This is a genomic window from Limosilactobacillus reuteri (assembly GCF_020785355.1).
In the GTDB taxonomy this organism is placed as follows: Bacteria; Bacillota; Bacilli; order Lactobacillales; family Lactobacillaceae; genus Limosilactobacillus; species Limosilactobacillus reuteri_I.
Genome location: NZ_JAJGVH010000070.1, coordinates 57,672 through 115,342, shown reverse-complemented (window position 1 = coordinate 115,342; position 57,671 = coordinate 57,672). Strand labels below are relative to the sequence as shown.

Annotated in this window: 50 protein-coding genes and 1 pseudogene (2 of these 51 cut by a window edge); 15 read left to right on the top strand and 36 right to left on the bottom strand. The window is 37.2% G+C overall.

Features of this window, described 5'->3' with window-relative positions:
- Positions 1-229, bottom strand: partial view of a type I pantothenate kinase gene (gene coaA / locus LMB56_RS04935; protein ID WP_229283940.1) — the beginning only. 695 nt of this gene lie to the left of the window's left edge; the window shows 229 of its 924 coding nt (coding positions 1-229); its start codon is at positions 227-229; the stop codon falls past the left edge of the window.
- A gap of 372 nt (positions 230-601) precedes the next feature.
- Here coaA and LMB56_RS04930 point away from each other — a divergent pair, with 372 nt between their 5' ends.
- Positions 602-1,651 carry a hypothetical protein gene (locus LMB56_RS04930; protein WP_229283939.1) on the top strand — a complete coding sequence of 350 codons (1,050 nt, stop codon included), beginning with the start codon at positions 602-604 and terminating at the stop codon, positions 1,649-1,651.
- Between the two features lie 251 nt (positions 1,652-1,902).
- Here the strand turns inward: LMB56_RS04930 and LMB56_RS04925 are convergent, their stop codons facing one another.
- From LMB56_RS04925 to LMB56_RS04885, 9 genes and pseudogenes are all read right to left on the bottom strand, one after another.
- Positions 1,903-2,058, bottom strand: a complete 156-nt coding sequence (locus tag LMB56_RS04925; RefSeq protein ID WP_168353446.1) for a hypothetical protein — start codon at positions 2,056-2,058, stop codon at positions 1,903-1,905.
- Between the two features lie 202 nt (positions 2,059-2,260).
- Positions 2,261-2,422 carry a ComC/BlpC family leader-containing pheromone/bacteriocin gene (locus LMB56_RS04920; RefSeq protein WP_229283938.1) on the bottom strand — a complete coding sequence of 54 codons (162 nt, stop codon included), beginning with the start codon at positions 2,420-2,422 and terminating at the stop codon, positions 2,261-2,263.
- Between the two features lie 92 nt (positions 2,423-2,514).
- Positions 2,515-3,285 (bottom strand): LytR/AlgR family response regulator transcription factor, encoded by a 771-nt coding sequence (locus tag LMB56_RS10475; RefSeq protein ID WP_229283937.1) that lies wholly within the window; start codon positions 3,283-3,285, stop codon positions 2,515-2,517.
- On the bottom strand, positions 3,285-4,214 hold the full coding sequence (locus tag LMB56_RS04910; RefSeq protein WP_229283936.1) for a sensor histidine kinase: 930 nt from the start codon (positions 4,212-4,214) through the stop codon (positions 3,285-3,287). Before LMB56_RS04910 ends, LMB56_RS10475 begins: the two co-directional genes overlap by 1 nt.
- 386 nt (positions 4,215-4,600) lie before the next feature.
- Entirely contained in the window at positions 4,601-4,729 is a 129-nt protein-coding gene (locus tag LMB56_RS10395) for a hypothetical protein (RefSeq protein ID WP_267865198.1), read from the bottom strand.
- Positions 4,722-5,966, bottom strand: a complete 1,245-nt coding sequence (locus LMB56_RS04905) for an HlyD family efflux transporter periplasmic adaptor subunit (protein WP_229283935.1) — start codon at positions 5,964-5,966, stop codon at positions 4,722-4,724. The genes LMB56_RS10395 and LMB56_RS04905 overlap by 8 nt, the downstream gene beginning before the upstream one ends.
- Positions 5,967-5,970: 4 nt before the next feature.
- Positions 5,971-8,124 (bottom strand): peptide cleavage/export ABC transporter, encoded by a 2,154-nt coding sequence (locus LMB56_RS04900; RefSeq protein ID WP_267865197.1) that lies wholly within the window; start codon positions 8,122-8,124, stop codon positions 5,971-5,973.
- Positions 8,125-8,474: 350 nt separating this feature from the next.
- A pseudogene (locus LMB56_RS04895) lies at positions 8,475-9,814 on the bottom strand (IS4 family transposase).
- 217 nt (positions 9,815-10,031) lie between these two features.
- On the bottom strand, positions 10,032-12,128 hold the full coding sequence (locus tag LMB56_RS04885; protein WP_136000619.1) for an LTA synthase family protein: 2,097 nt from the start codon (positions 12,126-12,128) through the stop codon (positions 10,032-10,034).
- A gap of 210 nt (positions 12,129-12,338) precedes the next feature.
- On the opposite strand from LMB56_RS04885, the gene LMB56_RS04880 reads away from it, so the two are divergent.
- Positions 12,339-13,208, top strand: a complete 870-nt coding sequence (locus LMB56_RS04880; protein WP_065867759.1) for a DMT family transporter — start codon at positions 12,339-12,341, stop codon at positions 13,206-13,208.
- A gap of 37 nt (positions 13,209-13,245) precedes the next feature.
- Here the strand turns inward: LMB56_RS04880 and LMB56_RS04875 are convergent, their stop codons facing one another.
- The 3 genes from LMB56_RS04875 to helD all read right to left on the bottom strand — a co-directional run bounded on the left by LMB56_RS04875 (position 13,246) and on the right by helD (position 18,443).
- Complete coding sequence (locus LMB56_RS04875; RefSeq protein WP_122480956.1) at positions 13,246-14,604, bottom strand: FAD-dependent oxidoreductase; 1,359 nt, start codon at positions 14,602-14,604, stop codon at positions 13,246-13,248.
- Between the two features lie 95 nt (positions 14,605-14,699).
- Positions 14,700-16,043, bottom strand: a complete 1,344-nt coding sequence (locus tag LMB56_RS04870; RefSeq protein WP_229283932.1) for an FAD-dependent oxidoreductase — start codon at positions 16,041-16,043, stop codon at positions 14,700-14,702.
- A gap of 93 nt (positions 16,044-16,136) precedes the next feature.
- Positions 16,137-18,443 carry an RNA polymerase recycling motor HelD gene (gene helD / locus LMB56_RS04865; protein ID WP_267865196.1) on the bottom strand — a complete coding sequence of 769 codons (2,307 nt, stop codon included), beginning with the start codon at positions 18,441-18,443 and terminating at the stop codon, positions 16,137-16,139.
- Positions 18,444-18,662: 219 nt separating this feature from the next.
- On the opposite strand from helD, the gene LMB56_RS04860 reads away from it, so the two are divergent.
- From LMB56_RS04860 to hflX, 3 genes are all read left to right on the top strand, one after another.
- A complete protein-coding gene (locus LMB56_RS04860; RefSeq protein ID WP_229277965.1) occupies positions 18,663-19,313 on the top strand; it encodes a DedA family protein in 651 nt (216 codons plus the stop codon).
- Positions 19,314-19,386: 73 nt separating this feature from the next.
- The gene (locus LMB56_RS04855) at positions 19,387-20,040 is read left to right on the top strand and encodes a histidine phosphatase family protein (RefSeq protein WP_229277964.1); all 654 of its coding nucleotides are present in this window, start codon (positions 19,387-19,389) and stop codon (positions 20,038-20,040) included.
- Between the two features lie 29 nt (positions 20,041-20,069).
- Positions 20,070-21,347 carry a GTPase HflX gene (hflX, locus tag LMB56_RS04850; RefSeq protein WP_229283930.1) on the top strand — a complete coding sequence of 426 codons (1,278 nt, stop codon included), beginning with the start codon at positions 20,070-20,072 and terminating at the stop codon, positions 21,345-21,347.
- Between the two features lie 219 nt (positions 21,348-21,566).
- Here the strand turns inward: hflX and LMB56_RS04845 are convergent, their stop codons facing one another.
- The 5 genes from LMB56_RS04845 to LMB56_RS04825 form a co-directional block, all read right to left on the bottom strand.
- Positions 21,567-21,815 carry a GlsB/YeaQ/YmgE family stress response membrane protein gene (locus tag LMB56_RS04845; protein ID WP_035156102.1) on the bottom strand — a complete coding sequence of 83 codons (249 nt, stop codon included), beginning with the start codon at positions 21,813-21,815 and terminating at the stop codon, positions 21,567-21,569.
- A 2-nt stretch (positions 21,816-21,817) separates the two neighbouring features.
- The gene (locus LMB56_RS04840; RefSeq protein ID WP_019253307.1) at positions 21,818-22,000 is read right to left on the bottom strand and encodes a CsbD family protein; all 183 of its coding nucleotides are present in this window, start codon (positions 21,998-22,000) and stop codon (positions 21,818-21,820) included.
- Between the two features lie 228 nt (positions 22,001-22,228).
- Positions 22,229-23,221, bottom strand: a complete 993-nt coding sequence (locus tag LMB56_RS04835; protein WP_267865195.1) for a D-2-hydroxyacid dehydrogenase — start codon at positions 23,219-23,221, stop codon at positions 22,229-22,231.
- Between the two features lie 131 nt (positions 23,222-23,352).
- Positions 23,353-26,220, bottom strand: a complete 2,868-nt coding sequence (locus LMB56_RS04830) for a YhgE/Pip domain-containing protein (RefSeq protein ID WP_229283929.1) — start codon at positions 26,218-26,220, stop codon at positions 23,353-23,355.
- 36 nt (positions 26,221-26,256) lie between these two features.
- The gene (locus LMB56_RS04825; RefSeq protein WP_003664827.1) at positions 26,257-26,793 is read right to left on the bottom strand and encodes a TetR/AcrR family transcriptional regulator; all 537 of its coding nucleotides are present in this window, start codon (positions 26,791-26,793) and stop codon (positions 26,257-26,259) included.
- A 307-nt stretch (positions 26,794-27,100) separates the two neighbouring features.
- On the opposite strand from LMB56_RS04825, the gene LMB56_RS04820 reads away from it, so the two are divergent.
- Positions 27,101-27,352 (top strand): PspC domain-containing protein, encoded by a 252-nt coding sequence (locus LMB56_RS04820; protein ID WP_003664828.1) that lies wholly within the window; start codon positions 27,101-27,103, stop codon positions 27,350-27,352.
- A gap of 55 nt (positions 27,353-27,407) precedes the next feature.
- Here the strand turns inward: LMB56_RS04820 and LMB56_RS04815 are convergent, their stop codons facing one another.
- From LMB56_RS04815 to LMB56_RS04795, 5 genes are read right to left on the bottom strand one after another with little or no spacing between them, the layout of a single operon-like run.
- The gene (locus tag LMB56_RS04815; RefSeq protein ID WP_229277961.1) at positions 27,408-28,247 is read right to left on the bottom strand and encodes a DUF6681 family protein; all 840 of its coding nucleotides are present in this window, start codon (positions 28,245-28,247) and stop codon (positions 27,408-27,410) included.
- An 18-nt stretch (positions 28,248-28,265) separates the two neighbouring features.
- Positions 28,266-28,739, bottom strand: a complete 474-nt coding sequence (locus tag LMB56_RS04810; RefSeq protein ID WP_229283928.1) for a hypothetical protein — start codon at positions 28,737-28,739, stop codon at positions 28,266-28,268.
- A gap of 59 nt (positions 28,740-28,798) precedes the next feature.
- The gene (locus LMB56_RS04805; RefSeq protein WP_003664834.1) at positions 28,799-29,236 is read right to left on the bottom strand and encodes a Fur family transcriptional regulator; all 438 of its coding nucleotides are present in this window, start codon (positions 29,234-29,236) and stop codon (positions 28,799-28,801) included.
- A 40-nt stretch (positions 29,237-29,276) separates the two neighbouring features.
- The gene (locus tag LMB56_RS04800; RefSeq protein ID WP_228342048.1) at positions 29,277-29,849 is read right to left on the bottom strand and encodes a guanylate kinase; all 573 of its coding nucleotides are present in this window, start codon (positions 29,847-29,849) and stop codon (positions 29,277-29,279) included.
- 6 nt (positions 29,850-29,855) lie between these two features.
- Complete coding sequence (locus LMB56_RS04795; RefSeq protein WP_003664837.1) at positions 29,856-30,266, bottom strand: bis(5'-nucleosyl)-tetraphosphatase; 411 nt, start codon at positions 30,264-30,266, stop codon at positions 29,856-29,858.
- Positions 30,267-30,394: 128 nt separating this feature from the next.
- On the opposite strand from LMB56_RS04795, the gene LMB56_RS04790 reads away from it, so the two are divergent.
- Positions 30,395-31,786, top strand: coding sequence for an APC family permease (locus tag LMB56_RS04790; RefSeq protein WP_229283927.1), 1,392 nt, complete (start codon positions 30,395-30,397; stop codon positions 31,784-31,786).
- 174 nt (positions 31,787-31,960) lie between these two features.
- Positions 31,961-33,265 (top strand): MFS transporter, encoded by a 1,305-nt coding sequence (locus LMB56_RS04785; protein ID WP_229283926.1) that lies wholly within the window; start codon positions 31,961-31,963, stop codon positions 33,263-33,265.
- A gap of 80 nt (positions 33,266-33,345) precedes the next feature.
- Here LMB56_RS04785 and LMB56_RS04780 read toward each other — a convergent pair whose 3' ends face one another.
- From LMB56_RS04780 to LMB56_RS04760, 5 genes are all read right to left on the bottom strand, one after another.
- Positions 33,346-34,638 carry a hypothetical protein gene (locus LMB56_RS04780; protein WP_229283925.1) on the bottom strand — a complete coding sequence of 431 codons (1,293 nt, stop codon included), beginning with the start codon at positions 34,636-34,638 and terminating at the stop codon, positions 33,346-33,348.
- A gap of 112 nt (positions 34,639-34,750) precedes the next feature.
- Complete coding sequence (locus LMB56_RS04775) at positions 34,751-35,824, bottom strand: ABC transporter substrate-binding protein (protein ID WP_229283924.1); 1,074 nt, start codon at positions 35,822-35,824, stop codon at positions 34,751-34,753.
- The gene (locus LMB56_RS04770; RefSeq protein ID WP_003669043.1) at positions 35,821-36,639 is read right to left on the bottom strand and encodes an ABC transporter permease; all 819 of its coding nucleotides are present in this window, start codon (positions 36,637-36,639) and stop codon (positions 35,821-35,823) included. The genes LMB56_RS04775 and LMB56_RS04770 overlap by 4 nt, the downstream gene beginning before the upstream one ends.
- Complete coding sequence (locus LMB56_RS04765) at positions 36,639-37,445, bottom strand: ABC transporter permease (RefSeq protein ID WP_229277955.1); 807 nt, start codon at positions 37,443-37,445, stop codon at positions 36,639-36,641. The genes LMB56_RS04770 and LMB56_RS04765 overlap by 1 nt, the downstream gene beginning before the upstream one ends.
- A complete protein-coding gene (locus tag LMB56_RS04760) occupies positions 37,445-38,536 on the bottom strand; it encodes an ABC transporter ATP-binding protein (RefSeq protein WP_003664847.1) in 1,092 nt (363 codons plus the stop codon). The genes LMB56_RS04765 and LMB56_RS04760 overlap by 1 nt, the downstream gene beginning before the upstream one ends.
- Before the next feature lie 139 nt (positions 38,537-38,675).
- Here LMB56_RS04760 and LMB56_RS04755 point away from each other — a divergent pair, with 139 nt between their 5' ends.
- From LMB56_RS04755 to LMB56_RS04740, 4 genes are all read left to right on the top strand, one after another.
- Entirely contained in the window at positions 38,676-41,078 is a 2,403-nt protein-coding gene (locus LMB56_RS04755) for a Xaa-Pro dipeptidyl-peptidase (RefSeq protein WP_229283923.1), read from the top strand.
- An 89-nt stretch (positions 41,079-41,167) separates the two neighbouring features.
- Entirely contained in the window at positions 41,168-42,079 is a 912-nt protein-coding gene (locus LMB56_RS04750) for a proline-specific peptidase family protein (protein WP_003669047.1), read from the top strand.
- Between the two features lie 396 nt (positions 42,080-42,475).
- Positions 42,476-45,139, top strand: a complete 2,664-nt coding sequence (locus tag LMB56_RS04745; RefSeq protein WP_229283922.1) for an HAD-IC family P-type ATPase — start codon at positions 42,476-42,478, stop codon at positions 45,137-45,139.
- 142 nt (positions 45,140-45,281) lie between these two features.
- Positions 45,282-45,749: a Dps family protein gene (locus LMB56_RS04740; RefSeq protein ID WP_003664851.1), complete on the top strand. Its 468-nt coding sequence runs from the start codon at positions 45,282-45,284 to the stop codon at positions 45,747-45,749.
- Between the two features lie 63 nt (positions 45,750-45,812).
- On the opposite strand, the gene LMB56_RS04735 is transcribed toward LMB56_RS04740, so the two are convergent.
- Entirely contained in the window at positions 45,813-47,231 is a 1,419-nt protein-coding gene (locus LMB56_RS04735) for an APC family permease (protein ID WP_229283921.1), read from the bottom strand.
- A 131-nt stretch (positions 47,232-47,362) separates the two neighbouring features.
- Here LMB56_RS04735 and LMB56_RS04730 point away from each other — a divergent pair, with 131 nt between their 5' ends.
- A complete protein-coding gene (locus LMB56_RS04730) occupies positions 47,363-48,019 on the top strand; it encodes an HAD family hydrolase (RefSeq protein ID WP_229283920.1) in 657 nt (218 codons plus the stop codon).
- A gap of 57 nt (positions 48,020-48,076) precedes the next feature.
- On the opposite strand, the gene LMB56_RS04725 is transcribed toward LMB56_RS04730, so the two are convergent.
- From LMB56_RS04725 to LMB56_RS04705, 5 genes are all read right to left on the bottom strand, one after another.
- Positions 48,077-49,003: an Rpn family recombination-promoting nuclease/putative transposase gene (locus LMB56_RS04725; protein ID WP_228341593.1), complete on the bottom strand. Its 927-nt coding sequence runs from the start codon at positions 49,001-49,003 to the stop codon at positions 48,077-48,079.
- A 126-nt stretch (positions 49,004-49,129) separates the two neighbouring features.
- On the bottom strand, positions 49,130-49,978 hold the full coding sequence (locus LMB56_RS04720; protein WP_229283919.1) for an Rpn family recombination-promoting nuclease/putative transposase: 849 nt from the start codon (positions 49,976-49,978) through the stop codon (positions 49,130-49,132).
- Between the two features lie 107 nt (positions 49,979-50,085).
- A complete protein-coding gene (locus LMB56_RS04715) occupies positions 50,086-50,487 on the bottom strand; it encodes a hypothetical protein (protein WP_229283918.1) in 402 nt (133 codons plus the stop codon).
- A gap of 247 nt (positions 50,488-50,734) precedes the next feature.
- Positions 50,735-51,403, bottom strand: coding sequence for a hypothetical protein (locus LMB56_RS04710; protein WP_229283917.1), 669 nt, complete (start codon positions 51,401-51,403; stop codon positions 50,735-50,737).
- Between the two features lie 57 nt (positions 51,404-51,460).
- Positions 51,461-54,073 carry an SEC10/PgrA surface exclusion domain-containing protein gene (locus LMB56_RS04705; RefSeq protein WP_229283916.1) on the bottom strand — a complete coding sequence of 871 codons (2,613 nt, stop codon included), beginning with the start codon at positions 54,071-54,073 and terminating at the stop codon, positions 51,461-51,463.
- 234 nt (positions 54,074-54,307) lie between these two features.
- Between LMB56_RS04705 and LMB56_RS04700 the strand changes: the two genes are divergently transcribed.
- Together LMB56_RS04700 and LMB56_RS04695 are read left to right on the top strand one after the other, a co-directional pair.
- A complete protein-coding gene (locus LMB56_RS04700; RefSeq protein WP_229283915.1) occupies positions 54,308-55,039 on the top strand; it encodes a LytR/AlgR family response regulator transcription factor in 732 nt (243 codons plus the stop codon).
- 94 nt (positions 55,040-55,133) lie between these two features.
- Positions 55,134-56,486 carry a GHKL domain-containing protein gene (locus tag LMB56_RS04695; RefSeq protein WP_229283914.1) on the top strand — a complete coding sequence of 451 codons (1,353 nt, stop codon included), beginning with the start codon at positions 55,134-55,136 and terminating at the stop codon, positions 56,484-56,486.
- 45 nt (positions 56,487-56,531) lie between these two features.
- Here LMB56_RS04695 and LMB56_RS04690 read toward each other — a convergent pair whose 3' ends face one another.
- Complete coding sequence (locus tag LMB56_RS04690; protein WP_229283913.1) at positions 56,532-57,254, bottom strand: zinc ribbon domain-containing protein; 723 nt, start codon at positions 57,252-57,254, stop codon at positions 56,532-56,534.
- On the bottom strand, positions 57,251-57,671 hold the final stretch of the coding sequence (locus LMB56_RS04685; RefSeq protein ID WP_229283912.1) for an NAD(P)/FAD-dependent oxidoreductase. Its footprint extends 578 nt past the window's final position; only the last 421 of its 999 coding nucleotides appear in the window; its start codon lies beyond the right edge, outside the window; the stop codon is at positions 57,251-57,253. The genes LMB56_RS04690 and LMB56_RS04685 overlap by 4 nt, the downstream gene beginning before the upstream one ends.

Here is a 57,671-nt window from a genome sequence, read left to right as displayed (position 1 = left end):
GCTGTAAAAAGTTTGCCTTTTGCATCTGCCATTCCAAAAAGTTCTGGTAGCGCAGTTGAATTAATTTTATTAGCGGCAAATATACATCCTGCACATCCTCAATTGAAATTCGGTCATTCAACGATTTAATTTCATCCAAGTTTCCTTGGGTTAACCGCACTGAATCAGTTGGGAAAAAGCCGTGCCATGTTTGCCGATCAAATTGTTCATAGTTCATCCATTCATCCATTATGCAAAATCCTTTATTTCACCCGTTAATGAAAACGGTTACTCACGTTTAATAGTAACATATTATAAACATAATTAAAGCTCAATCTAGCTTGTGAACACCTAAACATTTTACCAGATAATTAGTGCAACGCAACTATTCGATATAAGAAATGGAGACTAGTATTTCTAACTGCTTTCATTGAGCAGCACCTCCAGCATTATAAAACCAGAGATTAAACACACCAACGTATACTTATAATCTAGCAATAATTAGATCAAAAATTAGAATACAGCCGCAAGTACACTATGTGCTATAATGCACTTTGTAAATAAAAGGGTAAGGTTATGCTGAAAACCATGGCTTTAATCTAAAATTTAGAGGTGCGAAAATATGGGTAATGTGTGGCGATTTGTGGTAAAGAGAGATGCCAAAGCGGGTAAGGCTAGATATTTACGTGAAAATAACACCGTATCAGGTGGGTGGACCTGTATGGGCTATCACAAAAGTGAAGGCGAGAGTGAAACAATTTATAGTATTGACGAATTTCTAAAAATGGCCGAAAAAGATTTTAATGACACAGCAACTTGGAATAACAATCATAAAAAGTCAGCATGGTCGTTTCAATACTTAATAGGTGAAAGAAGCAGGCGTACAGAATACCTCAAAAAAAGTGATTATGTTTGGCTGTTCGATTACGATGAAAATAAATACTTTGTAGGGAAAGTAATTGATGACACCTTTAAGTTGGTTATAGATGATGAAACTGTTAAGTATGACACTGGAACCCAATTAGAATGTGTTGAATATGTCAAAGAAGGATACGACGCAGATGATGTGCTACCTTTTATTACTGGTGTTGAACCTCGGGGGACATTTACGCTTATAAAAAGTGATCTAGTATATGAATACAGCGATTACGTCTGGAAAATCAGTCCAAAAAGTAACGACAAATCTGAGTATCATTTGGATACCTCTTCAGAGTTTCACCTAAATACTCCTAATGCCTTTTTGAGTAGCTTAACATCTGAAGGTGTAGAAGATTTAGTGTACGCTTATTTAAGTTCGACATCACAACTTGTCTTAATTCCTTCTACTAATAAGAGGAATACCCCAAAATACGAATTTCTTATGAAGGATAAGGATAATAATAAGTATACTTTGCAAGTTAAGAATGGTGGGCATATTAATTTAGACTTTGATAATTATATTAAAGATTTAGACAAAGGTCAGTATAAGGCCATCTATTTGTTTACTCGCAACGGATTTATTAAATATAATGATAAGAAGTTGAGAGGTGGTTTATATGTATTTTCTCGTGAATCTGAACCACGTGAAATAATTACACAGAAAGAATTAGTTGACTTTGCTACTAACAAAAATAATTATTGGAGATTACCCGATATTGTCGCAAGGCTTAGCAAAATGTATACTCCGGCGTAATAATCAATACGGTTTATTTTATAGTTAAGGCGTTCAGGATGGCTTAAAGGCTGTCTTGGCGCCTTTTCTTGTACATAATAAAAGAGGCCATTAACAAAAAAATCAATGACCATTTTATGAGAACTGAGTAGATATTCGTCATCTATTTTAAACTAGTCATTAAAATTCTTGTTTTAATGATATGATTGTTTGATAATTATAAAATTAAATGCCTTAGAACTATATGAAATCTAAGGCATTTGATTAAAAATTTACTTAAATACAGAAACTATGCTGATAATCTTTATAGCTCCAGCTGTAGCCCTTCCCATATTATAGGCTAATCTATTAAATCCACCTTTAGTGTTTGTCAACTCTGATTTATCCAATGAAACGTAATTTTTACTAAAATAAAATTTATTATTCATTATAATTATCCTTTCTTTGATAAAAAAATTGACCTAAGTTGAACATAAATAGTATTATAAAAATAATTACAAAGATATTTCTGTTGAATCCTAAATTATAAAGAGGTGTTTTAAAAATTACCATTAGAACTAGGATTTTCGAAATTCTTTTCTTTAAATTCCGATTGTTAAATAGCATTATTAAATCACCTACTCTTACATATTATAATCCGTCGAGAATACCGTTTCCATAGGAGTTAATTGCATCATATACATGATAAGCAGCTCTTCCAGCATTTCTCCAAAAATTGCGTCCACCATAGATTGTATCTAAGTCTTCTTTACTCAATGACGAAAACTTATTAATAGAATTAAGATTATTCATTTTTATCTCTCCTTTCCCTTAAAAGTTGTTTTTATAGTACACCTTATTTAAAAATATTTATTTTTAGGGCACTAATTGTAGTGTATTTTGTTTTAAGCGTTAATTATTTTAATTAATTTTCTAATCTGTCTAATACTGACTGAACATTTAACATTTTTATTTTTACTAAAGTAAACTATTCTTTTAGTTGAATCCATTTCCACTATATTATTAATATTAATTATATATTCACGATTAGCTCTAAAAAAGAATTTATACTTTTTTTCTAAATCTTTCAATTCGCCGCTAAAAGTTAATTGAGTATTTACACCTACTAATTTGACCTTTCTAGTTTTTCCTTTAATTTTATTGATATAAAAAATATCACTAAACGGTATTCTTTTATATATACCCTTCATTGCTTCATAAGTAAAAACTTCATTGCTTTTATTACTACTAAATATTCGGTTATACCTCTTATTAGCTTCATCAATTGCACTCATTATCTCCATTTTATATTTTTTAAATGAAGTATCTTTATATATAAAATCTAAAGGTTCAACGCGTCTCTTCAAAGTTTCCCTTAACATTTCGTCATGAGTTGTTACAAAAACAATTTCCGCCAAAGCTATTTTATCTCTTATATATTCTGCAACATTCAGTCCGCTTATATCACTATTTAAGTCTATATCTAGAAATACTATATAATCAGAATCTTGATTCTCACTTAAAAAATTAATAACATCTTGAGGATTACTTGTGTTTAAAACAACCTCCATATTGTATTCAAATGGGGTTTCATTGATCATAATCCTATTCGACACTATTCTACTTAATAATTGACGTTGTTCTCTGTCATCTTCTAAAATTATAACCTTTATCACTATTGCTCCTCCTGAATACGTAAACTAAAAGTAATGCTCGAATCTGTCTTAGATATATCAAAATCATACATATTATTATTATTTACTATTTGTAATATAGTAGATAATCCTAAGCCCGAATGACCATGTTTGGTTGTGTATTCTTCTTCCATTAACCGATTTAAATCAATTACCTTATTTATTGTATTTGAAATAACGAATTCATAAGCATAATTATTATATTTTATAATATTTATAGTAATCTTAGACTTTGGTATATCTAATACTCCTTCGATTGCATTATCTAGCAGAATTCCAACAACTCTAATGGTATCAATGGTATTACCTGGTACCCTTGTTATGTTTTCATTAATTTCAATATTTAATTGAATACCATAGAATTCTATTTTCTGTACTTTACTAAAGATTAAACTGCGTAAACTATGTGCTTTAATCTTTCCTATTTTTAAATAATATTCTTTACTTAATTTTGCTATCTTTGCTTCTGAATCTAGTAGCTTAGATATGTAATCTTGTGCTTCATGAATGTTATTAGTTTCTAGAAAACCATTCAAGGACAACAATAGATTTTTATAATCATGCCTACTTTTTCTTAACTCCAAGTATCCATTTTCTATTTCCGTTAAATATCTTTGCTGCTCAGCAAAACGTTGTTTTTCTAATTTATTCTCTAAATATTGTTTATACAACGTTATATAGATGACAATAACAAGCATTGCAATAGATAGCGAAACTAATAAGGCTCCTCTTACTTCTTTCTGTATATTTAAAACATCGCTTATAATTAGTAAAATATTTTCTAAACCAAATACCAAAAGTTCACTATAAATAACCCCATTCGAGTATATATCGTATTCGAGACCTTTTGAAAATGTAAAAAGATGTTCTTTTACAAAACTTATAAAGATATACACACCGATGATAATCATTAATGAAATAATAATCGTAGGGAGTGTAAAATTAATGAAATTCTTATGATAATAATGGGTCAACAATTTATTAATAACGGAGCCTAAGAACGAGGAAAGACTAAATATCCATATAGTACAAATATAAGAGATTAATAGGTTAGATAATACATTCCTAAAAGGTAATTTTACTAAGGTAACATATATTACAATTAATATTAATATATATGCGATATATGTTACATAGTCCATATTATCTCCAAAAATCACTAAAATTACTGCTATAATTATTTCGGTCAAAACAACTAGCTTACTTTTCACTCCAATCAGCATATACATTATTAATGATATTGTGTATGTTGATAAAAAGGAAAATAGAATGTAACTTATATAATTGATGGAACTTATTACCATTTTATTTTCCAAGGAAACTTTGGACGATAAAAACCAAAGCGTTCTCCTTTTCCTTTTATTTTTCTTAGTTCGTTTTTTTTCATTGTTTTAAATTTTTTAAGCATTTCTAGTTTTTTATTCATTCAAATTGTCCTTTCCTAGTAACTTATTTTTATAATATTTAAAATAGGATATTTTTCCATTAATTATTGATACATTGCCTATCATACCATATCTTAATTGCCTACTTGTCTTACTGGATACATTAGAAACAGCAGTTACTTTATACATATTTTTACCATTAATAATTTCTGGAACGACACTTATATTATCAATCTTACCCTGAAGGATTATTGGCGATGGGAGATTTTTACTAATTTTAAGTCTAACAACTTCTCCAGCTTTTACTGACGAAATATCCTGTGCAGAAATATAAGAAGAAATCCTAATTTGATGTGACCCTTTTAATACTGGATATATCTTACATAATGGGGTGCCTTTTACAATAATACTTTGATTTTCTAGGTTTTCATTTAAATGTATTATCCCATCTCTAGGAGCACGAATAATTAAATCTGCTTTTTTCCTATTAATTTCCTTTATTTCGTTTTCCAATTTCAAACTTGTATCGTTTTTAGACTGAAGCTGTTGTTTTAATTTGTTTAATTCTGTATTTTGAAATTCTGATATTTTTAATTCAATTTCTCTTTTCTTAAATGTACTTGAATTGAAATGTTGTAATTGGATAAGTTCTTTTTGCGCATTAAAGAGCTGGTTTTTAGTCTCACTTTCATTAAAATTAGTTGATGTTTGCTGTAACTGGGATTGGTAGTTTTCTATAACCTCTTGTTGTAACTCTATTAAAGAATTTATCTGGCTTTTATCAAAGCTATTCTGACTATTTAATAAGTTAAGTTCATTTTGATAAATTTTTTTCTGATCAAAGTAATTTTCTAATTCCTCTTTATATCCAAATGAATCAGTATGATCAAATAGTTGAGAATTAGTCATAACACTGTTTAATAAAATATTTAATTCATCTATTTCTGCAAGATTTTTATTGTACTGTTTCTTTGTAGTAGCTTGAACGTTATTAATGCTTTTTGTGTCATATTTAAGAAGTACTTCACCTTTATGTACATAACTTGTTTCTTTTAGTCTATTGTATTTCACTGGTTCTGATGACGTTGATTGTATAGTCAATGGGCTTTTACTTGGTTCAATACTTCCAGCTCCTTTTATGACAATTTCTTTCTTTACAATGAATGAGCTGATTAACATAAGAAGCAGTAAGCAAATCACAATATACATAATATATTGTGTATAACTTTTAAATCTTTTATTATAGAACTCACTACTTTCAAATAATTTATTATCCAAGATATTACCCCTGTTCTAATTTATAGTATTCCCCATGCTTTGCTATTAGTTCTGTATATGTTCCTTTTTCACAAATAGATCCATCTTTCATTACTAAAATATTATTAACCTTTTTTGCTATATTTAATCTATGAGCAATAAAAATCATTGTTTTACTTTTTGATAAAAGCAGATTATTAATAAGTTTACTTTCAGTAATTGAATCTAGACCACTTGTTGACTCATCAAATATCAGTACATCGGCTGGAGACAATAATGCTCTTGCAATAGTGAGTCTTTGTTTCTGTCCTCCAGAAAGAATGCTACCGTTTTCATCCAACATAGTATTAAATCCTTGAGGCATATTATCGATATCATCATAAATCATCGCAATTTTACAAGCATTTTCTAAATCTTCAATAGTTACATTCTCTTTATTACCTAGCCTTAAATTTTCTTCTATTGATCCTGAAAAAATAAATGGTTCTTGAGGAATATAATTGATATATTTCCTTAATGTTTGTTTATCTATTAATTGTAATTTATGATTTTCGTAAAGAATTTCTCCTTTAGATGGTTTAATAAATCCCACTAATAATTTAGCTAAAGTTGATTTCCCAGATCCACTAGTCCCCACTATTACCAGTTTTTCTTTCGATTTTAATGTTAAATTTATATTCTTAAGTATGTCGTTTTTAAATCCATAGTGGAAATAAAGATTTTTTATCTGAATTTCTCCTACTATTTTTTTAACATCATTAATATATGTCTTTTCGGTAAATTCTTTTTCTACTCCATATACTTCATTAAGTCTATTATTTGCAACTTTAGCACTTTGTAATTTTGGCTGAAGCCCTATAATATTTTGTAGAGGATTAATAAAAAAAGTTAACAATGAATTAAACGTCATGAGTTGTCCGATACTAAGCTTATTTTTTATAACAAGTCTAGCTCCTATCCATAGTATCAATAGGTTTAATAACATTTGTATAAAGAGCTTTAATGCCTGTTGGATTAATAGCATTCTTTCATAACCTAAATTACTCTTTAGATATTTTACAAATTCATGATCTATTTTTTTATATACATGATTTTCTACATTTAGAGTCTTTATTGTTTCTATCCCTCTTATATCTTCGATAATAGAAGAATTTAATATCGCATTATACTCCATCTGATCATTATTATTTTTCTCAAAGGTCCTTGTGAATGCTAATATTATAAAAATGTAAAATGGAACAAAAATTAGTGTTATTAAAAATAATTTATAGTTTTGTACCATCATTACAAATCCAAGGATTGTTACTATCAACACATCAAGAAATATTGAGATCACAGAACTAGCTAATGCATCTATTATTTTATTTGCATCAGTAAATCTTGATACAATCTCTCCTATTTTTCTTGTTGAAAAAAATGTTATTGGTAACTGAAGAACATGCCTTATATAAGCTAAAATTATATCTATTGATAATCTTTGGCCCAATACAATTAGTAAATAATCTCTTGTATACGTAAAAACGGCATTAAATATATAGGTTATTATTAAACCAATACTAATTATATTTAGTGTGTATTGCATATCGTTAGGGATAAACGTATCAATTATTGATTGAATATAATACGAGGTTGCTATACTAATAATTGTAATAAGCAGGGCAGAAAGTACTATATCTAAAATCAATTTCTTTTGCGTTAACAACTTCCCAAATAATGATATAAATGACCTTTTCTTTTTGCTTACAGGTGCATAGTCGATTGAAGGAACCAAAAATATAGAGACACCTGTCCATTCATTTTTGAAATCGTCTTTACTAATCTTCTTTATTTTTTCTCTTGGATCAGGATCTGCAACAATTACTTTTGTTTTCGTTGACCCTAAAACAACATAATAGTGTTCCAAACCAGATTTTTTAATGACATGTACTATAAAGGGATACGGAATGTCTTTGATATCAAATAGTGACATATCTGCTTTTATCGCTTTTGTATCAAATCCTACCTTTTCAGCAGTTTTTATTAATGCAAATGCTGAAGTTCCACTTTTGTCAGTATTCGCTAATTCTCTCAAAGAAGCGAGTAGGTAATTTGATCCATAATGCTTAAAAACCATTGATAGCGCTGCTATGCCACAATCAGATTCATCAACCTGCGCAACATAATTTTTATAAAAGAACATTATATTAACTCCTTTCAGTCCATAAATATATACAAAAAATGTAGAAAATTTTTATTAGATGCATTGAGCGTTAATATTCATGGGCTAAACGTTAGCTATGATAAATCTGATAACTAGCACATTATTTTCTATGATAATTACAATTACTTTCATAACAGAATACAAAAAGGACCCAAGTTTTTCCCCAATGTCATTAAGTTAGTGACTTGACAATTATCATCTAATCCTTGCTTTAGAAACCTATTTAGCAGATTTTAAAACCACCCGATTGACGATTTAATGTCGTCAATCAGGTGGTTTTAATGATTTAAAGCACACTAAAGAAAGGCAATTAGTTACCTAACTGCTATTTATGCAACTCGGTAAACAAAATCAATCGCTCTTTTAGCCCTTAGTTTCCGCTTATCTTTACGCCCTGGACGGATGGGAATCAAGTATCCCTGAATCTGTACTAATAATTGACGAAACTTTAGCTGCCAATTATTACGATAATAGTGACGTACTATTATGGTCGCCATCTTGAAATTAACTGTATACCAATGGCAATGATTAGTCTGAGGAACATAGGCTTGGTTTACAATTGTGCTTACGACATTATACATTATTAAATTGGCATAAAGTTCCATTTCGATAAATTTATCTTTTTTTGAGTGAAACTGAATAGTGTCAAGATCATACTTCAACTTGGAAAAGGCAGTTTCTATTCCCCAGCGTAAATGATACAACCGCTTCATTTGCGATAAGAGAAACTGCTCTTTGGGAAGGTTAGTTATTAGAACTTCCCATTCCGGCTTTCCAGTTTTAGTTGTCCCAATCCGAAACTTACAAGCACGAAAATTAATCGTACAAAATACTCCAAAATCCCAACGTTGATCTTCCGTATTTTTTGAGCGAAATGCTTTATACTGATGCCAGTGATGATTAATACAGTGAACTTTTTCTTTATCTTTGTGCTCAATGTAATAACGGCTAGAAGTGGTAACCCGACATTTAATTTGGCGGTCACATTCGCTAGCTGGCAGTTCTTTAATCTCTTTGATACAACCACCGGACAGTCTGGCACGAATAACATAATATATTCCTTGATGGCGATTGAGGTTTTCAATTAAATTAAAACTAGGATAACCTCGATCCATAATTACGATGGCATTATTTGGCAGGCGGTTCATCATCATTAACACACTATCACGTTCATTCATCTTTGCTTTGGGTTGAATTACGCAGTCTTGATAACTGTTATTTAACAGATCATATAGGGCATTAACATGCATTTGACAATAAGGTTTATATTTTGAAAAGTCACAAATATAATTTGAATCTGGGTTCCAGGGTAAGCTAAGTCAAACCCGTCAATTGCCAAAACGTGATATTGATGATTCAATAGCTGTTGATTATTTGTTTGCCGGTTAAATTGATGAAAAATATATTCGAAACAAGCAGGGGTAAGTTTAGCTTTCTGCTGTTCAAAAGCAGAAACTGAGACCTGCTTATTAGGTTCGGGAAAAGCATCAAATAATTCGGCGTTTAGACTATTGCTACGCATATTAAGAATCGTTTTGATTACCGTACTAGCAGATAATTTTCGTTTTCGAGTAAAGTCATGCCTCGAATTAGTGAAATCATGGATATGACTGGTGGTTTCATTGATAATTTGGTCTAAAACGTTTAAGATATTAGTATGGTTAACCATTTGTGACACGCTCCTTATCGTGATTAGGACGGTTACAATTTACTAGGGAGAAAGGGCAGTGACTTTCTCCTCTTTAATTTTAAAAGACTAAATAAGTTTAATGCAAAGAATGAGGCTCTATCTACACAAGTAGTGTAAATAAAGCCTCATTCTTTTTTGTCAATAGCTTACCTTAATGACATTGCTAGTATTTCTACTGGCCTCCATTTTTATTTTATTATGGTTTAGGGAAGTTTAATTTCGGATAATCCTTTAACTCAGGTGCATCGGTTGTGTAATCATCGAAAGTACTCTGGTTATTATTTTCCGACTTCAAACTTGTCTTCTGTTTCTTTTGCTGCTTCTGTAAATTCTTCAAGCTCTTCTTAAGGTTATAAGTATATTGTTTTTTATCAACTTTCTTAAATCCTGGGAGTTTGTAGAACCGAAGCAAGTCACCATTCACGACTTTATCTGATAATCCAAGATCAGTTGTAACGTATTTTTGAATCTTACCAATTTCTTTACGTTGCGCTGCGGTTTGGTGCGTAATTTGCTTACCATTCTTAGTGTAATAGTAGTCTCCATTATACTTAGTGTATTTTGGCGTTACCCAATCACCATTTCTAAACGGTACAATTTGCTTATTTTCTGGTGAAAGCAAATCTTGTCCGAACTGAATATAATTCTTAGAGCTAATTCCTAACAAGTCCTCAAGAGTAGGTAAAACATCAATTTCACCACCATAAGTATGGTTAATCCCACCTTTTAGGCCAGGCATATTAATCATAAATGGCACTTTTTGGAACATTGCTAGATCATAATTAGTTACTTTCTTCTTACCTAAGATTTGCGCAATGGCTGGTTGGTGGTTATTAGAAATTCCATAGTGGTCACCATAAAGAACTAACACACTATTTTGTCGTAATCCAGTCTTGTCAAGATAATCAAGAAACTCGCCAAGTGATTCATCTAAGTATCGTGCGGTTTGAATATAAGGATCGACCGTGTCATCCCCAGTCTTCCACGCTTCGATATCCTTATTCTTTTTATCGAGGATATATGGATAGTGGTTAGTAACTGTGATGAGCTTTGCATAGAATGGTTGTGGAAGCTGCTCGATATAGTGGGCTGATTCTTTCATGAAGATCTTATCCTTCATCCCATATCCAGCATCATAATCCTTGGTCTTTGGGTAATACTCTTTACTAAAGAAATATTGGTAACCGAAAGACTTATAAGCATTATCACGGTTCCAGAAACTAGGAACATCCCCGTGGAATGATGCCGTCGTATAACCTAGCTTTTGATGAAGAAGCGCAGGTGCAGATTGGAAGGTGTTAGTCGTCCCATCAGTAACCATTGCTGATCCTTCTGGAAGACCAAATAGCGAGTTTTCGAGCATTGTTTCAGCATCCGCCGTCTTTCCTTGACCAACTTGGTGGAAGAAGTTATCAAACGCCAAAGTATCATTAGCATGGTACAACTTATTCAGGTTTGGCATTACTTCTTGGCCATCCTGCTTATAGTCGATCATGAATTGCTGGAGACTTTCAAGGTGAATGATAAAAATATTCTTTCCTTTAGCCTTACCGTAGTATTCAACGTTTGGCGCAGCATAATTACTATGGATGAAATGCAAAACCGGCTTTAATTCATCACGATTAGCACGCGCTTTTACTACACTGTTATTAGTTGTCTTAACCCCATCATAAACTGTATATGCTTCGAGCCCTAGATACTTAACAATATAGTTATTATCAAAAGTTCGCGTAAGTAATTGTGAACGGTCACTTTCTGCCATTCCTAAGTTAACTCCAAATAGCACGAAGCCAAGGGCAGTAATCGTCATCGCATATCTAACCTTAAAGCGCCGCATATCAACACGGACAAAATGGAAAAGTAAGATGAGTGCTAAAATTACAACATCTAAGTAAACTAAAAAGTCTTCGGGACGTAATATCCCCATTAAACTTTTACCAAGATTATTTGAAGCCGCTCCAGATCCCTTTATTACGTTAAAGGTAATGAAATCTGAAAATTCTCGATAGTACAAAATATTTGCAAAAAGCCATGTCGATAATGCCGCATTAATTATCAACATCATCCAATAGGACAAGCGCCCACGGAAATATAATGCAATTCCCAAAAATACAAGGGCACTTGGAATCGTATTAAATGCTAAAAGGAATTGTTGCATGCTTCCTTTTACACCTAAATTAAATTCATTTTGATAAGCCCAGTAGCTCTTTAAACAAAATAAAAGTACAACAAGCAGAAAAAAACCGAGCTTGGTATTCAAGACACGGCGGAGCTTCTGCAACGCTGTTTTCATAGTCGTTCCTCCATAAAAAAATATCATTATTAACAATAATACACTAACTAGCTAACCGCAACCGTACAATTTTATTTTTCCAAAAAGTTAAAAATTCCGTCACTTTTCTGTCTTAGTTAACCTTTTGAAAATAGATCTTAAATGTTATGATTGAGTGTCGTTAATTAACAGAAGGGACTGAGCACCATTTCAAAGAAAAAAGCGAACTTAATGTTACTGCTAGTTGCTATTTTATGGGGAAGCAGCTACGTATTTGCCAAACTAACAATTCAAGCTGGAATGCATTCTGGAGTCATCAATGCTTGCCGGGGAACAATGTGTGTAATTGCTGGCTATATTATCTTCCATAAACAGATCAACCAAATGACTTGGCTAGATTTTAAGCTAGGACTCCTTATGGGAACAATCAATTTCCTGGGTTATTTTTTGCAGACTGATGCCCTCCGTTATACTACGCCGGCTAAAAATGCCTTCTTGACAACCTTATACGTTGCAATTGCTCCCTTGATTTTATGGCTATTTTGGCATGAACGTCCACAGCGAAAGACATATTTTGCGGTCGCCCTCGCGATTATCGGGATGGCCGTCATCACTAATGTTGCTAATACCGGTCTTCAATTAAATTTTGGTGACTTTCTAACTGTTGTTTCTGCTATCTTTTGGGCCTTACAATTAATCTTCTTTGGAAAGTACGCGCCGAAAGTTTCCAGTCCCTGGGTGGTAATCTTCATGATCGGCTTATGTCAAGGCACGTTCGGCTGGATTACGACCGGATTATTTGAACGTACCAATCTTCCACAAATTCATTGGGTTCAAGCCTTGATTCCCCTGGCTATTTTAGCGATTGTCGTAACTTTCTTAGCGCAAGGAATGCAAATTACAGCTCAACAATATACTGATGCTACATCTGCTGGATTATTATTGATGCTAGAATCATTTTTTGCCAGCACCATGTCAGTTATCATGGGCTATGATCCTCTTACACCACAACTAATTTGGGGTGGTTTGATCTTACTTTTAGCCAATGCAATTATGCAAATTAATTTCCAAGATGTACCATTTTTAAGAAAACAGCATTAAAATAGCGAGGACGAAATTTTTTCATCCTCGCTATTTTTTATTTACTTACTTTCTTATCTTCCTTGGCAACCGCTGCTTGAGCCAGCAAGTTGACATAGTTAAATGGTCGATCAAAGTTTGGCTGGAACAATGTATCAACATAAGCAAGGAAATCAATTGAATTACGATTTTGAATACATACAGATACAAGGTTCGCAGATTGAGAAACATCATGCTTACTCATAAATTGTGCCCCAAGAATCCGCCGCGTTCCTTTTTCCCATACCAGAGTCATAAAGACGGGCGTGGTAGTTGGCATAAATTCTGGACGGTAATTATCCTCGATTGTAACTGAATCGGCATCAATTCCCATTTCTTTTGCCCGCCGTAATGTTAAACCAGTACATACCATTGTATTGCCAAACAAGTGGAGACCCGTTGTTGACTGTGTTCCCATGTACTTCATGGTATTGCCAAAAACATTAACACCGGCAATCGTTCCTTGGCGAACAGCATTAGTAGCTAATGGAACGTAACGATCGGTATTAGTAGGATTAAAGTGGACGGAGGTTACATCCCCACCAGCATAGATATCAGGATTAGATGTTTGCATATAAGCGTTGGTCTTAATTGTCCCATCAGGATGAAGGTCAATTTTTCCACGAACTAAGTCACTGTTTGGTCGGAACCCAACACAAAGAACAGCCATGTCAGCATCATAAACTTTCCCCTGGTTGGTAAGAACTTTAACACCGCCATTGCCATCGTCTTCAAATCCAGTAACCCGTTGTTGTAATTCAAGATGGGCGTTATGATCTTTGAAAATACGACCAATTCGATCAGAGTACTGTTTATCAAAATACTTAATCAACATTTGATCTGAGCTATCAATTAATGTTACTTCGCGTCCCTGACGAAGATATGCTTCGACTAATTCAACACCGATATATCCTCCACCAACGACAACAATCTTTTTTGAATCCTTGGCAACATTGAAAAGTTTCTTGGCGTGGTAATAAGTTTTACACAAGTACAAATTCTTATTTTCCAGTCCAGAAACTGGTGGAATAACTGGCCATGATCCGGTGGTAACAATCAATTTATCGTAATAATCCGCAGTCAGTTCGCCAGTTTCCTGGTTCTCAACTTCAAGTGTCTTTGTATCAGGGTCAACGCTTAAGACATTGTGCTTAACTTTAACAGTGGCTCCCATCTCTTCTAGTTGCTTAGGGCTAGAGTAGAACATCGCGTCTGGATCCCCAATTTCACCACTCAAATAAACGGCAATTCCACAAGAAAGGAAGGAAACACTATCATTCCGTTCATAAATTACTACCTCAGTATCTGGATGTGCATTTAAAATCTGGGTTGCTGCTATCGTGCCCGCGTGCGTACAGCCAACAATAACTACTTTCATATCTACACCTCATTTTATTTGCTTACTATTTATAAGGGCAAGCTTTTTTACTCCCATAATCAATCGACCAATTGCCTACCTATTATTTTAACAGATTATTCAGTCCCTGCTTTAGCCATTGCTGCTTGTCCCAAAATATTAACGTAATTAAAGGGACGGTCAAAATTAGGCTGGAACATCGTATCGTACATTCCGAGAAACTCAATTGTATTTTGATTTTGAATACATAACGAAATCAGACTTAAAGTTTCTGAAATATCGTGCTTACTCATCATCTGTGCTCCCAAAATTCGTTGGGTGTCCTTATCCCAAATCAATGTCATCAGGACTGGCGTAGTAGTTGGCATAAATTCTGGACGATAATTATCCTCAATCGTCACTGTATCAGCATCAAAACCAGCTGCCTTAGCCCTTTCATAGGTTAATCCTAGGGAGGCCATATATGTTCCATCAAGATTCAGGCTCATGCTAAGCTGTGTTCCTGAATCTTTTACTTGTCCTCCATTAATATTTTGGGCTACGATTACTGCCTGACGAACAGCTTCAGTCGGCTGAGGTTTATAAATGTCCCTACCAGTTGGATTATAATGAATCGTCGTTGATCCGCCAATTGCATAAATATCTGGGTCAGATGTTTGGATAAATTCATTAACAGCAATTACCCCATTTTCGTCCATCTCCACTACACCCTCAAAAATAGATGTATCTGGCTTTTGACCCGCAGCAACAATCGCCCGACTAACACTATATGAGCCACCATCAGTAGCAACTGTAATGCCTATTCCATTATCATCCAATTCGGTAACATGTTCATCAGTAACCACTTTAATATTGTCTGCCGTTAAAATATCAAGGGCGCGTTTAGAATACTCTTCTTCAAAATTATGGTGCAAAATCGGCTCACCGTTTGTAAAAAGAGTCACTTCTTTTCCCTTTTGCCGATATGCATCGACTAGTCCCAAACTAAGGGGGTCATTACCAATTACAGCAATTTGCTGGTCAATGACAGACAGCAAAAGAGCAGCTTTAGCATCTTGTTGGTCCTTGATTAAGGTTACATTGCTGCTGTCAATTCCCTTTAAAGCAGGTGCTTCATTTCTTGAGTCGGTAGCAATAATCAGCTTATCGTAATGCTCTTCGGAAGTAGCATCATCCAACATCCCCATAACTTTAATCGTTTTTTGTGCTGGATCCACACCCATTACAAGGGAACCCATTTTTATGTCAGCACCCTTAATTGATAATTGATCCGGGCTTAATTCGGTTCGTAAACGAGGTTGTTCCGCATCTTGATCATCATAATCATTGATGTCATATACTATTGAGGGAACGACAGCATTGCGATCATAAATTGTAACCTCTGTCTCCGGATGACTTCTTAAAATTTGCGACGCGGCTGTCATCCCCGCAAAGGTACAACCGATAATAATAACCCTCATATGAACTACTCCTCATCGAACTTATTCTTCACTTTTTTATACACAATTAAATTATAAATCTAATATGATAAAGTGCAATATTACTCTTGCCATTTATTTGTCAACATTAACTTTTTCATATTCATCTGTCGGCACCTGGTCTAGCAAACTAGTTGTGCTGCCAATTGATACTAAACTTAACTCATGCATTGCTCGGGAACAAATTGTATAGAGCAATTGTCGCTCATCGTTACCATGGTATTGCTGATCATTCGCATTCCAGACAATAACCGCATCAAATTCCAACCCCTTTGCTAAATATGACGGTACAACAATTGGGCCTTTTACTAACCGTTGATTTTCTGTCCGAATAAGGGTGGTTTTTATGTTGTTAGCATTTAACTTTTGATACAACTCTTCACTATCTTTGAGATCTTTACCAATAATTGCGACGGCATCATGGTCATTCTGATACTTATTAAGGATATCAATAACTGTCGCTACCCCTTCTTGCTCATCCTTAGCTTGATAGACTTGTGGCTTATTGCCTTCACGTTCAAAGGCTTCAATCGCTTCACCATCAATTAAAATATGTTTAGTAAAGTCGGTAATTTGTTTTGTGGAACGATAAGACTTCGTTAACTGGACAACCTTTGTCTTCTCTGGATCAAACATTGTTCCTAACTGCTTTAATAGTGACCGGCTATTCTCATGAGTGAAAATTGCCTGGTTAAGGTCTCCTAACAGTGTGAATTTAGCACGGGGGAAGCGATACTTAAGGTAAGCTAACTGGTAAGCATCATAATCTTGGACTTCATCAACAAAAACGTAGCGGATATCACGTTGGCCATGCTTTCCAGTAATCAAATCATACAGGTACAGGTAAATAGTAATTCCGTTGGCACTGATGTTACCCTTCTTTAGGTCTTCTTTTACCCCATCAACGTAATCTTTCCACTGTTCTGCAGAAATTCCATACTCAGCAATATTAACGAGTTTCGGTGTTACCCGGAGAAGGTGTAAAAATTGTCCATTGATATTAAGCCACTGATTATGATCGATGGCCTTTTTTATTGGCATAAATGCCCGCATAACGATTTGACGTGCGAGGAACTTATATTCTTTATCTTCATCCTCAAATTCACGTGGTTGGTTATTAAATAAGTTATCAATTTCTTCTTTACTCAAGCTTTGAATTTCATCTTCAACCCATTTATTGCGCATTTCAGTACTTACGCGGTGATTAAGATATTTGATCAATTCTTCTTTGGTTCCATCCAACCTATTTCCCAGGTTATAGTTGTTATTAAATGAATAGTAAATTTCTTTAATCTTCTCTTTACTCAAAAAGACTTTACCATTAAACATAAGGTTGCGGAAACGCATATTAGCATGACCAAGATGGTTAGCATAACGCTCTGTTGCTTTGAAATATTGCAAGCTAGTTAATAGTTGTTGCGCATTCTTAGCCGTTTCATCTTGATGACTTTCAAACCGTTGTTCTAAATTCTGAACATGAAGCTTTGGCACCCGGCGATTAGCAAACTGGAAGTAAGTCATCTGGACCATGTTATGCTCACCCAATTCTGGCAAGACTTGATCAATATAGTCATTAAATAATTGGTTAGGTGAAAAAAGAACAACTTGTGAAGAGGTCAGATTACCCCGGTAACGGTAAAGAAGCCAGGCAACCCGTTGGAGAACTGCCGCTGTCTTCCCCGAGCCAGCAGCCCCCTGAACAAACAACAATTCATTTTTAGTGTCACGAATAATTTCATTTTGTTTCCGTTGAATCGTCGTCACAATGCTCTTCATCTTGGTACTGGAATGATTGCCAAGAGCATCAAGGAGCATCTGGTCGCCTACTTGTTCGTCGGTATCAAAGATGGTTACAATTACCCCATCTTTAATTTGAAATTGGCGTTTAAGAGTAAGATCTACCTCTTGCTTGCCTACCGGAGTCTGATATTTAACTTTCCCGAGCTTTCCTTCATAGTAAACAGACGAAATCGGGGCTCGCCAGTCATACACAAGAAAATGGTCTGGCTTATCGGTAAAGGATGCAAGCCCGATATATACCTTTTCGGATTCATTGGCACCTTTTTCACGAAAATCAATGCGGGCAAAGTAAGGTTTCTTTTCAAGTCGCTGTAAAGTTGCTAGCCGGTCTGCAGCGTGTTGCCAGCTATTTTGACGTTCATCTAGCATCTGTTGTTGAGCACGAAAAGACATGGCCGTATCCATCATGCCTGAATAAGTAGTGGTGTTTAAGTGAATATCATCAATTTGCTTATTGATGCCCTTAATATCTTGTTGAGCCGTTTTAATCTTTTCTTCTGCTTTTTGTTCGGCCTGTTTTACTTTATCAATCACATTATCAAGGTACTTTTGTTCTAGTTCTTTTTCAGTTTTTGTAGACATTCCATACTCCCTACCTTTCATCTTCAGGTCGACTTACTTAATAATTTATCTTAAAATCATCCAATTATTATATCATTTTCGCCAATTAGTCTGTTAACTTTCCGCCTTCTATTTTTTCAATTATTAAATGTCGCTTAATTTTAATCCTAAGATCATCAAAATAACTAATAATAACGCTACAATATATTGAAACCATGATACAGGAGGAGGAAAACAACAATGAGCCATCTTTTTTATCTTCTAACTCATATTGCGGAAACAATTATTCCCATGTTTGAGTGGATGGGCGCTTGGAGCTATGTTCTCCTTTTTATCCTAATTTTTATGGAAACCGGATTAGTAATTTTTCCTTGGCTTCCTGGTGAATCGCTTGTCTTTTTAACTTGTTCTTTTATCGCTTTTAACCCGATCTTAAAAATGGAAATCGTCATCCCCGTCTTCTTTTTCGCGGCGCTAATTGGTGACACAGTTAATTATTATATTGGTCATTCCCTTTCTCATTGGCAATGGCTCAAAAAAAGAATGGCCGGTCCCCGCTTTGAGAAAGCACAAGAATTTTTAGCCCATCATGGGATCAAAGCTGTAGCATTAGGGCGCTTTGTACCGCTCATTCGTACCTTTGTCCCCTTAATTGCTGGAACAATGCAGTTTCCGTTCCATCGTTTCACAGTTGGTAATATTATTGGCGTTACATTATGGGTAGCGATTGGTGCTGGATGCGGATATTACTTTGGAACAATTCCGTTTGTCCGTCAGCACTTCTCACTTATCATCTTAGCATTTGTTGTGGGTTCACTGTTAGGAGTTGGCCTATTAGCACTTATCAAGGCGATTCGTCAACGAATTATTAAACGAAACCGAATGCTATAATTGCTTTTTCTTCAGCGAAATCATGTTAAAATGTAATAAGTATTTTTATTTCGCTTAAAGGAGTGCTGTAACTATGGCAATCAACGTTTATTTTGTACGCCACGGACAAACCTATCTTAATCTCTACAATCGGATGCAAGGTTGGGCTGATGGTCCGCTAACGCCAAAGGGTGAAGAAGACGCCAAACGAGTAGGACGGGCGCTTACTCCTATTCAATTTGATTATGTATTTTGCAGCGACCTCGCACGAACAGTTTCAACTACCCGTTTCTTACTTGCTGAACACCCTGGTAATAATCCAAAGCCAATTCCAGAGCCAGCGTTTCGGGAAGAATTCTTTGGCTACTTTGAAGGAGAAGATGGCCAACATTTTGCTGACTTCCTTGGTGGTCCAGATGGTTATCATAGTTTTGCAGAAATGGTTGCCGGGTGGGGCCCAGACAAATTAAAAGATAAGATTGCGGCCGCGGATAATTATGGTACTGCTGAAGACCATGTTGCTTTCTGGAAGCGGGTTGACAAAGGTTTTGACCGCCTGCGAGCATTACCAGATGGGTCAGAAGTACTAGTAGTTTCACATGGAGCCACTATTCGCTCAATCGTCCAACGCTATTCTGACGCTTACGATCCAGGCGATTCACCACGTAACGGAAGCATCACTAAGCTAACTTTAGATAAGAATAATACTACTGTTGATTTTTATAACAAACTTGAATTACCAGAATAATATCCATAAAGGAGGAACATTATTCTTCAATGGAGACTAACATACAAACTCTAGAACCAGTAATTATTACTGGATTAAATACTGGTCAAGAAGACTTTGACTACTCAATGGTTGAACTTGCTGAATTAGCACAAGCAAATCACATGGAAGTTATCGATCGGATTGATCAAGTCATCGATCGCCCTAATCCCGCTACCTACTTTGGAAAGGGGAAAGTAGACGAAATTCGCGATGTGGCTGATGCTAATCACGTTCCTACTATTATTACCAATGATGAATTATCACCAAGTCAATTACGTAATCTTGAAGAAGGAACCGGATGTCGTATTCTAGACCGAACCGCTCTGATTTTAGAGATTTTCGCAACCCGCGCTCAAACCAAAGAAGCCAAACTTCAAGTACAAATTGCGGAACTGCAATACCGCTTACCACGATTGCAAACTAGTGCAAGTGAACGGCTAGACCAGCAGACTGGTGGAGGAAGCGGCTTTACTAACCGGGGAGCTGGGGAAACCAAACTCGAAATGGATCGGCGAACTATCCAACATCAGATTGCCCACCTTCGTCAAGAATTGGCAGCTATTGCTAAATCCGAACAAACCAAGCGAAAACAACGAGTAAAGAGTGCAATTCCCACAGCTGCTCTTGTCGGCTATACTAATGCCGGTAAATCAACCATTATGAATGGTCTCGTAAGAAAATATGGAGCTGCTGAAGAAAAAACCGTTTTTGAAAAGAACATGGTATTTGCCACCCTTGATACAAGTGTCCGGCAACTAACACTTCCGGATCAAAAACGCTTCTTACTCAGTGATACGGTCGGTTTTGTCAGCAAGTTGCCTACTCACCTTGTTGAATCGTTTAAATCGACGCTTGCAGAAGCCGCTAATGCCGACTTATTAATCCAAGTTATTGATTATTCTGATCCACATTACAAGGAAATGATGGAAACAACTAACGAAACTTTAAAACAAATTGGGATCACTGATATTCCAATGATCAATGTATTTAATAAAGCAGATAGAACAGAGATTGAATTCCCTATTCTTGAAGGTGACGATCAAGTTGTGATTTCAGCTAAACAAGATGCTTCATTAGACCTTCTTGTTGATGTTATTAAGAAACACTTATTTAAAGATTATGTCACCACTACTCTTTTAATTCCATTTACGGATGGTCATGTCGTTTCTTACCTTAATGAACATACTAATATTTTAGACACTAAATACGAAAGTAATGGAACATTATTAACGATAGAAATGGCAGTTCAAGATTATCAACGCTTTAACAAGTACGAAAAAGCCTGATGACGTAATTACAGGTGAAAATCCCTCCTAAGAAATGAGATATGAACATTTCTTAGGGGGGATTTCTTATATTTGTTTTTGCTGAACCTATAATGTCCATAAGAAGTAAACAGCATGGCATTACAATGGCCTCTAACATTCAGCATGCTCCGAACGTTAGAGGCCATTAATACTTGTAGGGAATCGAGTTGCTCTCGCTCTTTTACTTCAAATTATTAATTAATCGGTTCGAATTCCGAAAATCAAGGAGACGATCATTACTAAGATTACTGCTCCAATAATTGATGGAACAATTGCCATCCCGGCTACTTGCGGTCCCCATGCACCTAATACTGCTTCACCGATTGCTGATCCTACTAGTCCAGCAACAATATTACTGATCACTCCCATCGATCCGCCACGACGGGTTAACGCACCAGCAGCTAAACCAATTAATCCACCAACAATTAAAACCCAAATCCAGTACATAATCAGCCCTCCTTTTTATTTCCTTTTATTGACTCTTTAAGGTCATTAACCTCATCTTTTACTTTTCCTTTAAGTTTCTGAAGTTTTCCTTCTCCTTCACGAGTCTTATCATTAGTTACTTTTCCTTCAGTTTCTTTAAGTTTCCCTGCTATCTTATCTTTTATTCCGTGTTTATCGCTAGCCATTATTATCAGTCCTTTCCTTATGTATATGGCTATTAGTGGCTGACAACATTTAGGGGATATTCCGTTCCTCCTTTCTAAATTGACTAGTGGTATTTGATAATTCTAAGCTTAACAGTTATCCCCCGAGAAAGCGATACCTTTTTGGTTTACTTACATCTTCTTTAATAACTTTATTTATATCTTAATTAAAAAGAAACTCTACCGTCAAAAATTGGTAGAGTTTTTTAATTACATTCTAATTTCATTACGTGAATGTTTGCCTTCTAGAATCGTTACAGCATCATTCAAACTAATCTCGACCATATTACGAATAGATGTTTCGGTGAGAAACGCAACGTGGGGTGTAATAAGAACATTTGGCATTGCTGCTAATTTCTTGTAATCATCTGGAATTTGGTCTGGTGAAACTTGCTTTCCAAAGAAAGAAGTTTCGTCAGCTAATGTATCTAGGCCAGCACCCGCAATTTCTTTAGTTTCCAATGCTGAAATTAAATCCGCGGTATTTACCAGTTTTCCACGAGCCATGTTAATCAAGTAAGCATTGTCTTTCATCATCTTAAATTGTGGTGCTGCAATCATGTTTTCGGTACTTGGTAACAACGGTGTATGCAATGACAAAATATCCGCATTCTTAACAACAGTATCGAAATCGGTATATTCAACGTATGGTTCATATTCGACATTGTATGATGGATCATATGCAAGAACTTTTGCGCCTAATGCTTTATAAATCTGAGCAGTGGCCCCACCAATATTACCAAGGCCGACAATTCCCACGGTTAAATTGTAAATTTCATTACTGATCAAGTCATCGCTCCACCGAAAGTCGCCATGGCTCATGCGTTGTTCGAATTCACCAATCCGTCGTAACAAGTACATCGCCTGTGTGACACCCATTTCTGCAATTGCCCGTGGTGAATAAATAGGGACATTCGTTACAATGATGCCATTTGCTTTACATGCATCTAAATCAAAAATATCAACACCAACCATTCGAGCAGCCAACTGTTTAATCCCCATTGAAGCTAATTTCTCATACAGTTGTTCATCCCCAAGTTTTGTTGTTTGCTGTAAGGAAATTCCATCATATCCCTCTGCAAGCTTAACTGTATCAGCATTTAATGGTTCAGTAACCATCTTGACGTCATTGCCTGTCTTCTTTGCCCATGCTTCAATATAAGGCTTTTCAGCGTCACGAACGCTATACATAATTAATTTCATCAGTTTTCCCATTCCTTTCATAAAAACTGCTTACATTAATAGCTTAGCACTCCTTTACTTAATCATCAGTATTTTAGCAACAAAAAAAGCAAAGCGGATTCATAGTTCCACTCTGCTTCTGTTATCTTTAATTATTGTTCACCGTTTTTTTCTTGGTTTGGGCGACGTTCTTGAAGGTGCATACCGTCATAATCGCCTTCTGGTCCAAGCAGTTCTTGGTTATTATCCAATTCTGAGCGCCCAGCATAATGATGGCGTTGTAACCAAATCATGCCGACTAATAACAATGCATAGAAGACAATTGCGATTACGATCAGAACAGTGTTACAGAACATCGTGTAATGTGCTCCCAAACCACCAGAAATTGAATCACGGAGTCCTAAGATTGAGTAAGTCATCGGTAAGTACCAGTGAATTACATTATAGAACTTCATCGTAATTTCCATTGGGAAGGTACCACCAGATCCACCTAATTGGAGCATTAAGAGAACCATAGCGAAGAATCGACCGGGGTTATCAAAAAGCATTGAAAGGAACATAACAATTGCCATTGAAGCTAACCCGAAGCATATGGTTGTCGCAAAGAATGCAACTGGGTGAATAACTGTAAGTCCACAAGCCATCATAATTGCATCTTCCGCGATTGCCATTGCAGTTACTACCAGTGATCCAACTGTTACCTTACTTGCCCACCAAGCGATTGGAGCTTTACCAAATTCAGCAACCCGACGAATTGGGTAAACAAAGTTAAATACAAGTGCCCCAACATAGATTGCTAATGATAGAACGTATGGTGCTAAGGCGTGACCATAGTTTGGTACATAACTGTAATCTGTGTGCTTAAGAGCAGTTGGTTCTGCAAACATCTTGGCAGTCCGTGGTGAAGTCTTAATACCGTTAATTTGCTTTGCACCACCTGCAAGCGATGTAGCCAGTTGAGAAGCACCAGCATTCAACCGCGCAATTCCTGAAATAAGAGCTGGAGAATTATCTTGAAGTTGTTGAGTTCCGGCAGCTAATTGGTTTACCCCAGCAACAAGAGCAGGAACTTGACCGTTTAGTTGACCAAGCGCTCCAGCTAATTGAGCTGCACCAGAGTTCAAAGCCCCGCTATTAGCGTTAAGCTGGGCAATTCCGTTACCTAATTGACCAACACCGGCTGTATATTGACCGATTCCGCTAGCCAATTGACCAGCACCGGCTCCAGCTTGGGCGACACCTGCTGTGTATTGACCGATTCCGCTAGCTAATTGATTAGCACCGGCTCCAGCTTGAGCAACACCTGCTGTGTATTGACCGATTCCTGAATTAAGCGTACCAGCACCGGCAGCAGCACTATCAACACCATTAGTGTATTGATTTACACCACTATTAAGCGTACTTGCTCCAGAAGAAATCTGACTTGTGGCTTGTTTAAGTTGATCAACAGCTCCTGGCATTGCCGCTAGGGTACCTTTATAGCCATTTAAGGTTGCTAATAATGCGTTAGCTTGACGAATAGTCCCATCTGCATTATCTAACACAGCAGACATTTGTGAGAGCTGACCTAATTGTTGTTGCATACCACTCAAGCTTCCTTGAAGGTTACTCAATTGACCAAGGGTTCCACTTAATCCTTGAATAGCAGAAACATTAGCACCGGCTTTTTGCACAATTTGTTGAGCAGCCTGTTTGGATTGTTCACTAGTTTTATCATCGCTAAGAATTTGTTGTGCCAATCCAGCAATTTGACCATCATTAGTGGCAACGCCTTTAAGCTTGTCACCAGCACCAGCAGCACCAGATAACGCTCCGGAAGCTTGTTGAAGACTAGCAGCACTACTTTGAACACCAGCAAGAGCATTCTTGGCAGTTGTCAAACCGGTCTGGAGTTGACCTAACCCTTGCTGAAGATTTTGTGCTTGATCCATGGCCCCCATAATACCGTTAAAGTTAATGTTTCCTAACTGACTGTTAACAGTTGAATTCAACTGATTAGCACCCGATGCTAATTGACCAGAGCCGTTCCTTAAGTTCTCTGAATTACCACTTAACGTATTCAAACCATCACTTAATTTGTTAGCACCAGAATTCAAGGTACCAGAGTTAGCCATTAAAGTATTTAATCCAGCATTCAACTGACTAGCACCAGAATTTAACGCACCAGAGTTAGCCATCAAAGTACCTAATCCACTGCTCAACTGGTTAGCACCGGAATTTAGTGCACCGGAATTAGCCATTAATTGACCAACACCATTGCCGAGGAGACTAACCCCACCAGTATATTGCATAATACCATTTGCTAAGGTTTGGCTCCCGGTAGCAAGTTGTTGCGCACCAGAAGCTAATGGTGCAACGCTAACACGCAAGGTTTGAACCCCGTTATTTACTTGGGAAACCCCTGCAACATAACGATTTACACCATCACTCAAGGTCACCATTCCGGTACCAATTTGTTGGGCACCATCAGCGGCCTTGTTCATCCCCTTACCTACAACATGTAATTGCTTAAACATTACCGTTGCGTAAGCATTAGTAACCTGAGCACGAATTTTTTCATTTAGCCGTGTCATCCCTGTTTGGGCAATTACCTGTCCAATGTAGTTCAAGGAACCATTAGTTTGGTAATGTAACTTCATCGTCTTAGGATGCTTTTGCAAAACAGTCGTTGCATTTTCAGAGAAATCTTTAGGAATCGTAACAACAGCATAGTACTTGCGATGACTCATACCATATTTTGCTTCTTTAGCGGATACGAATTCCCATTTTAATTGGTGATTTTTCTTCAATTCATTAACGGTCTGTTTCCCAACATCCATTTTCTGGCCTTGGTATTCAACCGGAATATCCTTATTTACCACCGCAACTGGTAAGTTACGTGTACTTCCATACGGGTCCCATACTGATTTTAAGAAGAAAATACTATATAGGAAAGGTATGAAGCAAATAACCGTTACTGATAAAAGCAGTAAACGGTTATGAATAATATGACGAAATTCGCCTTTAATCATGCTCCACATTTAATACTTCACCTCAAAATTTATCCTTTCATAATTTTAGTTTGTTAGTGATTTGGTGGCTGCTCTTGCAAACTTAATAACGTCCTCAGTTGGTACGTCATAATTATTGCCTTGCCACCAGTAAAAGGTCCCGATAATAGCCCCACTCAATACATAAGCAAGCATCTCAGGATTATCAGACTTTTGCAGCGCCGTTACAATCGGATCATTAGTCTCAAGATTACGCCGCTCTAAAAGAACCTGACTTAGAATATTTAAAATTTCGGTATACAAAGAGCTTCGTGCACTATTAGGTGCTAAATGACGGATAACATCCTTATTTTTATCAATGTATGATAATAATTGCTTAATAATGTCATCTTCAGAATCTGTATTCTCCGTCAATTTATTAATTTGTGCATTTAACGTTTGCTCTAAGAGGTCGTACTTATCACTAAAATAGCGATAAAAACTGCTCCGGTGCATCAATGCTTCTTTACAAATTTGATCAACCGTCAAACTTTCAAAAGAATTTTTCTCTAATAACGTTATCAATGCATTTTCAAAGTCACGAATAGTTCTCGTAACACGCATAACTCTTCCCTCCCCAAATAATACAAATTTAACATGATTATTCTAACTTGTTGCAATTCAGTACAACAGGGGTAATTAAAGATAATTATTTCAAAATAAGACAAAAATAGTTATTTGTTCGCAAAAAGGTCCATGTTTGTATCTTAATCAAACGAAAACAATAATATGCTCTTAAATTCAAATGGTCAAGCGCGTCGTCAATAACTTTACGAGTCTTTCATAGTAAAATAATTATTAACTTTCTAAATCTCTTCTCTGAAATACGTTATAATAAAGGTATTAAAGCTATGCGATTGGAGGCTTCATAATGGCAAAAACTAAAAAACATTTAACTAAATCCAAAGATAAAGTATTTCTTGGTGTCTTTGGGGGTATCGCTGATTACTTCGGTCTTGATGAAACCCTCGTGCGGATAATCGGAATTCTCATTTTCGTCTTTACTGGCTTTTTCCCGCTAGGAGTCTTCTACCTCTTGGCTGCCCTCGTAATGCCTGAATATAATGATAATAAGACAAATAATGATGACAATATCGTCGACGGTGAATTCAGAGAAAAATAATGTTGATTGCAGTTAAAAAGCTGAGGTTGGGAGAATTTCCAATCTCAGCTTTTTATTAAGCATTATTTCGTTGTTTATAAGCTACCTGAACTTGTAGTCCATAATTTTCTTCCGTTAAAATTGTTGAGCCGCTTCGCCCAGCAATCTTGTTCGGGCCCCCAGTAACAACTACTGCTGCAAGATACAATTGATACTTATCATGAGCAGTATGGACATCGGTTAGGCCGATTTTGGTAATATGACCAACCGGGCGTCGTTCCATTTGGTTCATCCCGATATAGATTTCAAGACGGTGTCGCAACTCATCATGAACTAATTCAAAGTATGGCGGAACAGATTGTGAATTCAAAGCCGTAACTGGTTTTTCAGTTGCCTGATATTGTTCAACGATTTCTTTTTCACTCAGGCCATCATAGCCGTTAACAAACACACCCTCCATTAATAGTTGGTCAACAACACGTTGTAAATTATGCTGTTCATGTTCGTCAATTGCTACTGCTGCTGGAATTGTATCAGCATTAGCAAACAAGCCATTCGACCGGTTTGCCAATTCTGCTGCTAGTCGTTGCTGTGCATCAAGAGGGGTCTTAGCTTTGCCGTCCTCAAATTTTTGACCAGTAATCTTTGCGACACGCGGTGAAATAAAATCAAATCGTGAAGTCTTTTCAAGAAAGTAAAAGACGAAATTAAGATAGATGAAATATGTTAATCCAATCACTGCTAAACAATATAACAATGCCCGTAGCCAAACATGATTCATAAAGAGTCGGAACGTAACATAAATTAAATAAATATCGCCTAGTGAAGCAATAATGATATAAATACGACTCTTTAACTTTACATCAAGGTTAAAGTAACTCAATGACGAGTTAATCATATCAAGAAAACTAAACATTAATAACCCGCCTCCTTATCATTCAGTCGTAGTTGTTCCGGTAGTATTACCACCAGTCGTGTTCTGTGTCGTTGTATTATTATTAGTAGTTGTACCAGTTGATTGTGAGGTACTGTTTCGATTAGCACTTGTACTTTCATTTGTATTTGCTGATCGATTTGTCGATGTTTCTGTGCCAGTGTTTCCTGCTGACCGTGTAGTTTGATTAGTATCCCCAGTATCATCCGCTGTATTGTTGCTATTACTTGTCCGGGTAGTTGATGAGCTACTTGCACTTTCATCATCATCACGATCGCTTTGTGAATTCCGACTTGATTGATTGCTTTCGTCATCACCCGATTGCTGAAATTGGCGACTTGTTGATACTGATGTTACTTTTGCACCTTCAGAAGTATGCGTTGCCTTATTAACCACTACATTGGTGGCACCCAACGCAAGTACCAATGATACAAGTGCAAAGGGGGTTACTAATGGCGGTATCTTTGCTCCCATGTCTCATTCTCCTTTTCCAGAGTATATAATACACGAAAACTGGCCCAATAAATATGAATTTATTGTAAAGATTTTTTCTGACATTGGGCACATATTCCGTGCAATTCAAAACGATGCCCAGTGATTTTAACTCCTGGCAACTGCTTTTCAAAGAATTCCTTATCAATTGGTGGCATTTGAATCTCTTGAACTCGTCCGCAAATATCACAAATAAAATGATGGTGATGGGTAAAATCACATGAATATTTAACCTGCATCTGATCATGATGTTGACGCAATTCGACAATACCCAGTTTCTCAAATTCTTTGAAATTCCGATAAATAGTATCGTGACTTAATCCAGGGAATTGTTCTCGAAGATATTGGTCAATTTCTACAATATTAAAGTAACGATCAGGATGCCGCGCAACTGATTCAATCATCATTTTACGTTGCTTAGTCCACCGCAAATGATGGTCTTTAATAATGGTCTGTGCTTGATCAATTAATTTCTCCAATATTTTTCCCTCCCGATTAGAGATGATATTGTAACATATTTTAGTTCTTTTTGGATAATATCTGCCTAACAATTATATCTATTTGTTGTTTGGTATTTTTCCACTGGTCATTAACTACGACATGCGCGATTCCTTTTAAAGCTGCTGGTAGGGCAAGATCACGGTGGTACTCTTTGCTATGTAAACGGGAACGAATTGCACTCAATTTATCGCCCCGGAGTGTCATTCGCTTTGCTAAAGAAGCCATATGGGTAACAGTCAAGAAAATAATTACTGCTTGAGCACCAAGTTGTTGATGATAAGTAATCGCGCCAGCTGTGTCAAGAACGATCACGTCATTTTTTCCTTGTTCCCATCCTTCTGCTAAACCTTCTAATGAAGAACCATATTGAAATTGGTCATAAGTGACTTGCTCAAGTAAATGGAGTTTCTTCAGGGAAGACGGTGTTTCAAAATGATAATCTACCCCATCTTGTTCTCCCGGACGTGGCAGTCGGGTCGTATGGGTGATTACCCGGTGCATATCATAATGATCTTGAAGGTAGTTAGCGACTGTTGTTTTGCCTGACCCTGCTGCCCCTGTCACAATAAACACATACTTATTATTTTTCATCATTGTTTATTTTAAATGATCGTTAACTTGATCTAACAGTTCTTTTAAATTCTCGTAGGTTAACCGTTCACGAGCATCTTGATAATTGAACCATCCACAGTTCTTAATCTCTTCTGCTTGCAGGTGAATGTCTTCCTTATTATCTAACTCGGCAGTATAAAGGGTCATTTGCTTATGATTGCCATTTGGTAAGTCGTATTCGGTATACACCTTAAAACTGGTATCAATCGGTAATTCTAATTGCGTTTCTTCCTTTATTTCACGAATTGCTGTTTCTTCTAGTGATTCATTGCCTTCAACGTGGCCTTTGGGGAAGCCCCAGAAGTGTCCCTTATTTTGACTTTCTAAGAGTAAATACTCGATCCCGTTTTCGCCTTGACGATATACAACTGCTCCACTAGTAACTTCTATTGCCATTTTTATCCCTCTTTTGTAATTAAATTTCTCTAATTTACTTTTAATATTAACTAAGGTATTATTATTAATTATAAACGTGACGAACCATTTCGGCACGTACAATTTATTATAGCAAAGGTGGGTTAAAGATGAGCTTAAACATTATGCGAAAAGAGAGTCTTGATCGGTATCTTGGTGAAGACAAGCTTTTCGTTAAATCAATGAATGCTCGTGATCTCATGGCAATTGGGATCGGTACTGTTATTGGTACTGGGATTTTTATTCTCCCTGGAACAATTGCCGCAAATTCAGCTGGACCAGGAGTGTCATTGTCATTTCTGTTTTCAGCGATTGTCTGTGCGCTAGCTGCAATGTGTTATGCCGAGTTTGCTTCTGCATTACCGGTTGCTGGGAGTGCCTACTCATACGGAAATGTAGTGTTTGGTGAATTCCTTGGCTGGTTGCTGGGATGGGCATTAGTTCTTGAATATATGTTAGCTGTTGCTTCTGTTTCAACAGGTTGGGCAGCCTACTTCAATACATTGCTTGAAGGATTTGGTATTCATCTTCCTAAAGCACTATCGGGTCCATTTGATCCAGCTCATGGTACCTACATAAATATCGTGGCGGTTGTAATTGTTCTTTTGATTACAGTAATGCTTGCACGGGGAATGCAATCCTCACTGCGTATCAACAACATTGCTGTTTTCCTTAAAATTGCAATTATCTTGATCTTTATTATTGTTGGTTTCTTCTTCATTAAGCCAAAAAATTACCATCCATTCCTTCCATACCACATGAAGGGTGTGATTCACGGGGCAACAATCGGTTTCTTTGCTTACCTTGGTTTCGACTGTGTTTCTAGTTCAGCCGCTGAAGTTAAGAATCCTAAACGAAATATGCCTTTGGGAATTATTGGGACACTTGCTGTTGCAACAATCTTATATACCGGTGTCGCCGTAGTCCTAACGGGGATGGTTAAGTACACCAAGCTTGATGTTGCTAATCCGGTGGCATTCGCCTTACAGATGGTTCATCAAGACTGGTTGGCAGAATTATTGTCAATTGGGGCTTTGATCGGAATGTTCACAATGATGGTTTCGATGATCTATTCTAGTTCCCGTTTGATCTATGCAATTGGTCGTGACGGTCTGCTTCCTTCATTCTTAGGAAAGCTTGATAAAAAGAGCCACTCGCCACAAATTGCATTATGGATCGTGGCGATTATTATCGCTATCATGGGCGGACTTGTTTCTCTTGATCAACTTACAAGTTTAGTTAACATCGGAACCTTGTTTGCTTTCATGCTCGTTTCATTTGGAATTATTCCGCTTCGTAAGCGAAAGGATATCGGTAATCGTGGGGGCTTTAAGGTTCCCCTCTACCCTGTTCTTCCAATTCTTTCTGGTTTTGCCTGCCTTGGCATGATGACTCAGTTGCAAAAAGAAACGTACATTGGCGCAGCGATTTGGTTTGGAATTGGAATTATCATCTACTTCACTTACGGCTACTGGCACAGTAAGTTAGCAGATAAGAATTAATAGCAAAAAGTTAAGCAGAGAGTGAGATTGATTTTTTCTTACTCTCTTTTTTATTTGAAACAGCAATTTGCATTAAATACCATTTTTTTGTTAAGGTAGTATTACTTACTTTTTTATTCACAAGGAGGAATCAATTAGTTAGGCTAAATTTTGATCACATATGCCTAATTTTTTATGGAATATACAAAGAAGAATTACAAAAAAGCACCTTTATCATCAATTCACTTTCGAATATATTTTGCCCTGGCTCTTGGACAAATTGCTTGTGGTTTCGCTCTTGGAATTAGCGGAACTGCACTTTCCCAAGCCACTGATTATATCAATATTCCCAACTTTTGGGTTGGCCTAATTGGTGCTGGGAGTTTAATTGGACTTGCTGGGAGTGCTTTAATGGGTAAAATCGCTGACCAATTTGGCCGGCGAAGAATGTTGATGCTCGATATGTATCTTTTTTCTATATTTTCTCTTTTGCAATTAGCAACAATGAATCTTGTTATCCTGTTTAGCTTACGGATTTTAATCGGTTTAATGATTGCTATTGACTATACTGTAGGGAATGCTCTATTGGTAGAATGGTTACCAGCAAAAGAAAGCGGACGTCTACAGAGCCAACTAATCGTTTACTGGACAATTGGCTTTATTACTTCATATATTGCTGGAATTCTAATAACGGGATTTGGCGCTCATAATTGGCAAGTTATCCTTGCATCAAGTGTCGTTCCAGGACTGATGGCTGCAATCTATCGGTCAATCTTCCGGATTCCGGCATCCCCGAGTTGGTTAGCAAGTCAAGGTAAGAATAAAACTGCTCAAAAACTAATTCAAAAACACCTTGGGAAAAAATGGGGATTATCATTAAAACAAATTCGTAGTAAAAAACCAAAAGCTGTCTCTCTTAAAACCCTCTTTAATCCCCCTTATCGCCGAAAAACCATTGTTGGTGGGTTATTCTATGCTTGTCAGGCATTTTCATTTTTCGGTATCAGTATCTTCTTACCAATTCTCCTAAAAAGTATGAATCTTGGTAATAACAACCTCTCTGGGATTATCTATAATAGTTGCGTCCTTATCGGTGTAATTTTCGGTAGTTTAATCTTCAAGATTCTTAGTAGGCGGATGTTTTTGGTAAGAACATTTTTCCTTTCCGCAGCCGCCCTTATTTTATTAATAATTGGCAATAACTTTTCACCTTTCTTCCAAATTAGCGTTTTTGCGATCTTTGCGATAGTCTTATCCTCAGGACTTGTCCTTGATTATCCATATCCAACAGAACTATTTGATGTTAAGGTTCGAGCTAGTGGGGTTGGTACTTGTATCACCATCAGTCGTTTTGGAGCTGCTAGCGGAACATTCTTATTACCAATCTTAACTCATCTCGGCGGTCCAATTTTAGCAATGCTAATTTGTACTCTTGTTTTACTTATAGGTGGTACTATCTGTCTTTTATGGGCACCTGAAACTTCACCAAAATATATTTAACATTAATAATAGAATGGCCGGGAAAATTTTAAATTTTTTACCGACCATTTTTAGTTTTAAACATCAATCCAATAGACTAATCAATTTTTAACAAATAAATACTTGCGGTCATGATAAATCACAAAAATACCAGTAATAACAAATAAAGTAATCATGCTAACTCGCAAGTAAAACATCTCGCGACTATATTGCAGCTCCTGTTGGTGATCGATATACGGGATAAGGAGTGCGCTCTTATTATCAAGTTGAAAATATGAAATTAATTCCAAAGCACCAAATAAAATAATTTGATTACAAAGCGAACCAAATACGGATAATTTTTGGTCAATGCTGCTATATTTATCGGGAACTTGTTCTCGTGCCCACTTCCCTAATAAGATGGCGCAAAAGACTGTTATAGCGGTCCCAAGCAAATATAGGTAGTCGGTATACGTTAAGAATAAGCCAAGGTTAAGAAAGATAAGGGTAGTTTTATAGCGAGTAGTTAATGGAATCTTTTGCAATTTAGCACTCAATGCACCCACTAACATTCCCGATAGCATCAATTCGATAAAAACAATGAAAATCCAATAAGCTTTATTCTGTTGAAAAGCAAATAGTAAAGTATAGATAATGACATAATTCTTAATCGCCCCGAGCCAAATACGAAATAGTTTAAAGGGTTGTCCCAGAATATTTCGTAGTTCAAGAATAATCCCAATAATTGCGAGCACGATTAGGGCCCAGCTAAAATCAGAAATTCGCCCCGTCTTCTTAAAGAAACTAATAATAAAAACCACGGTAAGCACGGCGATGGCAGGAAAAGCCGTTTTTAAATTAAAAGAGAATTTTAAATCCAGTGGTGTCTTATCTCGTTTAACAACAACGTAAGCGTAAATAACCTCAAGGCCCAGGAAAAAAGTATAAAAAACAAAACCGACAACTAACGGCAGCTTCATCAGTAAAATTCCGAGGGCGATCAGTCCGACAATTACACTAAAGCCCGCGATAACATTTATTCGCTTCAAATCAATCCCGGAAATTTCCTTATTGGGATCGCCCAGCAATTTTAACCCTGTCACGCCAAAACCGATCAAGATTGCCGCCAAGCTAGCAAGCCACTCAAAGCGAAAATAAACTCCAATGGAAGCAAGGACTCCTCCAATAAAAGCAATAACTGAACAAAACTTAGTAACACCTGACCAAGAAGCTAAATTTAGGCGGCCATCGAGAATAAAAGGCATTACTTTTTCAACGGTGTAAACAAAAATGAACGGCCAAACAAATGTAATTATATTTGCATGGGCAATGATAGAGAATGCAAATAGCAACGTTGGAAATAGAATATAGCTTCGAGCAACAAATTCATGGTTAATTGCTAAAATTTTCTTCATAAGCAGCCTCCGATCACTTTGCCTTTTATTTTTAGTAAACCACATCCCCTTATAAAAGAAAAAGAATAGGACTCCTAACATGATTTTTAATGCTAGAAGTCCTATTAGCTTTTTATTTAGCAAACATCTTAAATTCTAAAAACAAATCATTGTATTCACCTAAAACGCGTAATGGCAAATCACGATATACTTGCAAATGCTTCATCGTTGTTTCAGGAGGGTAGAAAGCTTTATCATCGGTAATTTTCTTGGGTAATTCTTTTTTAGCCGCGTTATTCGGTGTCGCGTATCCAACGTATTGAGCATTTTGAGCCGCGTTTTGGGGATCTAACATAAAGTTAATAAATTCGTAAGCCGCCTTTTTATTACGTGCCGCTTTAGGGATCACCATGTTATCAAACCATATATTGCTTCCTTCGCTTGGTACAACATAGTGAAGGTGCGGATTAATATTCATCATTTCGCGCGCGTCACCAGAATAGGTCACACCTACTGCTGCTTCGTTTTGCTCCATGTACATCTTCATCTCATCAGCAATAATCGCTTTTACATTGGGCGTCAACTGCTTTAAATGGGCCTGCGCAAGCTTCAACTGATGGTAGTTAGTCGTATTAACAGAATGATGCTGGGTAATAAGGGCAACCGCAAACACATCCCGCGCACTATCAATCAGCATGACATTATTCTTTAAACGCGGATTCCAAAGCTGTTCCCAATGCTGGACGTCTTTGCCATTTACTTTTTGGTCATTATAGATAATACCTAACGTTCCCCAAAAGTATGGCACAGAATAACGATTATCGGGGTCAAAAGAGCGATTTAAGAATTGCGGATCAATATACTTAAGGTTAGGTAATTTCTGATGGTTAAGGGGTGCAATTAAATGCTCCTTTTTCATCCGTTGAACGGTGTATTCACTTGGCACAACGACATCATAATTAGTCCCGCCTTGCCGAATCTTGGTTAACATTGATTCGTTGCTATCAAAGGTTTCATAATCAACATGGTAGCCAGTTTGATGTTCAAATTTCGTTATCAATGCTGGGTCAATATAGTCTCCCCAATTGTAAATGGTCAGGGTTTGTTTACCACCACCAGTTTTTTGCTGGTTGAGAGCGACGTCCCCCAGCGCTAGCAAAATACAAATAACGACAATTGCGAGGAACGCAGTAAATATCTTTTTCATTGCGCATCCCCCTCTTTAACAGCCACAATCCGTGTCCGTCGACCGCCCCGTTTACTAATAAGGTAATAGCCAATTACTAACAGAAGCGAAACAATAAACATCAACGTAGAGAGGGCATTGATTTCAAGGTTAATTCCTTGACGTGCCCGGGAATATATTTCCACCGATAACGTTGAGAAGCCATTTCCAGTAACAAAGAAGGTCACAGCAAAGTCATCAAGTGAATACGTAAAAGCCATAAAATAGCCCGCAAAAATACCTGGGGCAATTGATGGCAGTATTACCCGGGAAAGAACTTGCCAGCGACTGGCCCCTAAATCATAGGCAGCATCTACTAATGTTGGGGACATTTCATTTAATTTTGGCAAAACCATTAAAACAACAATCGGGATACAAAAGGCAATATGGCTTAAGAGGACTGAGACAAAGCCTAGTCTTACCCCCAGCATGGTGAAAAAGATTAAAAAGCTTGCCCCAATAATTACATCGGGCGAAACCATTAAAACATTATTCAAGGATAATAAACTATTCTTCCACGGACGCCGTGCATCCTTAATTGCTAAGGCCCCTAATGTACCGATAATCGTTGCTAATAGTGACGCCAAAAATGCTACTAACAAGGTATTGATAACAATGGTAATCATTCGCGTATCCGCAAGTAAATCCGCATAGTGTTGCCAAGAAAAACCATGGTATTTTTCCATTGTTTGACCACTGCTAAAGGAAAAAACAACTAGATACAAAATTGGCGCATATAAGATCACAAAAACTAACGCCAGGTATGCTTTTCCCCATGACCATCGTTGCTTTTTCATTAATGGCGTCCTCCTTTCTGTTTCTTATCACCAGTCATAAACATAATAATAAACATTGCGATAATCAGCACGACCCCAATCGTTGAACCCATTCCCCAATTTTGCGTTGTGAGGAAATGTTCTTCAATCGCAGTCCCTAAAGTAATTACACGATTTCCACCAATCAAACGGGTAATCATAAAGAGGGAGAGCGATGGGATGAAGACTGCTTGAATTCCAGCTTTTACGCCCGGCATAGAAAGAGGCCAAATCACCCGGCGAAAGGTTTGCCAATGGGTAGCGCCCAAGTCATAGCTAGCATTTATTAGTGACGGGTTAATTTCGGTAAGATTATTAAAAATCGGCAACACCATAAACGGAATTTCAATATAAGCAGCCACAAACATAAAACTGGCATCCGTGAACAAAAGCTGGTGGCTTCCAAGGCCCATAAACTGGAGGAAACCGTTAATTGTCCCCGTTCGACTAAACAAGCCGATAAACGCATACGTCTTTAATAACAAGTTGATCCATGTTGGCAAAATCACCAGCAATAGCCAAAACTGCTTATTAGGCAATCTATTCAAAACATAGGCTGTCGGATAACTAATCACCAATGTCACAAGGGTAATCAAAAAGGCATACCAGACCGAATTAAGCGTCATCTTAAGATAAACACCCGATGTCAGGTATTCAGCATAGTTATTAAGGGTCAGCTGACCATTGATATTAAAAAATGATTGATAAAGGATCAATACCAATGGCGCAATCACAAATAGGATAATCCACAATGCATATGGGACGATAAACATCGCTTTTTGCCGCATTAGTCCCCCTCCTCGTAGCTATCAAGGCGAGCATCAAAGTCTTCTTCACTTTCGTTATACCGCATAACGTGAATATCTTCGGGATCAAATGTAATCCCTACTTTAGCTCCGACTTTTGTTTTATGAATAGAATTGATCTTCCACTTATGGTTGCGTTGATCAATCACCGTAATTTGATAATCAACGCCACGGAAAAGCTGGGTTTCAACGGTGCCGACTAATTTTCCTTTTTCAACCGTCGTAATGTCAAGGTCTTCTGGTCGGATGACAACTTCAACCTTTTCGTTTGGTTTCATCCCCGCGTCAACACAATCAAAATCTTGACCATTGATTGAAACTACATAGTCTTTTTTCATAATGCCCGGGACAATGTTGCTTTCGCCGATAAAATCAGCCACAAAATGGTTAAGCGGTTCATCATAAATATCAACGGGAGTCCCACTTTGCTGGATCTTACCGTCATTAATGATCATAATTTGGTCACTCATGGCTAGTGCTTCTTCTTGGTCATGGGTAACAAAGATAAAAGTAATCCCCAGCCGCCGTTGCAACTGCCGCAATTCGGTCTGCATTTGAACCCGTAATTTATGGTCCAACGCAGATAAGGCTTCATCCAATAATAGTACTTTTGGCTTATTAACTATTGCCCGGGCAATGGCAACTCGCTGTCTTTGCCCACCAGACATCGCGGTAATTTCTCGATCATCATAGCCATCTAATTGAACCAGGTGCAAAGCTTCTTTTACGCGTTGTTTAATTTCTGCTTTTTTGACACCCTTAATTTGTAATCCAAAAGCAACGTTTTCTGCCACATTCATATGAGGGAAAAGTGCATAATCTTGAAAGACGGTATTAACTTGCCGTTGATTAGCGGGAATATCATTGATTTGCTTTCCATCAAAATAAATTTTCCCGCTACTAGGATGATCAAAACCAGCAATTAAGCGCAAAATTGTTGTCTTTCCTGATCCCGATGGTCCTAATAAGGTATAGAATTTACCGGCCTCAATTTCAAAGCTTATATCACGCAACACAACGTTATCATCATACTGTTTGCTTACATGCTGAAATTCCATTATGTTTTTTACCATCAGCGTTTCCCCAATCATCATTTTTTAAACTAAGTCTTAGTATAAAGTATACGCCTTAAATCGCAACACTGTTTATCCTAAGCAAATTATTCTAAAAGTGCGATAATTAATATATCAAATTTTATACGAGGTGTTCCAGATGAAAATCAACCAATTTAGTATTACTTCAACTACACCACAAGCACGGCGCCAAGAATTAATGCAGATTCACTTGCTGCGGAAAAACGAAGAACAAACTTTAACACCAAACGCAATGTTTGAAACCTTCTTAGCACGCATTCATATGGCAAGTGCCCAGCCGATCGTCACTAAACAGTGGCTTCATGACCTCTTAGCTACTCCTGACCTTGCTCTTGATGATTGGTTTGACCAGAATCAAACATTAACCGATGAAGTATTTTACCTCGTTGCTCTCCAATTACTCGATTTTGAGGCCGCAGTTGATTTTGATATTACAGATTCCCTTGCTACAGTTAAGAAAATTGGCTTGCCAGTCGAATCACATCAAAAATGGACAACCGCCAACGTTATCGATGCTTTTTACCTTCTTTTAAATACTCACAACAAAAACGGCCAATCGCTTATTGATCATTTAACGGCAGAGGGCTTTATGGCTTGGAGTTACCAGCTTCCAGCTGAACAAAAACCACTCTTTTTCAACGGGAAGCCGCTTGCCAGTTTTGATCCTGCTAAATTCATTCGTGAGGTTGTTTATATTGAGACCGATATGGATACCGATTTTGATGGTAAAGCAGATTTAGTTAAAGCGGAAATCATGCGGCCAATTGAGTCGGACCATGGCTTAAAAGTTCCCGTTGTCTTTACTGCTAGTCCTTATAATCAAGGAACAAACGACGAATGGGGCGAAAAAGCAACGCATAACGTCAACCTTCCTTTGAAGCATAAGGATCCTGATTATCAGGCCCCAACTGAAGAAAAATTTCCGACTGATTTTTCACGCCAAAAAGTTACTGGGGAAAGCCGGCAAGCTACTGAGACATTTAGTACCACGCCAGCATACACGCTAAATAATTACCTCGCTGCCCGTGGTTATGCGGTTGTTTATTCAGCCGGAATCGGTACTAAAGATTCAGATGGCCTGCAAACGTGTGGTTCTCCAGAACAGACTGATGCGATGAAGGCTGTCGTTGAGTGGCTTCATGGTGATCGCCAAGCCTTTACTGACCGTCATAGCGGTACCACAATCAAGGCGACCTGGTGTAATGGTAAAGTCGCAATGACAGGACGCTCATATCTCGGTACTTTAGCCACCGCTGTCGCAACCACTGGTGTATCGGGCCTCGAAGCAATTATTAGTGAAGCTGCCATTTCCAGTTGGTATGACTATTACCGGGAAAACGGTCTTGTTCGCGCACCGGGTGGCTTTCAAGGGGAAGACGCAGACGTTTTAGCCGATGAAACATTCAGTCGGACCAAGCGTCCCGCAGACTACCGCCGAATTGAAAAAGTAAATGATAAATATATTGCTAAAATGCAAGGAGCAATGGATCGGACGACTGGTAATTATAATGAGTTCTGGGACCACCGCAATTATCGGCATGATCTCGAAAACATCAAAGCTGCCGTGATGATGGTGCATGGCCTTAATGATACCAATGTCCGTCCTAGTAACGTTAAAGCACTTTATAACGGCATTCAAAGTCTGCCGATTACAAGCAAACTCATCCTTCACCAGGGACAACATATTTATATCAATGCCTTTCGTTCATTAGATTTCTCTGACATGGTTAATCTCTGGCTTGCTAATAAGCTCTGGGATCAAGAAAATCATGCTGATGATACCCTGCCAAGCGTTCTTGTGCAAGACAATACCACCCCTGAAACTTGGACCGCATATGACCAATGGACTGCAGGCGAGCAGAAACAGTACCAATTTAACGACCATCGCCTAACGAATTTGTCCGGACTAGGAATCCAAAGCTTTAATGACCAACAACCAGAAGAAAAGTACCTTCAATGGTGTAAACACCCACAAGCATGGGCAAAGGCACTCGTGAATGATAACGGGCAATTTAGTCGGCGCTTTGTAACTGCTGTATTTAATGATGATACGCTTCTCCGCGGAACACCGACTGTCACATTAAAAGTAGCTTCTTCGAAAAATTATGGAATGATTAGCGCCCGGCTTGTTGACCTTGGCAGCAGCAAACGCCTTACAATGTCGCCTGTTCTGTTTAATCGTAATGGCCTTGAGCTAGGTTATCACTGGAAGACAGATGACCTTCGTGAATTTAAATTAGCAAAAGAAGCAACTAATTATAAGGTAATCGCAAGTGGACATATCAATTTGCAAAATCGAAACAATCCAGCCCAAGTTGACGAATTAGCCGCTAATCAATTTGTCACTGTTAAGTTTGATCTTCAACCAATTTTCCACCGAATTGTAGCTGGCCATCAATTGGGGATCATTATTTATAGCACTGATTACGAATACACGCTTCGTGGCAACGAACAGATTGAATATCAATTAGCGCTGAATGGCTGTCATCTTGACATTCCTGGTTTCAACATTTTAGCTTAAAAAGACAGCACGTTAAAACTAGTTTTAGCAGAATTCAGCTAATTGCGGTAAAATAGTTAGTATTACCAATAAAAAGGAGAGATTCGAGAATGAAACAAGGCACTAAAATTATTACCCTTGATAACGGCTATCATCTGTGGACAAATACCCAAGGTGAAGGTGATATTCATTTATTAGCTTTGCATGGGGGTCCTGGTGGCAATCATGAATACTGGGAAGACGCTGCTGAACAATTAAAGAAGCAAGGTCTTAACGTTCAAGTAACAATGTATGATCAATTAGGTTCACTATATTCTGATCAACCAGATTTTTCTGACCCTGAGATTGCGAAGAAGTACCTTACTTACGAATATTTCCTTGATGAAGTAGATGAAGTACGAGAAAAGCTTGGCTTAGACAATTTCTATCTTATCGGTCAAAGTTGGGGTGGCCTTTTAGTTCAAGAATACGCTGTTAAGTATGGTCAACATCTTAAAGGCGCAATTATTTCTTCAATGGTTGACGAGATTGACGAATATGTCGACCGGGTTAATGAATTACGGGAAAAGACCCTTTCTCCAGAAGCGGTTGCCTTTATGAAAGAATGCGAAGCCAAGAATGATTACAGTAATCCTAAGTATCAAGAATACGTTCAAGTAATGAATGAACAATACGTTGACCGGAAGCAACCATCCAAGCTTTATCATCTTAAGGACCTTGGTGGCACGGCGGTTTATAACGTCTTCCAAGGTGATAACGAATTTGTGATTACCGGTAAGCTTAAAGACTGGCATTTCCGTGACCAATTGAAGAACATTAAGGTACCAACTTTAATTACATTTGGTGAACACGAAACGATGCCAATCGAAACTGCTAAGACAATGAATAGTCTCATTCCAAATTCACAGCTAGTTACTACTCCCGATGGTGGTCACCACCACATGGTAGATAACCCCGATGTTTATTACAAGCACCTCGCTGACTTTATTCGGAATGTTGAAAATAATACGTTTAATAATTAATTTAGGAGAGGCTGGGAGAAAACTTTTGTTTTCTCTCAGCCTCAACTACTTGTTATGAACAATAGTACGATAACGTGGAAAATAATCACAAGGCTCGAGGTTAAGTCCGAACGCTAATCAGCCCGTGCCGTGCTAATTACCGTCCTATCCTTAGCCCACCGCCTTGTCGAGAAGATTATTTCCCACTCCCTTTTTATTAATAATTCATGAATCATATTTTAAAAATATCTTAACTAGAACTAAAATATTAAATGAATATGGTACGATATTTATACGATAAATACGAAGGAATGATTAAAGCAAAAACTTAATACGGCTTCACTGATGTTGTTCGCTTAAGGTGTGGGACCTTTAAGCATTAGTTACTTTACTCAATTTATATATTTAAGGGGAAAAATGAAAGAAAATTATCAACTAACAACTGACGAAATAAAGAAAGAATACCAATTAACTGATTTTACTCACGGTTTATCAACCCAAGCTGTCGAAAAACGGCTTGCTGACGAAGGGCGTAATATCATTGAAGTAAAACCAACGCCCAAGTGGAAACTCTTCTTACGCCAGTTTAACAATATTGTTATCTACATTTTATTAGCCGCTACTTTACTGACCATTTTAATCGGTCACTATACTGATGCGATTGTTATCGGGGCGGTTGTCATTCTAAACGCGCTCATTGGTTATTTCCAAGAATCAAGTGCAGCGAATGCCCTCGCCAAAATCAAAGAGATGATGGCGCAACATGCCACTGTCTACCGGGATGGCAAACGACAAGATATTGATGCCGCGAATCTTGTCCGTGGGGATGTTGTTTTCCTCGAAGCCGGTGATAATGTACCAGCCGACTTACGGATCGTCTCAGCTGATAACTTACGAATTGAGGAATCGGCTTTAACCGGTGAAACTAATTCAGTTATCAAAACTGATGAAGCAATTATCGACCAAGACGTTCCTCTCGCTGATCGTGTTGATATGGCATATGCTTCCACTTCAGTTACAAGCGGAAGTGGCCTAGGAGTTGTAGTCGCAACTGGTGAACAAACCGAAATTGGTAAGATTTCACAAGAAGTTGCGCAAATCAAGCCAAAGAAGACCCCATTAACTAAAGAAATTGACCATGTTGGAAAAGTCGTTTCTTACATTACAATTACTGCTTCAGTGATTGTTTTCGTTGTCGGTTTCTTCCTCGAAATTTACTCCTTGCCTGCCCTTGCCCTCGCAGTCGTGGCAATGTTGGTTGGTGCGATCCCAGAAGGTTTACCTGCAATCACCTCTGTTATCTTAGCCTTTGGTATTAGCAAAATGGCAAAAGAGCATCAGACGATTATCAAATCAATGCCTGCTGTTGAAACATTAGGCTCGGTCGATGTTATTGCTACTGATAAAACAGGAACTCTTACCAAAAACGAAATGACCGCCATTGAGTTATGGGTCGGCGATAAACACTACACGGTTACCGGAACTGGTTATGCTCCTAATGGTGAGATTCTCTTAAATGGCAAACCAGCTCAACTGACAGATCAGCTCAAACTTTTCTTAGAAGCTGGATACCAAGCAAATGATACGGTTTTAACTGATGAAGACGGCACCTGGCATATTAATGGCGAACCAACTGATGGAGCTTTCTTAACTCTTTACCACAAAGCGTTTGGGGCTAAATATCAATCGCCATATAAAGCAGTTGACCTCCTTCCATTTGATTCTGATTACCGTTATATCGCTGAATTAACTCGTGATCCGGAAGATAAGCAGCAAGTTATCTTTGTTAAGGGATCTCCAGACAAGCTCTTTGAAATGGCCGCAAAAGAAGATCCACAATTTGATACTGCCAAGTGGCAACAACGGGTAGATGACTGGTCCAAAGCCGGAAAACGAGTTATTGCAGTCGGCTACCAACCGGTTAATGGCGAAAACCTAATGGAAGTCGAACATGACCACCTCTACAAGGGAATTCACTTACTTGGTTTAGCTGCTCTTCAAGACGCACCACGTGAAGAAGTGATCGTTGCGTTAAAGCAAATGAACCGTGCTGGTGTTTCCGTTAAAATGATTACGGGGGATGACCCGCAAACTGCCCGTGCAATCGGTAAGCAACTAGGATTATCAACGGGCCCAATCAACGCAATCACAGGTGCAGAATGGGATAAACTTTCTGCCAGTGAACGAGAAGAGGCCGCTTTAAATAACCAAGTCTTTGCGCGGACGACTCCACAAAACAAGCTTGAAATTATTGAAGCGCTCCAAAATCGGCAAAAGATCACCGCGATGGTTGGGGATGGAGTTAACGATGCCCCCGCCTTAAAGAAAGCCGATATTGGGATTTCAATGGGGATTAAGGGAACGGACGTCGCTAAAGATGCCGCTGACATGATCTTAGGAAATGATAACTTTGCGGTAATGGCTGCTGTTATCAAAGAAGGTCGGCGAATTTACGACAATATCAAAAAGAGTATCTTATTCTTATTACCAACCTCCTTTGCTGAAGGATTGGTGGTTGCCTTCTCCATTCTTACTGGTCAGCAAGTTCCCCTTCAACCGGCACAGTTATTGTGGATTAACTTAATCGCCGCAATCACTATCCAGTTTGCGTTCGTCTTTGAAAAAGCAGAAAAGGGCATCATGGATCGCAATCCTCGCCCAGTGACCCAACGTTTAATGAATCGGCATGATTTAATCCAGATGGGTTATGTCTCAGCCTTAATGGCGCTGTTCGCCTTAATTGGTTACGAATGGTTCATCAGTGCTGGGGCAGACGTTGTCAATGCTACAACAATGATGGTTAATACCATTGTTATTAGTAAGGCCTTCTACTTCTTCAGCATTCGAACTGAACGATATGGACTAAAAGAAGTTGGAAATATTGGCAAGAAAGCCTGGGGCGTTATTGGATTGATGATTCTTTTCCAATTGATCTTCACCTACGTTCCATTTATGCAGGCAGCCTTCCACGTGACCGGAATAAGTTTACTGGAATGGCTAGCAGTAATTGTCTTCTCTTGCTTAATCTTCTTATGTACTGAATCCGATAAAATGATTCGTTTCCGTCTAAATCGACGATAAAATTAACGACACTGAATTAGATTTCATCTTCTTCAGTGTCGTTTTTTAATTCATAAGCTTTCTTAATGTTTCAGCCAAATCTATGTAAGCGTATTCCAAAATCTGATATGATACACCTAACACATAGAAAAGGAGTCTTATCATGAAATATCAAGAAACCAAAGAAACACTTAATCAATTAGTTGCTGATCTGAGTCAAATGGCAATGATAATTCATCAAACTCACTGGTATATGCGTGGCACTAACTTTCTAAAGCTTCACCCATTAATGGATCAATTTATGGATGAAATCAACGATCAACTTGATGTAATATCTGAACGATTATTAACTCTCGACGGTGAACCTTATTCGACCCTTAAAGAAATAGCAACCCATACGAAAATTAAAGACTGGCCAGGAAACTTTGATAAAACAACGCCAGAACGACTTGCACATTTAGTCGCCGGTTATCGTTATCTTGAGGACCTTTATCAGCATGGAATTGAAGTGACTGATATTGAAAAAGATTATTCTACCCAAGATATCTTCATTGGTTTTAAGACGGCAATTGAAAAGAAAATCTGGATGCTGCAAGCAGAATTAGATCAGGCACCAGAAATTGATAATTAATAGTAAAATCGGCACCAAACGAATCGAGATTCGAACGTTTGGTGCCGATTTATTGTCTAAAAATTATTTTTTCTGGTTATCTAGGAGTTCTTCTTTTTCATCTTTTAATCGTAAGTCATCAAGCCATTTCATATGCTTTTCTTCATAACTACGATCTTTCTTGATAAAGAAGTATGCTGCCGCGGCAAGAATGGCGATGACAGTTCCGACAAGCAGGGTCTTAGCCGTAAAATTGGTAACCATATAACAAGAAACTAATAATGCAAAGCTGGGGATAAGATATTTCCCGGGTAATTTGAAACCGTGTGTTGGATATTCGTTACTATGTTCAAATTTAATGACGGCAAGAATCGAGGGAACATATTGAATGAATGAGGCCAAGACTGTACAACTAACCAAGAAGAGGTAACTCTGGGTAGCGAATAACGCAGAAAGGATGGATGTTAGTAAAATTCCGACCCATGGGGCATCATGCTTATTCTTCTTCCCAATAAACTTTGGCAACATACCGTGCTCATTGGCCATTGAAGCAATTAACGATGGCGTGTTAAACGAAGCTGAAAAGGCAACCCCAAAGATACTTACAAGCATCCCGAAAATAATAAAGGCATATCCCCACTTACCAATAGTGGTTCCGAGTCCCTTCGCAAGGGCACCTCCCAAAGCATTAGCCAGTGGTGTCGAGTAACCGCCTAATTTAGTACCGGAAAGTCCAACAGCAACGGTCATCATCAATGCATCCAAAATAGTTACACTAACCATGACTGCAATTAACACCCGAGGAATATTCTTTTCTGGATTTTTCATTTGCTTAGCAGCAATTGGTAAAAATGAAAAACCAGTAAAAAGATAAAAGATCGGAGTAAAGGCTTCTCCAAAGTGATGAATAAATGGCATTGGTCCCTTTAAAGCTGCTTGGGGAATCACTGGTGAGAAGTTAGCTTTATGGATAAAGAAGACCCCAACGACAATAAAGATGATCAGCGTAAGAATCTTCGCAGCCGCTGATACATTATTAACTAGTTTAACAAGACCGCGACCGAAGAAATTAATAACCGCAAAGAGCACAATTAAGCCAAAAGCGGCAACCCCATAGATAAGCGGCCGATTAAAGATTGGCAAAAAACTCTTGAGGGTAGTTAATAAAGCAACAATTTCCGCTGAAAGAGTACAGCAACCTAAGAACCAGGTAAAAATTCCTAGCTCATAACCGGTGAATCTTCCAAATGCATGATAAGAATAAAGCCACGCTGCCCCTGAGCCGGTAAAACGACTAGAAAGATCGGCATAACATAGGGCGATCAATGAGACGGTTATTGCTGTACATAGCAAAACTGCTACAGCCGATAAGTTCATGTACCGATAAATAACAGATGGCAGTAAGAATGTTCCTGAGCCAATTACTCCATTAATCCCTAAAAAGTAAATTGAGATGAAAGACAGCTTTTTAGGTACTGATTTTTGATTACTGATAATGACCACCCCACATAAATTTTATAATTCCATTTATATTGTAGTCTTTTTCAAATAAAAAGGTAAATTATCAGCTATTCTAATCTCAATCTTTTCCGAAATTGTTATACAATTAAGAACGTACTTATATTTTATAAAGGATGAATAAAATGGCACAGAAGATTGAGAATTTTATTTTTGATATAGACGGCACCTTAATTGATACTATTGATATGTATATGCCAGCAATGATTGATACGTTAGCTCAACACGGTCACCCAGTTGCACCCGACAAAGTAGAACAAACCAAGCATGACTTATTTGGTATTACCGGACAAGATGCCCTCCGTCTTGCTGGAATTAGTGAGGATGAAATTCCTGCGATCCAACAAGACTGGTTTAAGCTAGCTTATCAACGTGCTGACCAAGTAAAAGTAATTGAAGGAATTCCGGAAATGCTTAATACCCTTGCCAATCGTGAAGATGCAAAGATCGCCATCGCAACTTCAAAACTCGCTGACGAATACCAAGAATACTTCGTTAACAAATATGACTTTGCGAAGTTATTTAAGGTTGCCATTACGTCTGCGGACACTAAAAAGCATAAGCCAGCTCCAGATCCTATTTTAGCGGCAATGGATAAAATGGGAGCAGATCCCGCCACTACTGTTTATGTTGGAGACACGATCAATGATATGAAAGCCGCCCATGCAGCTGGTGCCAAGTTTGCAAGCGCCCTTTACTCTTCTGCAAATCCCGATAGTATTAAAGATGCGGACTTCCCATTAATGAAACCCGCTGATCTCTTAGAAATTTAAAACAAATAAGGAGTCTCTGATGTTTAGAATTCAAACGTTAGAGACTTCTTTTAATTGTTATTTTAGATACTTATCTATTTCTTCGTCTTTGAGATCAAAATTCTTTTTTATCTCTTTTTTGATTAGATGGTTATCCAAATCTAGGTTACGCAAAGTACAAATTAAGCTTTTTATTATAACATTCCTAGTATTCACTAACCTTTGATTATCTTCAACTAATCTTTGATTTGCTTCTTTTAATTCTTGTTTTTCCTTTTTTATTTGTTCTTGATCTTTTTTTATTTGCTCTTCGTCTTCTTTTATCCTTTGCTCACGCATCTCTTGATCCATTTCATATACTGACCGTCGCATATATTCCGACCTCCATTTCCGATTCCGTTTTACAACAGCCATTCTCTTCCTTAATTTTACGACAAGCGGATCGCTCTCTTCAACTTTCCGTTGGGCAATCATATCCAAAAATGCTTGCATTTTAGGATTAACATCATGCTTTAATGAAGGAACATTAAATAAAATATCTGTCTGGCCATCCTTAACAACATACTCTGGAACTCCATCAATATGTTTATGCAATATATAACGTTGCTCTCCAAGCTGGAACGGATCGAAATTACAGAAGAAAATCACATAAGAATCATCAGCTTTTTCGTATGGTTGCCCTTTATCATAGGCTTCCATTGAACTAGCAGTTTGATAATAACGAATTCGCTTAGCAATATTGTGATGATCTGCTACTTGCATTTCAATATCGTAGTGGTTACCTTGCTCGTCCGTCGTATAAATATCAAAACGCACCGCTTTGGCATCTGGGGCTAAGGCAATTTCCTGTTGATTATTTGGTAAATCAATCTTTTTAATATGTAGATCAGGTAGTATTCGCCGTAAGACTTCCAAACAAATATCGTAATCAAGCATCACCTTATTAAAGATATAGTCATCTGTTAAATCTGCCGCTTCCCACTTTTTCTGAAGGAACTCATTCATCTTTATAGACTCCTTTCAATAGATTCTATAAAGATATATACGTAAAAAATTGCCTTTTGCACTAAAAATCCCTAAGCCAGCATTACTACCAATCTTAGGGACTTTATTAATACTTCTATGACAAAACTACTTTCTAACTTTCATATATTCTGCCACATATTCCTGCGCTGCTTTTTCCGTCATTTGGTAAACATTAACGAGGGCGGCCACTATTTCTGACGGTGCAGTCTTTTGACTACTTAAAAACTTAACTAATTTTTGTTTTGACTCTTCTCTTCCCTCTCGCCGTGCATCCATCAAATCAAGTTCGAACTTCATAAAGCCTCGTCTCCTCTCTGGCTCTTGCTTAATCTTAACAATCTCGTCTTGAATCTTAGTAATAAACCTACTCTTATTGTCTACTTGATTTTGCATTAAAGCAAGGAAGTTCTTAATCGGTTGCTCATCTTTAGTAAATTCTTTAGCCAAGGCATTAAAGATCACAACTGTCCGTTGGTCGCCTAGTTTCAACTGATGATTACGGGTACACGCCATTTCAAACACATAACGGGCCCAACCATAGCCAAAATAATCAAAATCACAAAACATGATCACATAGGTCGGATGAAGGCTTAAATCGCGATAATCCTTGCCCGGCAAGAGTAATCCATGATCTATTTGCTCTTGATAATACCGCAAGCGATAAGGCAAATTCTGTCGGTCAGCTACCTGCATCTCAATAACAATAATGTTGCCATCTTCATCCTGCACATAAACATCATAACGGACGCGTCTGCCAGCGACGACATTAATATCTTTTTGAGTTGTTAACTGGACGATTTGAGTTGCCTTTAAATGGGGTAATGCACGATTAATCAATTCTAAACAAATTTCTTTATTCTGCATAACCATCCCGAACATTGGATCACTTGTAATAGTCATCTTTTCCCACTTTTCGAGGGCCTTTTCATAGTTCTCTGGCAATTTCTTACACATTTCCTCAATCCTTTCGCTCTACCTCACTATAAAGATATATACGTAAAAAATTGCCTTTTGCACTAAAAATCCCTAAGTCAGTATTACTACCAACTTAGGGACTTCAACTATCCAACTGAAATATACATTAATTGCCGGCCTTCGAAATCTTCTTCGATCCATGTCTTCATTGCATCATTATGATCGGGATACGTCATTTCTTCCCATGGCAACCGGATTGTAGTTTCCTCACCGTCATCCGTAACCAAATCAATCATACAAAGGTCCGCGTAATTATGACTATTTAAACGTTCATCAAGCGTTACGTTCTCAACAGTATCAATCTTTTGGAGTTCATCAACGAAAAACGTTGCAGTAAATTTTCGACAAACCTGCTCAACAGTTAGACTATAGCTCGAATAATCAATGGTCTTTTCTACCCCACTTACATGAAACTCCTTAACAGCCGCAAGCGGAACATCATAACTGTCAATATTTTCAAAAGCAACGCGCAGTTTCTTTAGTTTCATTGATTACTCCTGCGTAAAATGTCACTTTTTAGTTTATATGTTGTGTAATATATGCTTGAGCTACTTTTTCTTCCATTTGATAAACATTAACAATAGCCATCAAATCTCTGAGGATATAGTTTTTTGGCCACTCAGAAACTCAATTAACTTCTTTTTTCAACTGTTAGCTGTCCTTCCGCTCTTTCTTTTCTGTGTATCCTCAAGGTTAAACTTTATGTTGAGACTTAAATTAAAAAGGTATCATAAATTATTTACTTTTTAAGGTTTTATCGATTTCAATATTAAATAATATATCATAAAGTAATTGATATTTTGATGTTTTTAAATGATCTTTTTGCTCATAATAGTAATAAACAAAAAAAACGAGAATTCCCAAAATAATTGCTAGTAGGAAAAACAGAACCGATCTGTTTTTAATTAAAAGAATAATACCCTTATACAAAAGAGCCCCTGGAATTAGTAAACCTAGAAACCTAGTTAAAAATTCAAATTGTTCTTTAACTAAATTACTAGTACTTTTTTTATAATACTGAGCTTCTTCTTTTAATAGCTTTATACCATCAATACCTATATCTTCTTTATTAAGGAGTACACTAACATTACGCTGTAATTGAGTTGCTAATTTTTCATATGATGATTTATTCTTTTTATTTAAGTTCCACTTTCCTAATATAAAATAAACTACTAGAAGAAATACACTTGAGACAATTATTACCAATATGTTATGAATATGAGAAATCATTAATATAGATATTGACCAACATCCTACTAACAACAATAAAATACCAATTTTTATAAAGGGTATTATCATTAACGTTTTTCGATTTTCTTCAATTAAATCTAAAGTTTCTTTATTATCCTCTATAAGTTTTTCGAATAAAAAACTTTTTTCTTTCATTAAAATCTCTTCTTTCATATTTTCTTTCTGTCAAAAAAAGCGCCACTAAAAGCAGCACTTTTTTCTCCTGCACTACTACATCCGTTTCTTACCTGCTAAGCCAAAGCCAAACATTGCAGCAGCTGCTCCTAAAAGAACCATTGCTAATGATGAGTTGTTACCCGTTTGTGGTAAACGACTAGTATCATTATTAGACTCTTTTGAAAGTAATTCATTAGAATCGCTATTACTATTAGTCTTAACGCTATTTGTTGCTATTGATTGGTGACTAGGAACGACATAAGCTACTTTACCAGAACGACTAGTAAATACTTGCTGAGTTGAATCATTAATCACCGCTTTGGTACTTGGATTTAATTTATTAGCTAATGCATCGTATTCTGCTTGGTTCTTTGTCTTAAGAGCTTCATATTGACTATCGAGTTCTTGTTGCTTCTTAGCTAAATCATTCTTGATTTGGTCAATTTGGGCGTTAAGTTTATCGATTTCAGGATCGTCTACTTTTTGATTCTTGATAGCAGCGATCTTAGCATTCGCATCATCAGTAATTTGCTTAAGCTTAGCGTCATGGTTAGCCTTTAAGGTGTCTAACTTAGCTTGAAGTTGATTTTGCAATTCTGCAAGACTAGTAGGTTGTGCAGCAATCTCTGCTAATTTAGCTTCATGCTTAGACTTCAAATCGTTAACCTTAGCAGCATATTGATCGTTTTCAGCTTTTACAGCAGTACTATGTTCCTGCTTGACATCTGATAGCTTATTTTGAAGTTTTTTCACTGCTGGAGACTGCATCGGATCAGTAGCCATAGCTTTTAATGTCTTATCCTTGTTAGCTTTTAGATCATTAATGTGGTCTTGTGCTTGTGAAAGCTTAGCTGAATCACTCGCAAGCTTATCTTGAGCGGACTTGAGTTCGGAAGCTGCAGTGTTTGCCTTAGACTTGGCGTCGTTTAAGGCTTGTTGGTCGGTAACAATAGTTTGCTTAAGGTTAGCGATCTTTTCTTCTAAGCGCTTTGTAGCTTCTCCAGGAGTAGGTACGGCAATTTGAGTGTAGTTATCACCTTGAATGGATTTATCTTTGGCAGAACCTAAGCTAGTACCATACCCCCTCATTCGTTGTGCACGTTCTCCTTTGCCATCACCAATTGAATTAAAGCGAATCCAACCGTTCCGATTTATAGGATCAATATCATAGGTGACCCCTAAGAAGTCACACCCACCTAGGAAATTATTATTCACGGTGTAACGGACGCCTAAAAGATCAGTTGTATGACCATTATCAGATCCATTCGTACTTCCTTCGAAAAGAAGGGCAATGATTGCATTATATACGGTTTTCTTTAGGTCAGCTACAGTAGGATTTTTTGCTCGGGCCAGTGAATAATTCCCACAAAGGCTTTCCCCTATATCATCACAGCCCCATTCTTGTGCGATTTGCTTAATGAGTTCATTATCATGACCAACTTTAAAGTCGTTATGACCTTTAGCCCGGTATTTACTTGCATTTTCAGCTGTAATATCGATTGATGCATTAGTAATCTTTAATGGGTTAACGCCAATTGCTTTACGAATTGGATTAATTAATTCAGCAGCATATTGTGTTGCGATTATTTCGTCATCACGAGAGAGTGTTCCGTCTTGATTAAAGTGAATTAGTGTGTGTTTGTCAGTGGTAGAAGCACAGAAATTTGTATCTGAATTGAGTTTCTTTGCTTCAATAGATGCGTTGTGGTTGCGATTCCATAAATCAGGGTTTTTGTCTTTAGTAAGATCCCAGCTATGAATATTTTGATAATAATCTTTCCACACATTAATGTAATCTTGTGGAACGTTTAAGGAATCAGTAGTTACATCATTAATACTCTTTTGTGCGCTATTAAGTGCGCTTTGCAAACTACTCAACTTATCTTGTGCATTCTTAACCGCTTGTTGTGCCGCCGTGTTTGCAACATTTTTTGCATTAACATCTTGTTGATCATCATTAACAGCCTTTTGAGCATCATTTACTGCTAAGTTAGCGTCAGCAATTTGGTTATCGAATTCCTTAGCTGTTTGGTTAATAGCAGATTGCTGAGCAGCCTTTTGGCGGGATACTTCCTTTTGAATAGCAGCGTTAGTGCCGTCAGTATTGTTCTTTAAGTCTTGGTCCAACTTGTTTAACGTGGCCTTGTGCTCGGAATTCAAGCTACTAACTTGTTTTTGATAATCAATATTTTCTTGTGCCGTCTCTTGTTCCTTTTGTTGCTCAGTCACAATTTTAGCCTGTGCATCCTTTAATTCTGCATCATTAGCAGCTTTTTGCTTAGTAACCGCACTAGAATAAGCACCGTTTTCAGCATTAGTTGCAGCTTGGGCATCTTTATTTACTTGGTCGATTTTGTTTTGTTGAGCCGCTGCATCACTTGCTTGCCGTGCTTTAATCTGATTATTTAAATCAGCAACTTGACTATTAGCAGCAGAAGTTGCCGCACTCATTGTTGCAGCATTTGATGAAGCAACAGCAGATTCATTAGCCGTTTGTTGACTCTTTAAGTTTGCTAATTGCTGATTAGTGTCAGTGGTAGCAGTAGTAGCAGCATTAGTTGTGGTGTCGGCGTGAACCCCGCTTTGATTAACACTTACACCTAATGCCATCCCAGCTAAAACAGCTGAAGTCGTCAAAGCCGTCTTTTGCACATTTTTTCTATTCATATAAATTACTCCCTCAAATCGAAATACATAAATAATTTAACAATCTCAGTTTAAGCAGACTATTTTTATAAATAAATATAATTTTTAGTACTTTTTAATTTCTACAAATTTAACTGAAATTTATCTCACTATTTTTCAGTTTCGGGAAAGAAATTCACTTTTATAGACGGATAGGTATACGGCTCTACCCCCCCCCATGATATATTAGTATTCGGGAAAAGGGGGGAGTACATCTTGAACGTTTTTATCCTTGAAGATGATCATAATCAGCAACGACATTTAAAAACAATGATCAAAAAGATTTCCTGGGAAATTTCAGTAAATGAACTTAAGATTAATCTTTTTGCCTCAACTGATCAATTGAAAATGGGGTTGCCGGTTGCTAGTAAGGAAAACGTCTTTATTCTCGACTTAGAAATCAACGGTATTAAAACAGCGGGTCTTGAAATTAGTCGCGTGATTCGGAAACATGATGAACTCGCCAGTATTATTTTCATCACTGTTCATGATGAATTTGTCTATACTACCTATAAGTATCGAGTTAGTGCGCTAGATTTCATCGCTAAAGATCGGGGAAATATCCAAGAAGAACTAAAGCAAGACTTTATACATATTCAAAAAGAAGTCCAAACAGCTGCAACCGAAGAATTATTTACATATAAGTCTTATTACGACGAAGTTCAGATTCCCTATAAAAATATTTGCTATTTTGAAGCTAATCATAATAATACGCATTCATCGATCATGTATACTACCGACAATCAGGGAATCCAGCTCAACTACAATCTACGGACTCTTGCAAAAAATGAAAAGCGCTTTTTCCGTGGTCACCGTAGCTACTTAATTAATCCCCAACAGGTAAAACATGTCGATTTTCTTCATCACCAAGCTGTGTTCTATAATGGTCTCGTCTGTCCAGTATCACGACGCCACGAAAAAGAATTATTTAAATTAATAAAGTCCTAGGAATATTATTTCTTAGGACTTTTCATATTTTCTTATTCGCAACATAATGCTATGATTATAACGCTTTAAATATTTATATTAGGGAGTTATTGCTATGCACTTTATATATACAGAACTTCAAATGTTTACACCTATGTTCTATGGTCCTGACCTTCTAGATTATATTTATGGATTTTGGATAACACTGCTTTTATGTGGGGCATGTATCCTCTACCTATTTCAGAAGATCACCAAAATTAAAATGCCATTCTGGATATACCTCACCAGCTATCTTATCTTTCCTTTTCGTCGTACATATTTGTTTTTGCTCCTGCCGATAATTTTTAGTCTACTAATCTATTTTTTTGTTACTAAACGACAAATTTCCTTTTCATATATTTTAACCAATATGCTATTTGATATTGGAATCTTTTATTCCGTCACAGCTGTCTTTGGCTTAATTATTGTTGCTTCTGTCCAATCTATTACTCCAACCTACGCCACCCCCATTTTAAATTACGGCGGACCAATCGTCTATCTGATTGAAATCATTACTACAATGCCAATCATCAAAAAAATACAGCCTGCGTTAAATTACTATTCCAAAACTGTCTTGGTCCAAGCTCCAGTACTCGTATGGTTATTTAATCTTTTCCTCTTTTTCCGCATTTTTCTCGGCATTAACTATATAAATCCAATCATCAAGGTTTCTGCCCCTGTTCATATGTTGAATGGTCTTCTTTATGTCATCATTATCGTCTTGTTTACTCAGGTTACCGCCAAATTTTACCGTTATAAGAATTTAACGACTTCACAAGGCGCAGAACTAACAAACCTTCAAGCCTACACTAGCCATATCGAAACAATGTATGATGACCTTCGTCGTTTCCGTCATGATTACAAAAATGTGTTACTAAGTCTTGAGGGAGCCGTTTCTAGCGGTGACATTAAAGAAGTTCAAGATATTTTCCAACGTGTTGTTAAACCAACTAATACTAACCTTGATGATCAAACTGCGGTCCTCAGTCATCTTGAAAATATTAAGAACATTGAAATCAAGAGCTTAGTTTATAACAAGGTCATGACGGCAATTAACGACCACATTGACGTATCAGTTGAGGTAGTAGAACCATTCAAGATTTCGCCTAAAGTTAAGATAACGGATGCGGTGCGGATCATCGCTATCCTCTTTGATAATGCTATCAATGCCGCTAAAAAGGCGCCGACAAAGGAAATTAACTTTAGTCTCTTTACTAAAGGATCCGCACAATACATCATTATTCGTAATTCAACCACTGAAGAAAAAGTTGACCTTCATATGCTTGATGGCAATTTCAAGGGTATTTCATCTGGAAGACATTCTTTAGGCCTTCGTAATCTACGGATTATCCTTGCCAGCTATTCATTCATTCAGCATAATAGTCAGTCGGAAAATCATTCTGTTACACAAGAAATAATTATTCATTAAGAAAAGGCTTAAGATTAGGCTCTCATAACCTAATCTTAAGTCTTTTTAATAATCATCAATTAAAATTAGTGTCTGAATTTTGATTGATTTTACTTGGTTATTACCTTTAACCACACAAGAGTTCCTTCCTCGTTGGTAAATTTTATTATGTCTACCAGGATTCACAGAAAGCATCTTAGCACCATCATTTATAGTTACCTTTTGCGGGCCACTTACTATTACATCCCTTTTTCTAACATAAAGCGAGTAATGTTTGTTTTGACGATATAATTTTTTGGCTTTCTTTAAGGTTACTACTTTAAGTGGTCGGGCTCCTTGCGAGTCTCTTCCGATATATGCAACACTGAAATTTTGGTGCAATAAATTGTTTGTGTTATTTAAAATATAATAGTCATTATAAAGTACTTTTTTATTTTTATCGAAGTATCTGAATTCTAGTGCTTCAGTCTTATTTGGAGTCAATGAATTACTGGCGTTTTTGGTTCCTAAATAAGTAAATAAAGCAATTAAAAGGCCAAAAGCGATGAGGGCTACATATCCCCACCGCTTATTATTTTTTCTGGGTGTAATTTCGCGTGAAACTAGCTGATGATTACTTTGACTTAGCTTCGTATGGCATACCGAACATTCTCGTGACCCTAATGCATTAACTTTTCCACAGTTGGGACAGACTAAGGCAAGCATCTGCCCTTTAAGTGGTTTTCCACAATTCTCACAGACTTCGGCATCGTCTGGATTTAATGTGTTACAGTAGGGACATTTTTTCATTTAGTAATCCCCATTGAAGAGCTGTGCATTGCCATTCGCTTATCGGGATAGAGTTTCTTAGCTAGGGCGGTTACCGCGGTCGGTGCTTCACCAAAGCCAGCCGCAATCAATGCGACTTTCCCTGGATAGGTCACACCATCCCCGATCGCATATACCCCGTCAATACTAGTCTCCATCATTGAATCGACTTTGATCAAGTTGCGTTCCGCTGCTAAGTCAAGTGACCACTGATTCAAGGCCGCATTATTAGAGGTAAAGCCATAGTTAACCACAATCTTATCCACATTCAATTGTGCTTCGTCGTCACTACGCATCTTCTTAAGATCGAGCGTTACCGTTTCATCATCTTCCACCGTTAATGCGCGTGGTAAGAAAGGCGTATCCAATTGCACAGATGACTGTTTAAGCTGAGTTACA

Bases quoted from the DNA above. Each gene is read 5' to 3' on its own strand.
- LMB56_RS04930 (WP_229283939.1), top strand. From the start codon at position 602: ATGGGTAATGTGTGGCGATTTGTGGTAAAGAGAGATGCCAAAGCGGGT.
- LMB56_RS04925 (WP_168353446.1), bottom strand. From the start codon at position 2,058: ATGAATAATAAATTTTATTTTAGTAAAAATTACGTTTCATTGGATAAA.
- LMB56_RS04920 (WP_229283938.1), bottom strand. From the start codon at position 2,422: ATGAATAATCTTAATTCTATTAATAAGTTTTCGTCATTGAGTAAAGAA.
- LMB56_RS04910 (WP_229283936.1), bottom strand. From the start codon at position 4,214: ATGATTATCATCGGTGTGTATATCTTTATAAGTTTTGTAAAAGAACAT.
- LMB56_RS10395 (WP_267865198.1), bottom strand. From the start codon at position 4,729: ATGAATAAAAAACTAGAAATGCTTAAAAAATTTAAAACAATGAAAAAA.
- LMB56_RS04900 (WP_267865197.1), bottom strand. From the start codon at position 8,124: ATGTTCTTTTATAAAAATTATGTTGCGCAGGTTGATGAATCTGATTGT.
- LMB56_RS04885 (WP_136000619.1), bottom strand. From the start codon at position 12,128: ATGAAAACAGCGTTGCAGAAGCTCCGCCGTGTCTTGAATACCAAGCTC.
- LMB56_RS04880 (WP_065867759.1), top strand. From the start codon at position 12,339: ATGTTACTGCTAGTTGCTATTTTATGGGGAAGCAGCTACGTATTTGCC.
- LMB56_RS04875 (WP_122480956.1), bottom strand. From the start codon at position 14,604: ATGAAAGTAGTTATTGTTGGCTGTACGCACGCGGGCACGATAGCAGCA.
- LMB56_RS04870 (WP_229283932.1), bottom strand. From the start codon at position 16,043: ATGAGGGTTATTATTATCGGTTGTACCTTTGCGGGGATGACAGCCGCG.
- helD (WP_267865196.1), bottom strand. From the start codon at position 18,443: ATGTCTACAAAAACTGAAAAAGAACTAGAACAAAAGTACCTTGATAAT.
- LMB56_RS04860 (WP_229277965.1), top strand. From the start codon at position 18,663: ATGAGCCATCTTTTTTATCTTCTAACTCATATTGCGGAAACAATTATT.
- LMB56_RS04855 (WP_229277964.1), top strand. From the start codon at position 19,387: ATGGCAATCAACGTTTATTTTGTACGCCACGGACAAACCTATCTTAAT.
- hflX (WP_229283930.1), top strand. From the start codon at position 20,070: ATGGAGACTAACATACAAACTCTAGAACCAGTAATTATTACTGGATTA.
- LMB56_RS04845 (WP_035156102.1), bottom strand. From the start codon at position 21,815: ATGTACTGGATTTGGGTTTTAATTGTTGGTGGATTAATTGGTTTAGCT.
- LMB56_RS04840 (WP_019253307.1), bottom strand. From the start codon at position 22,000: ATGGCTAGCGATAAACACGGAATAAAAGATAAGATAGCAGGGAAACTT.
- LMB56_RS04835 (WP_267865195.1), bottom strand. From the start codon at position 23,221: ATGAAATTAATTATGTATAGCGTTCGTGACGCTGAAAAGCCTTATATT.
- LMB56_RS04830 (WP_229283929.1), bottom strand. From the start codon at position 26,220: ATGTGGAGCATGATTAAAGGCGAATTTCGTCATATTATTCATAACCGT.
- LMB56_RS04825 (WP_003664827.1), bottom strand. From the start codon at position 26,793: ATGCGTGTTACGAGAACTATTCGTGACTTTGAAAATGCATTGATAACG.
- LMB56_RS04820 (WP_003664828.1), top strand. From the start codon at position 27,101: ATGGCAAAAACTAAAAAACATTTAACTAAATCCAAAGATAAAGTATTT.
- LMB56_RS04815 (WP_229277961.1), bottom strand. From the start codon at position 28,247: ATGTTTAGTTTTCTTGATATGATTAACTCGTCATTGAGTTACTTTAAC.
- LMB56_RS04810 (WP_229283928.1), bottom strand. From the start codon at position 28,739: ATGGGAGCAAAGATACCGCCATTAGTAACCCCCTTTGCACTTGTATCA.
- LMB56_RS04800 (WP_228342048.1), bottom strand. From the start codon at position 29,849: ATGAAAAATAATAAGTATGTGTTTATTGTGACAGGGGCAGCAGGGTCA.
- LMB56_RS04795 (WP_003664837.1), bottom strand. From the start codon at position 30,266: ATGGCAATAGAAGTTACTAGTGGAGCAGTTGTATATCGTCAAGGCGAA.
- LMB56_RS04790 (WP_229283927.1), top strand. From the start codon at position 30,395: ATGAGCTTAAACATTATGCGAAAAGAGAGTCTTGATCGGTATCTTGGT.
- LMB56_RS04785 (WP_229283926.1), top strand. From the start codon at position 31,961: ATGGAATATACAAAGAAGAATTACAAAAAAGCACCTTTATCATCAATT.
- LMB56_RS04780 (WP_229283925.1), bottom strand. From the start codon at position 34,638: ATGAAGAAAATTTTAGCAATTAACCATGAATTTGTTGCTCGAAGCTAT.
- LMB56_RS04775 (WP_229283924.1), bottom strand. From the start codon at position 35,824: ATGAAAAAGATATTTACTGCGTTCCTCGCAATTGTCGTTATTTGTATT.
- LMB56_RS04770 (WP_003669043.1), bottom strand. From the start codon at position 36,639: ATGAAAAAGCAACGATGGTCATGGGGAAAAGCATACCTGGCGTTAGTT.
- LMB56_RS04765 (WP_229277955.1), bottom strand. From the start codon at position 37,445: ATGCGGCAAAAAGCGATGTTTATCGTCCCATATGCATTGTGGATTATC.
- LMB56_RS04760 (WP_003664847.1), bottom strand. From the start codon at position 38,536: ATGGTAAAAAACATAATGGAATTTCAGCATGTAAGCAAACAGTATGAT.
- LMB56_RS04755 (WP_229283923.1), top strand. From the start codon at position 38,676: ATGAAAATCAACCAATTTAGTATTACTTCAACTACACCACAAGCACGG.
- LMB56_RS04750 (WP_003669047.1), top strand. From the start codon at position 41,168: ATGAAACAAGGCACTAAAATTATTACCCTTGATAACGGCTATCATCTG.
- LMB56_RS04745 (WP_229283922.1), top strand. From the start codon at position 42,476: ATGAAAGAAAATTATCAACTAACAACTGACGAAATAAAGAAAGAATAC.
- LMB56_RS04740 (WP_003664851.1), top strand. From the start codon at position 45,282: ATGAAATATCAAGAAACCAAAGAAACACTTAATCAATTAGTTGCTGAT.
- LMB56_RS04730 (WP_229283920.1), top strand. From the start codon at position 47,363: ATGAATAAAATGGCACAGAAGATTGAGAATTTTATTTTTGATATAGAC.
- LMB56_RS04725 (WP_228341593.1), bottom strand. From the start codon at position 49,003: ATGAATGAGTTCCTTCAGAAAAAGTGGGAAGCGGCAGATTTAACAGAT.
- LMB56_RS04720 (WP_229283919.1), bottom strand. From the start codon at position 49,978: ATGTGTAAGAAATTGCCAGAGAACTATGAAAAGGCCCTCGAAAAGTGG.
- LMB56_RS04715 (WP_229283918.1), bottom strand. From the start codon at position 50,487: ATGAAACTAAAGAAACTGCGCGTTGCTTTTGAAAATATTGACAGTTAT.
- LMB56_RS04710 (WP_229283917.1), bottom strand. From the start codon at position 51,403: ATGAAAGAAGAGATTTTAATGAAAGAAAAAAGTTTTTTATTCGAAAAA.
- LMB56_RS04705 (WP_229283916.1), bottom strand. From the start codon at position 54,073: ATGAATAGAAAAAATGTGCAAAAGACGGCTTTGACGACTTCAGCTGTT.
- LMB56_RS04695 (WP_229283914.1), top strand. From the start codon at position 55,134: ATGCACTTTATATATACAGAACTTCAAATGTTTACACCTATGTTCTAT.
- LMB56_RS04690 (WP_229283913.1), bottom strand. From the start codon at position 57,254: ATGAAAAAATGTCCCTACTGTAACACATTAAATCCAGACGATGCCGAA.